Genomic DNA, 57,671 nt, shown 5'->3' on the forward strand with positions numbered 1-57,671 from the left:
ATCTGCCTTTTGAACTCCTCCGTGAACCTGCGCGGATGCCTCGGGTCGGCCATGACCATCAACTCCTTCGTTGCCTAGTCCCTCAATGAACCGTCCAATACATTGTAGCCAATCCACCCACGAATTGCGCGTGCTGATAGTCGGCATAGAACGTTACGCGTTCGCTTCGTCTCGGAAAATCAGATGTGACCATCCTGTTCATCTCGTAGCTCTTGCCCGTGCCGGGAGCTCCGAAGAAGATCAGATTCAGACTCGCGTCAAGCGGATTGGCGGGACGATCGTCATCCTCATAGATGTCATCGACCTCATCGTCCTCTTCCACTGTGGCTGATTGGCCATTGTCGATCTCATCGTCGTTCAGATACTTGTTGTACGCCTGCGCATCGCAAGGAAAGGACAAGTCTAGGTAACTCCCCACAGTATCGAGGTCGCGCATGAGCGCATAGGCGTTATAGAAGGCCTCGGCCGCGCCAAACTGATGCACGTGGTACACCTTGCCCGTCTGAGGGTCCGCGCAATCGAGATTGGTCCATCTGTCTGGATATTTCTCATCGTATCCGTTCTGATCATCGAATACCGTGATCTGCTCGGTATACAGCATCGGCAGCTCCTCCGGACTAAGCTTCCGGATCTGCGGCATGTAAAACGCCATCAGCTGTCGATTCAGATAAGACCACGTACGCTGACCGGCCCTTGAACTACGCGCCGAGTTGGGCTCCCCCGCAGCATCGCGCAACGTCCAGCTGCTGACGACTTTGCCCTTGGGAACCCGGAAAAAGTCGATGGCCTTGGCCCATGCCCTAGCGGTCGATTCGACGTCACCGGAAGCGCCGGAAGATTCACTCTCTACTGTTTCCGAATTCCTCAAAACACTTTCCACGCGCTTTGCCGCCTGATTCTCCGCGGTGATTCCGTTCTTGGATATGCGAATACTCAGTTCGATAGCCTCTTTTGCGTCCATTATGCAGCCCCTTTGCCTCACCATTCCGGTCTTCGGCCAATACGAAAACCATATCGCGTTTTCTGCTGAGAGGGCGTATTGATGTGTCCCCATTGGATTGCGGTGAGACCAGGGCTCGTATATCAAACACGGCGGAACAGTATATTGGAGCCAGTTGGGAAGGTGCCGGTTCTTGTTAACACAGTAAGTCCGATTTTACGCACGAGCGGGGCTGTTGTTAGGCGGTCCACTCACACCGTTCATCTATCCATTCGTTTCAATGCCGCGAATGAATCAGTACTTCTACGACACAGCCAGAGAACCTCGCCACACCAGCAATTTCATCAGGTTTGAGAATTTCTAAGACCCTGAGTCTTCAGTTCAAACTATGTGTCATCTTCCTTCGTATAGCATAAGAATTATCAGACACGCGCCGAGGCTGCAACGGCACGATTCGCGCATACAATTAACTGCCTACAGTATGGACGAGGGCCTTGGAATCATCAGAATTCCAAGGCCCTCGGCGCTATGCGGCAATCACTTCTTGCTGACGTTGAACTTGAACTCGACGATATCACCGTCTTGCATCACGTAGTCGCGGCCTTCCTGGCGGAGCTTGCCCTCCTCCTTGATCTTGGCTATGGAGCCTTCGGCGGCAACGAAGTCATCGTAGGAGACGATATCGGCCTTGATGAAGCCCTTTTCGAAGTCGGTGTGAATCACGCCGGCGGCCTGCGGGGCGGTCCATCCCTTGTGGATCTGCCAGGCGCGCACTTCCTTGACGCCTGCGGTCAGGAAGGTCTGCAGGCCGAGGATGTCGAAGCCCACGCGGGCCAGCTGGTCGAGACCGGACTCGCTCAAGCCAGCGTCGGCCAGCATTTCGCGGGCATCCGCCTCGTCGAGCTCGGTCAGGTCCGCCTCGAACTGAGCGTTGAGGAACACGGCCGGAGCCGGGGCCACGGATGCGGCGAGCTTAGCCTGCAGGTCCTTGTTGGCCAGCTCGTTGTCGTCCACGTTGAACACGTAGATGAACGGCTTGGCGGTCATCAGATGCAGGTCGTAGACGGAATCCTTGTCGAAGCGGCCTTCGCGTGCGGCCTTGTCGAGCGTCTCGCCGGCTTCAAGGATGGTCTTTGCCTGCTTGACTGCGTCCATGTAGGCCGGCTCGATCTTCTTGCCCCTCAGATCCTTCTCCAGCTTGGGCAGCGCGTTTTCGATGGTCTGCAGGTCGGCGAGGATCAGCTCGGTGTTGATGGTGTCGATGTCGTCGGCCGGATCCACCTTGCCGTTGACGTGGACGATGTCGTCGTCCTCGAAGGCGCGCACGACCTCGCAGATCGCGTCCGCCTCGCGGATGTTGGCCAGGAACTTGTTGCCCAGGCCTTCGCCTTCGGAGGCGCCCTTGACGATGCCGGCGATGTCCACGAAGGTGACGGTGGCCGGCACGATCTTTTCGGTATGCACGAGCTTGGCAAGCACTGGCAGACGGTCGTCTGGCAGCGGCACGATGCCGGTGTTCGGCTCGATGGTGGCGAACGGATAGTTCTCCGCCAGCACGTTGTTGCGGGTCAGTGCGTTGAACATGGTGGACTTGCCGACGTTGGGCAGTCCGACGATTCCGATAGTAAGAGACATGATTCCCTAGCTTAGTATTAGGCTTCGATGGCGTCGACGGCCTTGATGACCGCACCGCGGAACGCGCTTTCCTCCAGCGAGGTCACACCCTTGATTGTGGTGCCGCCCGGCGAGCAGACGGCGTCCTTCATGACGCCCGGATGGGTTTCGTTTTTGAGGTATAGCGCACCGACGCCTTCCACCATCTTCGCGGCTAGACGGTAGGCGGTGGCACGTTGCAGGCCGTATTTCACGCCCGCGTCGCCGAGCGCCTCGATATACATGTCGGTGAATGCCGGTGCGCAGCCTGCGATGCACATGCCAATGCCCATATGCGCGGAATCAACGCGTTCGATGAGGCTGATCGATGAGAACAGCCGCTCGAACACTTCGGCTTGCGTGTCGGTCAGCGTGTTGTCGGCTTCGGTGACGAGTACCCCCTTGCCGACGGCCATCGGCGTGTTCGGAATGGTGCATTGGATATGCGCCGCGTTGAAATCGGCGCCGAACAAGTCTCGGTATTTGTCAAGATCCCAGCCCGCCGCGATGGATACGACGAATTTGTCTTCGTCGGCAATCGCGCCGATGACTGGCTTGATGACACTTTCGATTCGGTACGGTTTGATGGCGATGACGACCATGTCGGACGCTGCAACGACTTCGGCCGCGTTGTGCAATGGCTTTGCACCCACTTTCATCGTGGTCTTTTCCAGCTTGTCGTAATGCGCGGCGCAAGCCACGATGTCGGCACCGTCGACGGCGCCGGCTGCGACGAGTCCTTCGGCGATGGCCTGCGCCATATTGCCGTATCCGATGAATCCGATGGTTGGATTGGACATGGTGTCCTCCTTGTCGTCTTTTCTAATGGACGTAATTGTTTTGGATGCGATGGTTTCGGAGAATTTCGGGAATGTCAGAACAGTTCTTCCAGGTCTCCCCTGTTCAACGCCTCGTCGAACAGGTGCTTGAACACCACGGAACCATGTACGCCGTCGTGCTCGAATTCGTTGGTGGTCCAATAGTGCGATCGTCCCACACGGGACAGCGTATCGAATTGCAGACCGGAGTCGACATACATGTCGTCAAAATAGACGGCAGCCTGCAGCGGAACCTCATTGCGCGCCAACTGGTCGGCATCGTAGATCGTGCCGAAATGCGTGTCTTCCATAAGCACGTCCATGGCTGGTTTGAACGGACGCAACGCACGTTCCTGCTCGAACATCCACGGGAACATGGCCTCGCCGGTGAAATTAAGCGGACGAATGTCACCCGCGAATTCCGGATACTCGCCACGCACGCGCTGGGCGGCCCAGCAAATCGGCGTTTCCAGCTCACCATTGGCGTAGATGAACTCCTGCAACGGCCAATACAGCGGGCGAGATGAAGTCGCATTCATCACGGAAGACAGGAATTCGTCAGACAGTTCCGCCGAGGTCGAGGCCGAACCGTCGCCGTCAAGGAATGCCTGGTCAAGAATCCAATGCACGCGTTCGAAACTCGGCTTCATACCGAAATCGGATCCCAAGCATTGGAAACGTTCCACCGTGAGCGGATCGCCGTCCGGCAATGCGACCTTACGCGACTGCAGAACGTCGGCAACGGCCGCGGCACGTTCGATATCGATCGGGTAACGCTCGTAGAACTGCTTCGTCTTTGCCACCATGCGTGGGAACGTATGACGGTACACGTCGGTCGCATCGGCGGGAACATGCGGAATGCCACCCGTGGTGAAACTGGCGATAACTCCTTGCGGAAACAGCGAAAGATACGTCAGCGTCAGGAATCCGCCATAGCTTTGGCCAAGCGTGACCCAACGTGCGCCCCCGAATTCGGTACGACGCAGATGCTCGAAATCACGAACGATCGAATCGGCGAGGAAACGCTTCAAAAACGCGGCACCTGCCTTGCCGTCGCCATCCATGCCCTCAATCACATGCGTATCGACACGAGACGAACGCCCCGTACCACGTTGATCCGGCAACACCACGCGGAAATGCTTAATAGCCTCCTCGATCCAACCATCGGAACTTGGGCCGAGCGGACGCGGACCGGAACCGCCGGGACCACCCTGCAGGAACACGAGCAGCGGCAGGTCGTCATGCACATGTTCGGGAGAGGTGACCACACGGTAGAACAGGCTGATCGATTCGCCATCGAACCCATGACCAGGCTCGTGGCCCGTCCAATCCAACGGCACCTTGATGGAACGATCCTCAATATGCAATCCGGGCACGTAGTATTCGCTCAGCAACGTCATGCATTCACCTTTCCCTTGGCATCATCGGCATGTTCAATGCGGGTAGTGACTTTTTGATGGCTTCCATCCCACCCACATGCGGAGACAACCTTACCTCACAAAAGCGGCTTTATCTTACCGCTATTTCATTCCTGCGCATGATGGCGTCACAGCATATCTGGCGCTAGGGTGGAACGTATGCCGAATCTCAAGCAGCGTCTCTTGTCATGGATGCATGGCCATGTTTTCGCAGGCGATCTCATCATCACGCTTGTTATAGGTGTTCTGCTGTTCGGCGTGACCGGCGGCATCACCTATAATCCGGGATTGCTGTTTGACCTTAAGCCTTCCACGCAGATGACATGGGAAGCGGCAATGCTTATTCCGCTGCTAATCCGTCGATGGTGGCCACAGACCGGAGCGTTGCTCTGCGTGGCATTGACCTTGGCGCATCTCATATTCGGCCCTTGCCTGTTGGGTGCCGATATTCTGGCATTGTTCATGCTGTATTCAGTGATCGTCTACGGCAATCCCAAAAACACGAAAGCCTTCATTATTCTGGCGTTGACCATCGGTCTTCTGGCTTCGGCGCTGGCGGCATGGACCATGACCAATGGACCACTGCTCACCGGAGGCAAAGTGCATACATGGAGCAGCTGGAATGACTCAAATCCAAATGGCGTTATGGTCACGGAAGACACTCTCGGTTCCATCTACACAGGAACATCCATATCGGAAGTCGCCAACATGGTGGCGCAATACATGTTGGTGCTGACGCCGATTTTCGAAGTATGTATCATTTCCACCGTCATTGTAGCGTTCTGGCAGCGTGCCCGTCTGGCAACCATTCGCATGATGCGGGAACGCAATGAGGCAATCGCCGCGCGAGACCAGGATGAACGCGATATCGCCGCGTTGGCGGAACGCGCACGCATCGCACGTGACATGCACGATGTGGTGGCGCACACCTTGTCAATCATCATCGTGCAGTCTGATGGTGGTCGCTATGCAGGCACGCATGATCCCGCGGTGGCCAGAAACACCATGGAGACGATTCGACACGAATCGGAACGCGCACTGCATGACATGCAACGTCTTCTGGGAGTATTCGGGGGTTCACCGCACGCCGATTATAACGATATCGGCAATCTTGTGGAACAAGCGCAAAACGTCTCCCCCGACATTCGAATCCGACGGAATATCACCGGCACCGCCAGCCCGGAACAACTCGGCGAACAAGCCTCGATAGCTTCCTACCATGTAGTGCAGGAGGCACTGACGAATATCCGCAAGTATGCGGGGCCGCACGTCGATGTGCACATTAAAGAGTCATGGAACAACGGTTTGCTCACTTTGACCATCACCGACAATGGTCATGGCGCGGCGGCCAATATCGACGGGCATACGCCAGGTTACGGCCTGCTGGGCATGAAAGAACGCATCGAATCGGCCGGAGGCTCGTTGCAGGCTGGCCCTCAACTCGGCGGAGGCTTCGAAGTCATGGCCACCCTGCCTTACGGCGGTAAAGAACAGGTGACAGAAGAAACCGGCGAACAGTATGCCTCGGAACAGTCCGAATCGTGCAACACAACTGCCATATCCAGCAAAGCGAAATTATCCGACGAAGCAATCGCACCTCACACAGTCGTCAACATATCGGCGCGAATCCCAGATCAGCCATCGGAGCAAACGAAGGAAACCAACCAACCGACCGGTCGCGATCATCGTTCGAATGCCCTGCAACATTTGCGCATCACCGCACCCAATCTGCATGATTTGCTCAAATCATTGAAACTGAAATCCGTAGAACTTGCAAATACATCCAATTCGCGAGGGCTGAATTGGGTGGAACGTGTTTCCGCGTGGACGCAGCGCCATTATGCGCTCATGGATTCCGTTGGTGCCGTGGCATTGGTCATGCTGCTGAATCGCATGTCGGTTACGTTCTTTTTTGATAGTTCACCTCATGCGCAGCTCTCAAATGCGATCGCCGCATGCTGCTTGCTGGCGCTGGCTCTTCGACGCAGGTTCCCCGAGACTTGCGCGCTTATTGTGTTCGTATTGTCAGTTGTGCAATTGGTGTTTTTGGGATCGATTGAGGTTGGACATATCGTAGCGTCGCTGTGTGCGCTGTATTCAGCCGTATTGTATGGGCGTGAACACGCATGGCGTTGGACCGGTCTTGCCGCCGCTACCTGTTCGGTGCTGATGGGCTTGAAAATCGCGGCTGATCAACACGGATACACTACCTTGTTCGGCGCCATCGCCGCTTTTGCAGGCTTGACGAAACCGGTTTCAGTCACGTCAAGTACTACGGCGGCGTTCTTTACCGGCGTTATGTATACGGTTGCAGTGCTGATGCTGTGCGCCGGCATTATGGCGTGGGCACGTTGGGCTCGTTCCAGTGATTCAAACGCACTGGTGTTGCAGGCGCGAGAGGAAGCGCTGGTGGCCGAGCAGGAGAAGCAGCGTATTCTCGCGGCGAATATGGAACGTGACCGTATCAGTGCCAGCATTCAGGCTGAGGTCACTGCCACGTTGAACAGCGTGATTAACCAAGCCGTCGATGGTATCCGCATGCTGGATCGCGCCGAAGCACAAGGCAAAGAGCCTACCGCCGACGAGATTTCCACAGCGTTCAAAGCCATTGGAGAACAGGGGCGCGCCGCGCTTAAACGTATGCGCGAACTGCTTGGCGTGCTTCGTGAGACTGGTTTCAGCGATGACGCTCATGCCGGTAGCGCGAGCGAACTACAGTTGAGGCCCGCAGCACCGCTGGAGGAGCAGCTGCAGCGCGCGTCTCGATAGCCGGTTCAAGTTTTCAGGGAGATTTAAGGGTTTGTTTCGCGCTGTGAGCGGAACAATGCCGATAAGGTGGAGAGTATGAGTGAAGAACAGAAGATTCGTGTGGTCATTGCCGATGATCAGGAATTGGTACGTGCCGGTTTCGCCATGGTGATCGGGTCCCAACCTGATATGGCGGTTGCGGCGCAGGCTCGCGATGGTGCAGAGGCTGTGGCGTTGGCGGAAACGCTGCATCCTGACGTGGTGTTGATGGATGTGCGTATGCCCGGCATGGATGGTATCGAGGCGACTCGGCAGATCAGTGCGTTGCAGCATCGCTTTGCTGCCGATGGAACGCAATCAGAAGTCACTCATACCAAAGTGATCATTCTGACGACATTCGATTTGGATGAATATGTTATGGCTGCGATCACTGCCGGGGCTTCCGGTTTTCTACTGAAAGATACGGAACCGGAAACGTTGTTGAATTCGATTCGCACGGTTTTTCAAGGTAATGCGATTATCGCACCGTCCGCCACGAAACGTCTTATCGAGAAAATGATGGAAGGCGATTTCATGGCTGCGAATGTTGGTGCACATGGAAATTCCACTGCTTCTTCCACTTCTGATTCGACGTACACCGATCCGGAATTAGATGAACTGACTGATCGCGAGCGCGAAGTGCTTATTGAGATCGCACGTGGATTGTCGAATCAGGAGATTGCCGACAAGCTTTTCATCAGTCTGCCGACGGTGAAAACGCATGTGGCGCATATTCTGGCGAAGATCAATGCGCGTGACCGTGTGCAGGCGGTGGTGTTCGCTTACGAAAACCATTTGGTCTGATTGATTTGTTGTTTTGCGTATGCATGATACGCAAAAAGGACTCCTACCATGTTTGTGGCAGGAGTCCTTTTCGTTGTGTTTGCTATGAAGCTTAGGCTTCGGCGAGCGCCTCAACAGGAGGCGTGCTCACTGCCCTGCGTGCGGGGAATACGCTGGCGAGCAATGCTGCCACGGCTGCCACGGCGAGTACGATGCCGTTAATGCCCCATTCGAACGGGAACACCACTTTGCCGTACATACTGAACACCACGTATGCGCCCAGCCAGCCGAACAGGGTGCCAAGTAGTACGCCCGCGATGCCGGATACCAGCGAGATGAGCAGGGCTTCCACCGCAAGAGAGCGTCGCAGCTGGCCTCGGGTCATGCCGATGGCGCGCAATGTGGCGGATTCTCGGGTGCGTTCGATCACTGACAGCGACAGCGTGTTGGCCACGCCGACAAGTGCGATGAGCACGGCCACAGCGATCAATCCCACCAGAAGCATCATCATGGAGTCGATCATCTTCGCCCATACGATGCGTTCGGCGATCGGTCCTGTCACTGTCGCATCAGCGCTCTTCTCCAATGCGGCCTGCATGTCGTTGTAGATGCCGTCAACGGAAACTCCTGACTTGTCAGTATCTGCCTTGACCAGCAACACATGGGTGGCGGCATCGAGGTCACCATTGGTGAAATGGCTTTCATCCACGAATCCGACAGCTCCATACTGTGCGGATACGCGACGGTAGTCGGCTTGGTTTGCTTGCAATGTCAGCGAACGCGTAGTGACGCCGTCCTGGTTCCATTCGGTAGAGAAATCAGCCGTGCCATTGGCGAACTGCAGTTCCTTGCCGGTTTGCGCATTGTATGTTGGCATGAGCACGCTATCACTGTCGATGGAGGCGTTACCCAAGTTGGCACGCATGACCTGCTTGACCTGATCGATGTTCTTCACACCGACCAGCAATGCGGACGTAGGCTGGGTTCCATCCGCTTTCTCCAAGGTCACGGAAACCGCCGGCGCATACAATGTGTCGGACACGCCGTTGATGTCGGCTACATCCTTGGCCATTTGCTGGCTGATGTCATCGCCCATGGCCACGATGTCGACGCTATAACGGGTGGCGAGCGCACCATTCATAGTCTCTTTGGCGCTAGCGGCACCGGTTGCGATGGTGGAAACCAGGGTGACACCGATGAGCAGAGCGGCACCGGTTGCTGCGATGCGTCGCGGATTCTTCTGAATGTTGGCGTGCGCAACCGTTGCGGAAGGTCCTGTCAGCGAGGCCAACGCTCCAACGCCCTTCATGAGGGTCGGCATCCAAAACACCGCGGTGACCACCATGCCGAGGAACACCAGTGCGGCGCCGGCGATGGCTATGAGCAGAATCATCGTGAATTGATCGCTGTTCGCCTCCTCGCCGCCATTGGTGGCTTGTACCTGCCAGATGGAAAATACTGCCATGGCGATACCGACCACCACCATCAGAATACCGATTATGGCTCGCGTGAGGCTGGAACGACGGTTGTCGGTCAGTTCAATCGGGCGCAATGCCTCCAATGGCGTCACCGCAGTAGCGGAACGTGCGGATCCCAAGGATGCGAGCACCGTCACCACAATACCGAAGAGAATAGGTACGACGGCGGCCTGCCAAGAGAAATTGAATCGCATACCCTCTTGCATGATGTCGCTGACGCACATGCCCCACATGAGCAGGCTTCCAAGCACCACGCCAAGCACGGATGCGACGAAGCCGAGCACCACCGCTTCGAACAGCACGGAACCATACAGTTGGCCTTTCTTTGCGCCGATGGTGCGTAGCAAGGCGAGTGTGCGGCGGCGTTGCGCCACGAGCACTTGGAACGTGTTGGCGATCACCAGAGCCGCCACGAACATGGCAAGCACGCCGAAGCACATAAGGAATGTGGTGACGATGTTGGTTTGGTTGCCGCTTAAGGATTTGATGCTTTCGTCACTGATTTGCTGTCGTGACATCAGATCGAAATGCTTTGGCAGCAACGCTTTCACACCGTTGATGGTTTTTGCGGATACGCTGTTTCCATCCAAGGCAAGGTCGAGATACACCATTGTTGTTCCGGTGGCGTTGAAATCGTCCACTCCCTGCATTGCGGCAAGCAGATTGTTGGATCCTACGATCGCACCACCATAGTATGAGTAGACGCCGTTCGGATCGGACGTGAGTCCTACCACGCGCACGTTGTCCGCCTTGGCTTTGCCATCGTCGCCTACCGCATATCGGGAGGTCAGGCTTACAGTGTCTCCAACGCCGACGTTCAACTGTTTCGCCATGTCTTCCGGCAGCGCGACTTCGTTGGAATCCTTCGGCTGGTCCCCTTCCGTGATATTCACGGGGAGCATGTTCTTCTGTGCCGCGGTGGAGATGATCTCACCGCTGATGGTGCTGTCTCCCTTGGAAACGCTGACGCCGGTTTCCACCGAGGCACGGACGCCGCCAACCCCTTCGATGCCGGCGATCTGGTCGAGATGAAAGTCGCCGACAGTGCTGGAATACGCCTCGTTGAGTTCCTTATCGCTCAGGTCGGAGCTGTTGACGGTCACCGCATAGTTGGCGTTTCCGAACATGGCGGTCAGCTGCCGTGTCAGGGAGTCGTTCATGGCATTGCCGAACAGGAAGGTGCTGGCGATGAACGCCGTGCCGATCATGATGGCGATGCCTGCGGGTATGAGCATGCGCTTGGTTTTTCGCATGAGTTTCAAAGTGATGGACCACATGGTGGATTCTGTTCCCTTCTTCGAATGCTTCTATAGTGCGTTTAGCGGGAATGTCTCGCGGAAGCCACATTCATTGTGGCGGCCTCACGTTCCTTCATCAGCAGTTCACTCATCTGGTCTGCTGTCGGCTTGTTTACGTCCGCCACGATCTGGCCGTCGGCGAACACGAGCGCACGGTCGGCGTAAGACGCGGCGACCGCATCATGCGTGACCATGATGATGGTTTGGCCAAGTTCGTTGACGGAACGTTTCAGGAAGCTCAGCACTTCGGCGCTTGATACGGAATCAAGATTGCCGGTGGGCTCGTCTGCGAACACCAGTTTCGGTTTGGTGATCAATGCTCGCGCAATGGCAACACGCTGCTGCTGGCCTCCCGATAGTTCGTTCGGACGATGGTTGAGACGTTCCTTAAGGCCAAGCGTTTCCACCAGCAGACGCAACCACTGTCGGTCGGGTTTCGCTCCAGCCAAGGTCAATGGCATGAGAATGTTCTGTTCGGCGGTGAACATCGGCAGCAGGTTGAAGCTTTGGAAGATGAAGCCGATCTTGTGGCGACGTAGCAAGGTGAGCTGCTTGTCGTCCATGCGGGTCAGGTCGGCGCCGCCGAACAAGATATGGCCGGAAGTGGCGGAGTCGAGACCGGCGAGCGTGTGCATCAGCGTGGATTTGCCGGAACCGGATGGGCCCATGATGGCGGTGAATTTGCCGCGTTCGAAACTCACGTTCACGCCGCGCAGGGCGTGAACCATATTGCTGCCGGTGCCGTAGTTCTTGACCAAGTCGACGGCCTGAATAACGATGCCGCGCGATGCGGACGGGTTCTGCACGTTCATAATGCCTCTCCATATTGGGCCGGGCCTTATGCCCGGATGATGATTCCAACTTATGAAGAAATAACGGCGCGCCCCATCGTGCGCCAGACTGAATTGGGCGGTCGGCCACGCGCCGGCCCTCATCCTTGAGGATTATGTCGTCTCAGGTCTCACACTATTCATGCCTCTGCGCAAACAGTGTGAGGCATACAGACGCAAGAAAGCCCGCACTGCATGACGTCAGTGCGAGCTTTCTACTCCTTGAGTCAAGTTATCGGACGGAAGGCACCCCATGCGGCTCGATGATTCGCGATGCACCCCATTAGCATCGCGCCCCTTCTCATCGGGCCGTCAACCCTCCTGTCGACCTCACTTGGCCAAGCCGGAAGCGCGAAGGGCCTCGAAGCCGCCCTTCAGGTCATCGAGAATGTCCTCGATGTTCTCGGTGCCGATGGACAGGCGGATGGTGCCCTGGTGAATGCCCTGGTCCTCGAGCTCTTCCAGGGTCTCCTGGGAGTGCGTAGTGGAAGCCGGGTGGATGACGAGGGACTTTGCGTCGGCCACATTGGCCAGCAGAGAGAACAGGTGCAGATTGTCGATGAAGACACGAGCTGCATCCTTGCCACCCTTGATGTCGAAGGTGAAGATGGAGCCAGCACCGTTCGGGAAGTACTTCTCGTACAGGTCATGGTCCGGGCGTCCCGGAATGGACGGGTGAGAAACGGATTCGACTTCCGGCACGGTCTGCAGGTATTCGACAACCTTCAGTGCGTTCTGGACGTGGCGCTCAACGCGCAGGGACAGGGTTTCAGTGCCCTGCAGCAGGAGGAAGGCAGCGAACGGAGACAGGGTGGCGCCGGTGTCGCGCAGCAGGATGGCGCGGATGCGGGTCACGAATGCGGTGCCGCCCAGAGCTTCGTAGAAGTTCAGACCGTGGTAGGACGGATCCGGCTCGGTCAGGGTCGGGAACTTACCCGGCACCTCAGCCCAGTTGAAGTTACCGCCTTCAACGATCACACCGCCCAAGGTAGTGCCATGTCCACCGATGAACTTGGTGGCGGATTCGACCACGACGTCAGCACCGTGCTCCAGCGGGCGGAACAGGTACGGGGTGGCGAAGGTGTTGTCGACGATCACCGGCAGATGATGCTTATGAGCGATCTCAGAGATGGCCTCGAAGTCCGGCAGATCAGCGTTCGGGTTGCCGAAAGTCTCGAAGTAGACGAGCTTGGTGTTCTCCTGGATGGCGTCCTCGAACTCCTGCGGGTTCTCAGCGGAGACGAAGGTGGTGGTGATGCCATCACGCGGCAGGGTGTGACGCAGCAGGTTGAAGGTACCACCGTAGATGTTCTTGGCGGCGACGATGTGGTCACCGGACTGGGTGATGTTGCGCACGGCGTATTCAACAGCGGCTGCACCAGAAGCCACGGCAAGACCTGCGGTACCACCTTCAAGGGCGGCGATACGATCCTCGAAGACACCCTGGGTGGAGTTGGTCAGACGGCCGTAGATGTTGCCCGGGTCAGCGAGACCGAAGCGAGCCTCGGCGTGATCGAAGTTGTGGAAAACGTAGGAAGTGGTGGCGTAAATCGGCACTGCGCGGGAATCGGTAGCCGGATCGGCCTGCTCCTGGCCCACATGCAGCTGCAGGGTTTCAAAACGGTACTTCTTGTTCTCGGCCATTGGTGTGCTCCTTGCTGGTTGTGCTGGTCGCGAGGTTCTTTTTCCTTGCCACCCGCCTGCCGTATTCGGCGGTTGGCGAGGTGTTGGTTATGAAAGTACGCGCGCAACTCGGCGCGGCGCAAGCTGAGCGTTATCACGGTTGCCTATAGACCCTTATAACCCGTTGGAATCATTGGGATTTCATGCGCTTCAATCGCGGTTTTTCCTTGCCGAAAAACTCACGACACGCCGAAGCCTGCATGCATATGAGCATCGCCGTCGACGCGGATTTCACGCTCGAGAAAGCATGCGACGTATCAGCACATCACATATTGAAACGCACTGCAGCACACATACCGCGATTGCAGGATGTGGGCATTTGTGCCTCGCCGATGCATACGCTGGACTACGCTTTCCCTGTGATATCGGATGACATCCGAACTGCGATACCCCATCTGCTCGAAGCGAACCGAAAGAGAACCATGGCTGACGTGACTTTGTATGACCGCGACCCGCACTACATTCCGCGCGTGGCAGCCGTGCACGACATGTGCGGCTATGGCAAATGCTCGTTGACGTCCGCCATTCCGATTCTTTCGGCTGCCGGATGCGATGTGTGCCCAGTGCCTACCGCCCTGTTTTCGGCACATACCAAGTACAAGGTGTTCACTTTCCATGACACCACGGATATGCTGAATGGATATCTGGATGCCTGGCAGGCCGAAGAGGTGGAGCTTGATGGTGTTTATTCGGGTTTCCTGGGTTCTCCTGAACAGGTTGCCATCATCGAGCGGCTGTACCGCGAGTATCCCGATGCGCTGCGTCTGGTCGATCCGGTGATGGGCGACGGCGGGCAGATGTACGCCACATATACGCCCCAATTATGCGAGGCCATGGGCTCGCTCGCGATCGGCGCGGATGTGCTGATGCCGAATCTCACCGAAGCTGCAATCTTGACCAAATCCAATTATCTTGGCAATGATTTGGACGATACAAGCGTGAATCGTCTGCTCGAAGCGCTGTTGAAGCTTGGCGCGAAGAACGTGGTGCTCAAAGGCATCGACCATGGCGATGGGCGCATCATCAACTATGTGGCAAGCGCAGCGACCGGCGTGGAGCATAAGATCGAGCTCGCCCATGAGAAGCTTCCCTTTATGATTCACGGCACTGGTGACGCGTTCGCATCCGCCCTGTGCGGGGCGGTGATGGCCGGCCGCGGATTAGCCGAATCCGCGACAATTGCCGGTGAGTTCGTGCGTCACGCCATGGCCAATACGCGCAATCAGCCTCATTTCGAGGATCGCGGTTTGAGTTTCGAGCTTAATCTCGGCGAACTAACCGGGCTTATCGGTTCTTGAAGTACTTCAACAGATGACTTTCCTGCGTGAACAGCACCGCCAGAAAAGCACCGAACAGTACGCCCAACAGCGCGGCAACGGGCACGCGCAACAATATGTCGGTCAATGCCGCGGCTTCACCGGCGTTATCCTCCAGCCAGACCCATACGAGCAGTGGGCTGGTCAGTAATGCTCCTGCCAGGCTCCAAATGATGGTTTCCAGCATGGCCTCAACAACCAATGCGCTTTTCGGCACCCCACAATGCAACGCGGAGGCCATCTCCAGTTTGCGCGTGCGCATGGCGAGGAAACCCAATGCCAACGCCACAGCGAACGCAACCCATGGCACATAAGCAGTCAACCGTGATTCGAACAGCCCGGCACTGTCCAATGTGCTGCCTTTGTCCGTATTGAGCTTGACTATTTGAGGCCGTTCTGTTGCGGTCGCGCTTGCCGTATCGTTGCCGGCCAGGCGCAGCAATGATTCCAGGTTCCTGGTTTGCGGCCATGCACGCACCCAGCATTGACTGAAGTTGGTGCTGGAATCCGCTGGGATGGGAGTCAGCACCGCATAGGAGAAGCCTGATTTTCTACCATCATCCGGCCAGCTGAACACTCCGGATACATCGAGCCTGCGCCCATCTTGCAGTGCGAGGGATTGCCCGGCCTGAGCTTGGAATGGTTTTGCGGCTTCACTGGAAAGCAATGCGCCTTCCCTCCGTACGGAAACGCTTCCGGAATCCTTACCTGTGCCGTTCTTCCATGACGTGCCGGTGGTACTGCGCATGAATACTGCAACGGCACCCGGTGTGATGTCGTATGCCGGCACGCTGGTGGATGGCAGGGCCGCGAATACCAGTTTGTTTGCTGATTGTTTCACTGCTCCGGCCGCTTCGACTCCGTCCAATGATATGAGTCGGTCGCAGGCTGCACCGTCGATATGGTTTGGATACTCCAACACCCAAGTTGAGCCGCCTGACGCCACGTAATCATCTGTTTGCCGTTCAATGCCTTCGATGGTCAGCCAATCGGCACCGGCAAGCAACAGAATCATGCACGCGAACGCCACGGCCAGCGCACATGCATGGCTGGTTCCGGTGATGAGATTGCGCCCGCACTCCCCCAGTATGCCGGTCAAACGCATACATGTCCGACGATTGTTTCGTTTATGCATGATGCTCACCGCCTTCCCGGGCCGACTTGTCAGGCGCGGCATCGTCAGCATGATCAGGCGCTCCGGAAGATTCAGCCAACCGTGTGGAATCATCGCTTTGCCAGTCACGCAAATCAATGAGATCGGTGCAGGCATCGCGCGTGCGGGGATCATGGGTGGCCACCACCACGATGGCGCCGCTCATCGAAAGGTTGTGCAGATGCTCGTTGACCGTGGTGGCGGTGTTGAGGTCCAGTTGCGCGGTCGGCTCGTCCACGAGCAGCAGCCCTGCATGGGAGGCGACGCCTCGCGCGAGCATCAGACGCTGGGCCTCGCCTCCGGAAAGATCACTAAATGGCTTGTTGGCCAAGTCCGTCAAGCCAAATGCCTCAAGCAGCTCCATCGCGTGGGTTTCGGCGTCACGCCGCCGCTCCCCACGTGCGATGAACGGCAGGGACACATGGTCGATCGCGGTTCTTCTCGCCACTCCATGTGGGTTCTGCAGCACCCAGCACACGCGCCCGCAATCGATGCGCTCCACGGAACCGGTCACCGGCGTGACCCATCCGGCGATGATGGACAGCAACGTGGATTTGCCTGAGCCGGATGGCCCGGTCAGCGCGTACACGTGTTTCGGCAGCAGCGTCATGGTCAGGTGGCGGAACAGCATGTCCCGGCCGGTTCGGTCGAAGCTGTGCCCGACGTCCGTGAGCATGACCGAACGTCGCAGCGAACCGGCCTTCTCGGCTTGTTCAACCGATTCCTGCGGACGCGCTATGGCTGTGCACAACGGCCAATGCGAGCGGATCATCTCACTGCCCGCCTTGTGCGCTGCCGCTTTCGGCGGCATCGGAGGCTTTTGCGGATGCGTCACCGGCTGCCTTACAGTGTGCCGTGGTTCCGGGCGTGACATCCACATGGTCGAACGTCCGGCTGCCGTCAACACTGACCATGGTTTTGCCGAGCTGCGAAGCGATGATCGACACTGCGACCGGCTTGGCGTCCACGCTGACGCATCCCGAACCGGCCGCCGCATCGTAGATGGCGGATGGCGGCACGGTAAGCGCGGTCAACGGCTGCTTCAGTCTCCAGTTATACGACACGTTCAGGCTCCCACCTGCGGCGGCACCGGTTGCATTGCCGGCCGCACCGCCGCCGGAAGCCATCGCATTACCGGAGTCCCCGCCGAGCGAGGCCATGCGGAAGGCCACCGAACCGTTGATCGCCGCGAGCAGCGCGGCATCCGTAAGTTCCGTGGTGCCTGCAGGCACATCAAAGGTCTGTTCGCCAATGATCAGTGTGCGATCGCCCGCCACCACATCCGTGGCGGCTGCCGGCAGTGTGGCTTTGATGGGCATCGCCGCCGTGGTGAACAGATCCTGGCCGACAGTGACCTGCCTGCCCACGGCGATGGAGACCTGTTTGACCGTCACCGAATCGGCGGGCAGCCAGACGAACCAACTGGGATCTATGGCCCAGCCGTTGTCTCTGCTGAGTTGCTTGGCACCTACGGATTGGGCGAGTGCATTGTAAGCGGCGATGGTATCCCAGGTCATGGTGTCGGAATCCGGTGCACCATAGCCGAGCCTGCGCAAAGCGGCGTTGAGCCCCGCGGCATCCGAGCCCCCCATACCACTGTTAAGCCCACGGTACAGCGGCACATCAGTATGCAGTGCCAAAACCGGCGTCGCATCCACGTTGAACACCACCTGTCCTGCGGATATCGGCGCGCCGGCACTCACAGATATGCCCGTGACGGTGCCGGATGCGGGCGAAGTCACCACCGAGGATTCTCCCAGACTTACGGTCAGTGCGATCGAACGCGAGTCATCGAATTGCGATGCCGCCACCTTCACCGTGCCGGCATCGGTATTGGAAACCAGTGACGGCGGAATCTTGGAGCGGGTCAGCAGGAATCCCGCGCTTACGCCAATCGCCAGCATCATCAAGGCCAGCAGCACGACGATGGAAACCGCTACGCCATTGCGTGCGGCTTTGCGTTCCTTTCGAGGCGTTATCGTTGGCTTTCCTCGGGTCATGATCATCCTCCCCACCCTGATACCGTCATGTACCGCATCGCCATTGATGCAATTGACGCAACGGATGCAACGGCCCCTAGTTCAACGGATCGGTTTGGCATTGCCAGAACTGCTGGGCTTTGCTGGAGTCGTAGTCGGGATTTCTACTGCCGTCGTCGTTGTATTCCATGTATACGTGGAAGGATTCGTTCCATTTGCGGGTTTGCTCGAGTATCTGATCGTCCGAAAGCCCCTCGGCGTTGGTCACCTTCAACGCCAGATAATCCTCTTCGCTGATGGGTTTGGGCAACAGATCATGCTGCTGCAAACATGCATAGGTTTTGCGTTGCCATGCTTCAGCATCAAGGTTATTCGGATTGTCTTGCAACGCGTCATATATGCTCTCCACATTGAACAAATCCGTTTTGGCGGCGCACTCGGTGTTCTTCTGATTCATTTCCTCAGAGGTAAGACCGCTAGCACGCACTGGGGAAAGCTGGCCTTTCGTGGCCACCAGCCCATATGGGGCAAGGCATTCGTTCTGTGCGTCATATATTTCATTCAATTCCGCGTCGGTGATTTGGCAATCCTCCAAAATCCGTTTGGCGAGCTGCGTTGTGGATTGCTCGTATGCATGCTTGAATTCGCTCGCATACGGGCCTTGGAAATCCGGAGCTTTGCACGCGGCGACAGTGCCCGCATGCTGACCATCGCCGCTTGCGCCCGCGGTCTTGTTCGTCGGACTCCCGCAGCCAGCACATATCAGCAGCATGGACACAGCGACGAACGCAGCCATGCGTGAAACACCATGGTGAATGCGCATAGTATCTACCTCCCCCATCAAGTATGTTGACTTCTCTGTCTGATTGTGAGTGTAGGCGTTGTCTCGCGGAAAACGGCACACTTCTGTAGTCGCAGAGATTACATGGATTCGGATTCGCAGCGCACTGCGCGCCTATGGCACATACATCGGAAACTGTGTTATGGTCGACTCCCCTGCCGAACGGGTTGTGCCGTGCTGCGTGTGGGAATGCGCGCATACAGCACCCAGTCGCCATCTTCGGCTGTGGTGTTGAACTCACCGCCGAGACCGGCAATGATTCGCCTGTGCATGTCGAGCCCGCTGCCGTGAGGTTTCAATTCGCCTGCACTGTCGTATCGACTGCTCTTTGCCATCGGATTGGTTTCCATGATTTCGATGGCTTCTGCGCGCAACGTGACCATGCAATAGTATTCACCGAGTCCTACGCTCATATGTCGCGTGATGTTGGCGGTGATTTCGCCAATGAGCTTGGCGGCGGTCTCAATAGCTTGAGCGGAACAGTCGGAGGGAAGCGAACCGCGCGATTCCATGGAACCAACGAATCCCAGATGAGTGAGCTTGGTTTGGGCTCCATGTAGAGCCTGCTGGATTGTTTGTTGGGTAGGTGGTTCGTCAGGTTCCTGATTGCTGGAATGATAATCACTCCCCCGCGATTGGCGTGCGGCGTTTGCGATTGATGGAGTGTCTTCTTGAGTTATCGAACCACTACGGCTATCGGCCCGTTCGAGCAAATCGATGACATGATGGATCTCATCAAGCACGGATAGCGCCTGATCGTTGACGAATTGCCAATCCTGTCGTGCACTTGTTTGACTGGCATCATCGCCGATGCGCCGCAGCTCGCGTTGTGCAGTCAATGCAATATAGGAAAGCCCACCGCTGGCGGAATCATGAATGCGGGAAGCAAGCCGCGTATTGCGCTGCAATGTATCCAACTGCCATTGTTTGCGTTCCAACACCATCGCCTGTTCGCGGATTTCATCGCGCTGCTTGCGCCAGCGGAACGACATGCCACCCATGGTGGCGAGCGTGAACATGCCGATGTAATTGACCATGCCTATCCATGTGGCGGAAAGCGCATTGAAGGTATTCAATGCCACTGGCACGCATTCGGCTATCGCTACAGTGAGCAACGCTGCAATAGCCACCGGAATCGTGCAATCGTAGCCGATAATGGCGAGCGCCAGATATGCCGCCCACAGCGGATTCGGACCGGACAGATCAAGTACGAACAATCTGGCCACTACGGTGATGATGATCACCCATCCGGAGGTTCGGGGAATGAACGGCGACAGGATGATGGCGATGACCGACAGCCCTGAGAAGAGGAAATTCAACGGGTAGATTGGCGGGATCACCGACCATTCCACCAAGGTTGCCGCGAGCGCGAATGCTGCGATAGCAATGCGAAACCAATGTGATCTGAGCCACCGTACTATCTGCGACGTGCCTGCCGGCCATCGTGAATCACCGCTGGACTGTTTGATGCCATCGTGCGATGGCGTCTGGGCTGCGGTGGCTTCCGCTGCGTTTGGAGTCTTTCCGCGGCTCATCGCTCTTCCTCCGAGGCTCCGGTCCATAATGCCACGGCCGCCCCACGCGAGATGACGCCAAGCTTATGGATGGCACGGGTGAGGTAGGTTTTGGCGGTGGACGTGTTGACCTGCATGTCGTGAGCGATTTGTTCGGTGGTGAGTCCTCTTGAGCACAGGTTCATTGCCTCGGCTTCACGGTCGGAGAGCAGGAACTGCCTTGGCATGCGTTGACTGTTTAACCGGGCGTGTGCGGCTGGTGCGGTTTGGAATCCCTCTCCCCATGTGCCGCCGGCTGCCACTGTACGAATCGCTTCAATGATGGGCACTTCCACGGATTTGGGCACAATGCCTTGTGCTCCGGCTTCGGCGGCTTTGCCGGAATACACGGCGAGTGAGAACGAGGTGACGGCCAGTATCATGACGCGGGCGGTTTTGATACGAATGGTTTTGCAGACCACAAGACCGGAAAGCTCGTCCATCGACATATCCGTCAGCAACACGTTGGGACTTTGCCTCGGGTCGAGGCAACGGGTGACCGCTTCCCTACCGGATGTGGTTTTCCAGAGGATACGAGCCTCGGGCATCAATTCACTGATGGACCGTTCGAGGAACGCCAAAGAGAATGCGTCATTATCCACCAGACCGATGGTGACGATAGGTCGTACGGATTGCTTCTGCTCCTCATGCACGTCTGCCTGATTGGTTGCTGTTGCATCGCTCATGATGATTTCCCCATCCTCCGGCTTCACTGCCGACCCCTATGAGTCACGCTAGCATTGTTGAGCATGCAACATGACCGTTTGTTGTCATCTCACGGATTACATAGCTGCTAAGGGTCTTAACAAACGGTGGATAACCCGTATTCCATCCACACGTTATCCACAACACTCCAAACTGCGTCATAGTATCCACATTTGCCGGTTGCGCTTGTGCAGCGAATGCTTCAGCCCTCACAGTGGATACATGAGCATTTCCATATCACCGCAGATTACGGAAGTCGGCATAGCCGCCGAGCCGCACTACCAACAACCCATGTTGGATTCGCCTCTTCATGGTGAAGAACAGCCATTACATCACCTTGCCGTTGCCATGGCTGATTCCGCCTTGTCGCCAAAACAGTTCGGCAAGCTTGGCGAACAATATGCCACAGCTTGGCTTGAACAGCAAGGATGGCATACATTAAGCCGCAACTGGCATACCCGGTATGGCGAACTGGACATCGTGATGATGACACCAGATCGCACCATTGTGTTCGTGGAAGTGAAATCACGGCGCAATGTGCATTACGGCATACCACAGGAGGCGGTGACACGAGCCAAACAGACGAATCTTCGCAGAGCCGCCTGCGAATGGCTAATCGATTCGCGCAATCGCATACCCCATTCAGGAATTCGTTTTGATGTCATCACCATCGTATTGAGCATGGGCTCTCCCACGGTTCATCACATTGCAGGAGCATTCTGAAAGGAATCACCATGCCTATAGGAAGCACACTGTCAGTGGGGCTGATTGGTTTAAAGGCCTTCATTATCCAAGTGCAGGCATTCGTCAGCCCAGGGTTGCCGTACTTTTCCATTATCGGACTGCCGGATACGTCATTGTCTGAAGCGCGCGAGCGCGTGAAATCCGCATGCCAAGCAAGTGGGTTTTCGTGGCCGCAAACCCGAGTCACCGTGAATATGAGCCCTGCTTCAGTGCCGAAACGTGGCTCCTCACATGATCTGGCCATAGCAGCCAGTGTGCTGTGCGCGTCGAATGCCATCAGCCACGATTGTCTGGAAGATACCATCGTGCTTGGCGAGGTGAATCTCGATGGTTCGGTACTGCCGATCCATGGTTTGCTGCCCATCATGCTGCATGCTAAGGAACGCGGTATCCATAAGCTCATCGTCCCCTATCGCAATCTCGATGAAGCCGAGATGATGGAAGGCTTGGATGTTATCGGCGTGCAGCATGTTGGTGAGCTTATCGAGCTCTTGGGTGGTAATGCCACGTATCGAATACCGGATCTCCCTCAAAACGGTGAAGAAGCCATTGCGGACTCATTACAGATTGCAGACGCGCAATCCTGCGGCGATATGAGTGAAGTGTTAGGCCAGGAATACGCCAAATGGGCGTTGCAGGTAGCGGCGGCAGGCGGTCATAATCTCATCATGACTGGCCCTCCCGGAGCTGGGAAAACCATGCTGGCTTCACGCATGCCCGGCATCATGTGCCCTTTGAGTGAGGACGAGCAGCTGGAAGTCGCGTCGATTCGCTCGTTATGCGGCACATTACCCCACTACGGCATCACGGATATACCACCCTTTGAAGCGCCGCATCACACTGCCACCACGGCAGCATTGGTGGGAGGTGGCAGTGGCTTAGCCACACCGGGGGCCATTACTCGAGCGCATCGCGGCATTCTCTTCCTCGATGAGGCTCCGGAGTTCAGTGCTCGAGCCCTGCAAACCATGCGTGAGCCTTTGGAATCCGGATATATAGCATTATCTCGTTCAAAAGGCAGCACGTATTATCCGGCTTCATTCCAGCTCATCATGGCAGCGAACCCATGCCCGTGCGGATACTATTACGGCACCGGCGAGCGCTGCACATGCAAGGAAAAGGACCGTATGCGATATTTCTCCAGACTATCCGGCCCGATTCTCGATCGCGTTGACATTCAACTCTCCGTACCACCCGTCTCGCGCATCGCACAACAGCATGAACCTCAAGGAGAAACAAGCCAAACTATCCGCAACCGTGTGATTCAAGCTCGGCAAACAGCAATGCGCCGGTTCAAACAGTTCGGCTGGACGTGCAATGCGCAGGCATCAGGAAAATGGCTGCATGCCAATACTTCACTGAAAGCCATGGAATTGGTGAATGCGGCGTTATCGAATCATCAACTCACCTTACGCGGCGCAGACCGAGCTATGAGACTTGCATGGACGCTTGCCGATCTGGATGGAAGAACCAGCCCTACTGAACAGGATGTTCATCAAGGCATTGAATTGAGAACGAGGATGTCATGAGCGAACAACACACCGCAACAATGCCGATACTGTCACGCGATGCCATATTCCGAGCGGCGCTCACATTCTGCCTTGATGGAGCTGACGCGTCAATGTATGCCCTGTTCAAAAGCGCCAATAGCGCGGAAACCATATGGCGTGTACTAGCTGAATCTCACCCCAGCAAACCATCCAATATATGCGCTTCGGCAATGAATGAGCTGGAACGCATGTTTGCCGAAGGACTGGTTCGATGGGGCCGCAAGCCTACTGCAGGCATGATGAAAACATTTCGAACCGCAGTGGCGAATTGGCATAACCGTATGCAGGACTTGCCCGATATGAATCCGCTGGCACTTGCCGACTGGTTTACTGTGGATGGAACCCAATGGATCGTCACGCCAGGCAGTCCCTGCTGGCCCAGCCAATTGGAAGATCTGGCCATTCGATCCGATTGGGCGCCACCATTATGTTTATGGGGCAAAGGCGACCCGCGAGCACTCACCAGCTGCTCCAAACCCTTAGGAATCGTCGGCTCCCGCGACGTAACCGAATACGGTAGATATGTTGCTCATACTCTGGCGGAACAAGCCGCGGCTTCCGGCCATCTCGTGGTTTCGGGAGGAGCCATGGGCACTGATGCGGCAGCCCATTGGGGCGCGCTCAACGCAGTCCATGGGCGCAACCAACTCACCGTCGGACGAACGGTCGCAGTATTCGCCGGAGGCCTCAACCATATGGGTCCGATGCGCAACCGCACATTGTTCGAACGAATCGAAGCCCAGTCAGGCGCGTTAATCAGCGAACTCTGCCCGAATGTGGTGCCTGAAGCAAGACGTTTCCTCTTGCGCAATCGAATTATCGCCGCGCTCTCATCAACACTGGTGGTGGCTCAAGCCCGGTTACGCTCCGGCGCCTTGAATACGGCAGGATGGGCATGCGAACTCATGCGCGAAGTCTATGCCGCACCAGGAGATATCAATCAGCCAGTCAACGCTGGATGCAACAAAATCATCAGCGAACAGAAAGCCGTACTGCTCTGTGCGGCCACCGCCATCGAAGACATATGCCATGAAGCACATCCTCCCATCATGGCTTACGGTGAGTCTGAAGCATCTGCGCAACAAACAACCGAATCATCACGCGCAGCATCATCGACTGCCGGCTTCAGTCATTCGGCGCATACGGAAAACACCACGTATCCATCACAAATGCCAGATTTACGAGCTCCATCGGAAACGAACCGCGTACTCCGACGCGCACCAATACGAATCAGTGATCTGCCGGAAACGCAACGGATGATGGTGTCGCTGATTCGCGAATGCAACAAACGCCATCTTGTTACCACGCCCGACGCATTGCTGCGAGTGGCGCGAACCATCGCAGCTGACGACATTCCCGATATCGCAACCGTATTGGAACTACTGGGAACAATGGAACTCAACGGTATTGTGGAAAGGAAGGCCGATGCCATGGTCTTAAGCGAATTCGTCGCCTGATACTCCTCGCCACACGCCACTTTCCACACGCGCATTGCATGGAAGTAGATCATCCCCACCTGAGCTGTTCGCCGGGTGTGCGAGAATCAAACCCATGAGTCCGAAACGTTTGGAAGATATGTATGATGCGGTGATCATCGGTGCTGGAGCAGCCGGCCTGTCCGCGGCATTAGGGTTGCTGCGCTCCCCCGAAATCACTGATTTGCAGGAGCAAGGCGTAGAGCCAAAAATCCTTGTGGTATCCAAATTGCAGCCGTTGCGCTCGCACACCGGATCTGCGGAAGGTGGCATTGCGGCCAGCCTCGGCAATATTGAATCCGATGATTGGCATTGGCATTATTACGACACGATTAAGGGTGGCGATTGGCTGGTCGATCAGGATGCGGCCAAGCTGCTTGCCGAGTACGCGCCGGAAACCGTTATCAATTTGGAACGTCAGGGTGTGGCCTTCTCTCGTACTGAGGACGGTCATATCGCGCAGCGCCGTTTTGGCGGTCATACGCGTGATTTCGGTGGTGAGCCGGTTAAGCGTGCCGCCTATGCGGCCGACCGCATTGGCCATCAGATTCTGCATACCCTGTGGCAGCAGTGTGTGGCGCAAGGTGTCGAGTTCGCTGAAGAATGGTATGTGACCGATCTGGTGCTCAGTGAGGAAGGAACCAAGGCGGCCGGCATTGTGGCGTTTGACACGCATTCCGGCAAGATCCAGGCTATTCATGCGCGCAATGTGCTGATTGCCACAGGTGGCGCTGGTCGACTGTTCCACACCACTTCCAATTCTTGGGATTTGACTGGCGATGGTATGGCGCTGGCCCTCACCGCTGGTTTGCAGCTTGAAGACATCGAGTTTGTGCAGTTCCACCCCACTGGCCTTGCTCACACGGGTATTCTGCTCTCTGAAGCAGCCCGAGCCGAGGGCGGCATTCTGAGGAATGCAGACGGCGAAGCGTTTATGGAACGCTATGCGCCTGAACATAAGGATTTGGCGGCTCGCGATGTGGTGTCTCGTTCCATCATGGCGGAAATCGATGCCGGTCGCGGTGTGGCTGATCCGAAGGATCCGAATGGTCCGAAGGATTGCGTCTGGCTGGATATGACGGGCATCGACCCGGAACGTATGAAGCAGGTTCTTCCTCAGGTGGTGGAGACCATCGAGCAATACGCGAATCTTGACCCCACCAAGGATTTGGTGCCGATCAAGCCAACCGCGCATTACACCATGGGTGGCTTGCCCATCACGACGGATGGTGAAGTGTACCGTTGGGATGGCGAACACCGTTCTGTGGTCGATGGCCTGTTTGCAGCCGGTGAATGTTCGTGTGTTTCCGTGCATGGTGCCAACCGATTGGGCGGCAATTCCCTGCTTGACGCGTGTCTTTTTGGTACTCGTGCCGGCCGCGCATTGGCTGACCATATTGCGCACAACCCGGTCGACTCCCCCATGTCGGATGATTCTCTTGATGATGATCTGATTGCCGCAGTTGATCAGGCGGCGCATGCACGCACTGACGAGCTCAATACCCTGCTGCAAGGCTCTGATGATGCGGCATCATCGGCTGCCGAAGACGATGTGAATGCCTACGCATTGATGTCTCAGCTTGGCTCGGTTATGGAGCGCGCTCTGGCGGTGCGTTGCAGTGCTGAAACCATTGCAACGGCGCGCGAACAGTTGGAGGAAACCATTACACCTGCGGCTGAATCGCTGGTCGCTCATGACAAAACGGCTGCCTTCAACCAGGAGGTCACGGCCATTTGGGAAACCCGTCATCTCATCGAATTGGCGGAAGCCGTGTTGACCGCTTCCGATGCACGTCAAGAATCTCGCGGTTCGATGCGCAGGCTTGATTTCCCTGAACGTGATGATGAGCATTTCCTGGCTCATTCGATGGTGGACCGTTCCAACGCGGTTACGTTCAAGCCGGTAGTGATTACTGACTACCCGCCAAAGAAGCGCGAATACTGAGCCGCCTAGGGCTTGTGGCACAATAGGTTGGCTGATTAGTCAGATAATGACGCACTGTTTCATGGAGGACAAGCATGGTTGAGGCGAACAACACAACGGTTACCTTGCAGGTGCATCGTTTTACGCCGCGTCCCGAGCGCGCGGAACGTGCGCGCGGAGGCAGCCCGTTCGCCCGTAAGAGTTCCCCGTTCGGCGGCGGCTCAGATAATGCTGCACGCCGCCGCCCGCGCGGCAAGCAATGGGTGCAGGAATATACGATTCCTGCCCGCCCGGAAGATACGGTTCTCGACTGTCTGCTGACCATTAAGCGAACGGTTGACCCCACGCTTGCTTTCCGCTATTCCTGCGGTCATGGCATGTGCGGTTCGGATGCAGTGGCCATTAACGGCACTCCTACCCTATTGTGTACGGCTTCCATTCGCGATTGGGCCAAGCAGCCCGGTGCAATAGCTCAGGTGGATGACGAAGGTTTCCGCCATATCGGCACTGACGAGGATGCCGATACTGGCGAGGAAGCTTCATCGGCGGATGCCAATTCGCTGGGCGTTATCGAACTCGCTCCTCTGCCTGGATTCCCGCCACAGCGCGATCTTATCGCCGATATCGACCCGATGCTCAATCAGATTCGCAAACTCACCCCGTATCTTCAAGCCGATGGCGTACTGGCCACCACTGCTGAAGGTAAGGTGAACGCATTCGAATATCTGCAGCATCCGGAGCAACTGGCCAAGTACGAGACGCTCAGCAACTGCATCGCTTGTGGCGTATGCGAAGGCTCCTGCCCGGTGTTTGCCGGTGGCGACGCATTTATTGGCCCTGCTGCACTGATTTGGTCGTCTCGATTCATCAATGATTCGCGTGATACCAAGGCTATGGAACGCATGGATGCCATCGATACTGCCGATGGTGTTGCAGCATGCCAGTCCGTGCGCGCCTGCTCTCGACACTGCCCGCGCGGCATTGATGTCGGCGAGGAAATGTGGCAGATCGTGGCTAAGGTTCGAGAACGGTAAACTGCACATCAGGAATGCAGTAATGCTCACAGTACGAGCACGACTATAGAGGAACGATTATGGATAAAGCGCAGTATACGAATCTCGCCAAAGCATGGGAATATACGGAAGAGCATGCCCGTGAACGTGAGCTGCCATCGATTGCTGCAGTACGCGAACGTGCTGAGCAGTCCAGCCAACCGCAGGGACCGGCAGCACAAGCTCAACTGTTGTCTATGCTCGTGCATATTACTGGTGCTTCGTCGGTGATTGCCGTGGGTACGGGTTCTCTTGTGGAAACCGTGCAACTGGCTCATGCTTTGAACGGCAACGGGCAACTTACTGCCGTTGATTCCACCGCGCAAGGTATTGCCATGATTCGCAAGGTATTTGCCGAATTGCAGGACACTACTGATATTTCACTGCGTGCGGTGAATGCACCGGCAAGTGTGTTCCTACCAAGGCTGAATGCCAATGATTACGACATGATTGTTGTGGCCGGTGACGCCGCCAACTATGCCGCCACATTCGCACAGGCATCTCGACTACTGCGCGCGCATGGCATTATCGCTTTTACCGACGTGTTGGCGTTGAGCTCTGATAATGGTGGCGTGCTGGACGCCGCTGATCGCAGCGCTAAGGCGACTGCTATGCGCGAGCTCATTGCCACGGTGGAAGAGAATGACGCATTCGAATCCACGCTGACTCCTGATGGCACGGGTCTGCTGCTTGCAGTCAAGAAGTGAATTCGGTTCCTGCGCAATCTACGCAGATTTTTTGCCCTAGAGTTCTCGTTGTCAAGAGGGCTCTAGGGCAAAATCGTATCAGTGAATCGCGCTTGTGGCGATTGCCACAGCCTCATCTGGATCATCGGTGATAGTCACCAGATGCGGGTCGATTGAGGAAATCATGCCGTGTTCTTTCACTGACCCTTCCAGCCAGTCGAAAAGCCCTTGCCAGTAGGACTTATCGAACAAGACAACGGGCATATCCGCCACTTTATGGGTCTGCACCAGTGTCAGAACTTCGAACATTTCATCAAGCGTGCCGAATCCTCCCGGGCAGATGATCACTCCGGAGGAATACTTCACGAACATGAGCTTTCGCACAAAGAAGTAGCGGAAACTCATACCAAGATTCACGTAATCGTTGATCCCCTGCTCATGAGGCAGTTCGATACCGAGGCCTACGGATTTTCCTCCAGCGAGGAATGCTCCCTTATTCGCGGCTTCCATGACGCCAGGGCCGCCGCCAGTGATAACAGCGATGTTCTTACGTGCAATCGCCTCCCCCATCCGCACAGCGGCCTCATATTCGGCTGTCTGAGGTTTGATGCGTGCCGAGCCGAACACCGCAACCGCTGGACCGAGTTCGGCAAGCGCCCCGAAACCGTCCACGAATTCGGATTGAATGCGCAGCACACGCCATGGGTCCATGTGCAGCCAGTCAGTGTCCGCTTCGGCTTTCAGCAGATTCGCTGTGGTGTTATCCGAAGGAATCATCTGTCCACGGAGAATCACCGGTCCACGATGGTATGTGTTTCCTTGCGGAGAGAATTCATCATCTGCTGATGGCGATTGCTGATTCTGCATCATTATTAGTCTTCCTGCGAGGCCATCGCTTGTTCGTATTGTTTGGATTGACGGCTTAATAATATGCCGGAAACTAGTGCGGAGACCAGCGATCCCACCAGCACGCCGAATCGTGCCTCAGCGGACAGTTCCGCATTGCTGTACGCCAAGGATGCGATGAGGAAGGATACGGTGAATCCGATACCGCAAGCGCATGCCGTGGGAATCATGTCCCTGACGCGTAAGCCTTTAGCCATTTTCAGACCACCGACATGAGTGGCAAGCCAAGCCGTAACAATAATGCCCAAAGGTTTGCCTACGGCGAGCGCCACCACCAGTGCAATCACCAGTGGGGAAAGCATTAATGCTGGGGTTAATTCCTCGAAATGCACACCGGTGGCGAACAGTGCGAAAATCGGCAACGCCAGCAGTGCGGAGAACGGCTGCAGTTTGGTCGCGTAGCGTTCTGCTCGCGGCGTGGTCTCACCATACATTTCGCGCGATGGCGTGGACAGTCCTACCACGACGCCAGCCAGCGTGGGATGCACACCAGCTTCAAACATCATGATCCATGCCAAAATACCGACCAATCCCACGGCAATCCACGGTACTCGCCGCATACGAACCAGGAAGGACCATACCACTGCGCATACGGCGATACCGATGAACCAGTACCACGCGTTCACCGAGGAGAAGAACACTGCGATCAGAATAATCGCCAGCAAATCATCCACGGTGGCGAGCGTCATCAAAAACGCGCGAATCGATCCCGGCAATGCCTTGGCAAACAAGGCGAGCACGGCCAGGGAGAATGCGATATCGGTGGCGGTTGGAACCGCCCAGCCATGCGCCATCTCACCAAAGGGGATGCTGCTTCCTGTTGTGGTGAGAATCAGGCTACCGACTTGGCCTGGCCCGTATTGGGAGAACACGGCGATAGTCGCAATAAATAGCAGCGGCGGAGCCAGCATGCCACCCACAGCACACAGCATGGGCACAGCGGCCGCCTTGGGATTGGACAGTGAGCCGGTGGTGAGCTCCTGCTTCAATTCAAGGCCGACGGTCAGGAAGAAAATGGTCAGCAAACCATCTTGAGCCCAATGGCCGATAGGCAAATCAATATTGGTGTGCGGTATGCCGATATGCGTTTCCGCAATGGTTTCAAACAGATGATATGTCCATGGAAGATTGGCGCATACCAAGCCGATTAATGCAAATCCGAGCATAATGAGGCCAGAGATGCGATCAGATGCGGCAATCCGCTTGATTACGCTCCACACGCTCCGCTTGGTATCTGTTCCAGCCATCATTACTCCTCGTCTACAGGCCGCACCATCATGCGGTCAAACCGACTATCCATATTACGGTAAAGCCCGGGAACAGTTCCGCCCCGGGCTGAGTAGTGATGTGTCGAATACTGCGTTAGTGGCGATCAGCTAATGCTTGTTCGATATTGTTCAGTACGCGTTCCAGCAATGCTGTTGGGCATGCCAGATTGACGCGCTCGAAGAAATCGCCGGAATGGCCGAATAACGATCCCTCATCGAACCAGACTCGGGCCTTGCTGCGCAGGAATTCGCACTGCGCTTCCGGAGAGGCAAAACCGAGACCTCGGCAGTCCAACCATGCCAGGTAGGTGCCTTCCGGCTCGATAAGACGGATGCCGTCCACACGATGGGTGAATTCGCGGACCACATTCACATTGCGCTCGAGCACCTTCAAGAGTTCATCCAACCATGCTTCGGCATGGTTATAGGCAGCTTGGCAGGCCACTAGACCAAAATGGCTGACCGTTAATCCGCCGATGTTTTCAGCGGCAATATCAAAACGACGCTTCAAATCAGGATTAGGGATAATAGCGTTCGAGCACAGCAGGCCAGCCAGGTTGAAGGTTTTAGTCGGTGCGGTGAACTCAAAGAGGATATCCGTGTACTTGCTGTCGAGTGTGCCGAACAGCGTGACCTGGTGCCCTGAATGGGCAAAATCCGCATGAATCTCATCGCACAGCAGATACACGCCATGCTTGAGGCAAATATCACCGATTCTCGTCAATTCTTCAGCGGTCCACACGCGGCCTACCGGGTTGTGAGGGTTGCATAAAATCATGGCAGTGCAGCGCGGGTCGGAAGCCTTCTCCTCCAGATCGTCAAAGTCGATCTCATATCGCCCGGCTGCCTCATGCAATACCAGTTCGTTGTCCAAAATGGTCAGGCCATTGCGTTCAGCCGCAAAAGTGAACGGATAATAGACCGGACGCTGAATGATGACCTTGTCACCAGGATGCGTGACCGCTCGCAGCGCGGTATTGACGGCCGGCATCACGCCGTCAGACAGGCTTACCCAAGATGGATCCACAGTGAAGTGATGGCGGCGCTGCATCCAGCCAACAAGTGCAGCAAAATAATCATCCGTGGCATAGTCATAGCCAAATACATCGTTCGCAGCAGCCTGAGCCAAAGCTTCCACGATTTCCGGAGCCGGCTTAAACTCCATATCGGCCACGGAAAGCGGAATCACATCCTTGGATGCGGGGCCCATTGCCTCTTCAATCATGTGCCATTTGATTGAGGTAGAGCCATGTCGCTCAAGAACCGTATCGAAATCATATCGAGACTGCTGCGTCACTGCCTGTCCTTTCCCTTCTCTGCACTCCTGCGACGATGTTAGCAACGGGCCGCTGTGAGGTTTGGGGTGGGGTGCCGGACACACTCAAGGCCGTTCGGCCAAGCTTACGGTCCTGCACCCCACCCCAAACTTCACAGCTCCTGTGTACAAAAGCAAAAGCGTGTGAAATTGGAAAAGCCTCGGAAGCATTTCGCTTTCGAGGCTTTATCGTGCGCCAGACAGGATTCGAACCTGCGACCTGCTGATCCGTAGTCAGCTGCTCTAATCCGCTGGGCTACTGGCGCATACCGCTGTTTTGCCTCGTGCGGTGCGAGGTGTGCGCCAGACAGGATTCGAACCTGCGACCTGCTGATCCGTAGTCAGCTGCTCTAATCCGCTGGGCTACTGGCGCATGTTGTCGTTCAGACAACTCGATTTATATTACCCACTCTTTCGATTATCGCAACTCGGCGTGTCGCAGTGCGTGAACTTCTTGGAATCGGCGTTATTTCAAGCTTTTCACACCTGTATCAGCCATATTGCTTATGCTTCACGGCGTTGATTGATTTCTTCAATTTGCACGGCTTGGCGAAGCAGTTTAGGGCTGCTCGCACCGGTGACGCTGGCTTTATCAACAATTACCTGCTTGACATCGTCAAGGCCAGGAATCTGGAACATCGTATCTTGCAGGGTTTTCTCGATAATGGATCGCAATCCGCGAGCACCTATGCCCTGCCCTATAGCAGTTTCAGCAATAGTACGAATCGCCTGGTCGGTGAATTCCAAATCGACACCGTCCACAGCGAATAACTTACGGTATTGCTTAATCAGCGCATTGGCTGGCCGGATAAGGACTTCAACCAAATCATCCACGTCAAGATCGCGCAGCACACTGGTGACCGGCAGACGACCAATAAATTCCGGCAGTAGACCGAATTCGGATAAATCATCGGCGTTGACCTGCTCCAGTAATTCAGCATCGTTGAGGTCCGCATCATGCCAGTTCGTGCCGAATCCGGTTTCTCGCCGGCCAAGCCGCTTGCGGACAATGTCAGCAAGCCCCACAAAAGCGCCACCGCAGATGAACAGGATGCCACGCGTGTCCATTTGCACCGTGTCTTGATCCTTATGTTTACGGGTGCCTTCCAACGGTACTGAAGCTATGGTTCCTTCGAGGATTTTCAGCAACGCCTGCTGCACGCCTTCGCCGGAAACATCTCGGGTGATGGATGTATTCTCCCCTGATTTGCGGGCTATTTTATCGATTTCGTCGATGTAGATGATGCCGTGCTGCGCGCTGCTGATATCTCCATCGGCCGCTTCCAGCAACCGTTGCAATACGGTTTCCACATCGTCGCCTACATAACCGGCCTCGGTCAATGTAGTGGCATCAGTAATAACAAACGGCACATTCATGACGCGCGCCAATGATTGCGCCAAATATGTTTTGCCTACACCCGTAGGGCCCAGCAATAAGATATTGGATTTGGCGACCTCAACATCGTCCAGGGCATTGCTTCGAGTATTGTTGCCGTCCAACTGCGCGGCTGCTTCACGCAGCTCCATGTTGACGCGCTTGTAATGGTTGTATACGGCTACAGACAATGTGCGTTTGGCGTCTTCCTGACCTACCACATACCGGTTCAAATATTCGAAAATCTGTGTTGGCTTAGGCAGGCTCAACGAGTTGACTTCAGCGTCTTTGACTCGCTCCTCGGAAATAATGTCTACGCATAACGCGATGCATTCATCGCAGATGGACGCATTCGGTCCGGCCACTAGTTTCTTGACCTGACGCTCGGTTTTGCCACAAAATGTGCATCGTGGTATGTCATCGTTGTAGCTCACCACACGTCCCATGAATGCCCCTTTGCGCTTGTTTGCATGATCTGTTTGCCATGCATATATGAATGCGTGTGGCTCCCTGTTCATTTGGGAACCACACGCAATGGAATATCATTTACTGGCGGTGTTCCAGCACCTCATCCACAATGCCGTAATCCTTGGCTTCAGGTGCGGTCAGGAACGTGTCCACCTCGATGTCGCGGCGGATCTTCTCCACGTCCTGGCCGGTGTGCTTAGCCAGCGTGTTCTCCAGCCATTCACGCATGCGCAGCATTTCCTTGGCCTGAATCTCGATTTCCGTGGCCTTGCCGAAGCCCTGATCAATAGCCGGCTGGTGAATGAGCACACGGGCGTTAGGCAGCATCAAGCGCTTGCCCTTAGTGCCGGATGCGAGCAGAATAGCTGCAGCGGAAGCCGCCTGGCCCAGGCACACAGTCTGCACATCGGGCTTGATGTACTGCATGGTGTCGTAGATAGCGGTCATTGCAGTCATCGAGCCGCCAGGAGAGTTGATGTACATCATCACATCACGGTTCGGATCCTGGGATTCCAGCACCAGCAGCTGTGCCATCACATCGTCGGCGGAGGCGTCATCCACCTGTACGCCAAGGAAGATGATGCGATCCTCGAACAGACGGGAGTAAGCATCCTGAGTCTTCATGCCATACGGGGTCTTCTCCACGAACTGCGGCATGATGTAACGGTTGGTCGGCATTTGGGCAGCCTGTGCACGCGCGGCGGCCGGCATGAAACCGACTACGCCCTGGCGGCCGGCCAGTCGGTCGGCGCGGGCGGCGAACTTTGCTTCTTCACTTGCCATATGTCTCACTCCCCCTTATTGCCGATGGTGTCCGGCGTGGTAACGAGCTTGTCCACAAAGCCATATTCCAAGGCTTCCTGAGCGGTGAACCAGTGATCGTATTCGTTATCGCGGTAGATTTCCTCAACGGTATGACCGGTCTGCTCAGCGGTCAGCTCGCTCATGGTCTTCTTCATGTCCATGATGAGCTCAGCGTTGATGCGCACATCGGTTGCAGTGCCGCCGATGCCGCCAGAAGGCTGGTGCATCAGCACACGTGCGTGGGAAGTCAGGTAACGCTTGCCCTTGGTACCAGAGCTCAGCAGGAACTGGCCCATGGAAGCGCACATACCAAGACCAACAGTTGCCACGTCAGGCTCGATCAGCTGCATGGTGTCGTAGATGGCCATGCCGGCAGTGATGGAACCGCCCGGAGAGTTGATGTACAGCCAGATATCCTTCTTGGGATCTTCCGCAGCCAGCATCAGCAGCTGAGCGCAAATACGGTTGGCCATATCATCCTTGACCTCTTCGCCCATCCAAATGATGCGGTCTTTCAGAAGACGGTTGAAAATCGGGTCGACAGGGCCGGCCGGGACGTCATCGCCCGCCATAACCGGCAAGGTCGCAAAGGTATTGCTCACCTTGAAACTCCTTCTAATAACTCGAACATTGTTCAGACTACCGCCTTGAAGCGACTGACAGCGTATTTTTGCCTGTATTTCGGCGGCTAGCGTAGGCGTTGACGATTATTCCAGCGTATCGAGGACGTCATCTACCAGAAGACGGGTTTGCGGGCCTTCGCCTTTGAGCCTGGGGAAGCGTCGTTCAGCGTTGGCCGGGCTTGCTCCAGCCGCTCTTGCGACATTCGATTTGCTTGCCCCGTGTGCCACTGCTTTTTCCGCAAGCCGGTCCACAAGAGAATCGGAGACCTGACGCATTTGTTCCGCCACCCATAATTGGGCCATTTCTGTGGGAAGATCGTAGTCTTCGGCCACGTCGCTACTAGCTTCCTGAATGGCCGCCCATAACACCATGAACGGCTTGCGATAATAGGAGATCTGTTCCGGTAACGGTTCCGAAGCCAACGATTCCAAGGCTGCGCGGATTTCGGTGTTTTCAGACATATCCCTCTCCTCGGCTCCCCTCTTCAGAGGGGGAGCCAACAGACTACCTACTGACGGCTCAGCATCCACTTTGAGACCAGTGCGGATGCAGCCACAGCCAATCCGACCGGCACAAAGAAGGTAATAGGGGCTTCGCATAATTCCATTACCAGGCACATGGCCATCAGCGGTGCTTGTTGGGAGGCTGCCAGCAATGCCGCCGCACCAATCAGAGCACACGCCGTCACCGAGTCGGCCGGAAATGCCAGTATCCACAGCAGTCCCAGCATGGCTCCCAATGTTGAGCCCAAGGCAATACCCGGCTGAAGTACGCCGCCTGAAGCTCCCGAACGAATGGTCATCAGAGTAACCAGTGCTTTTGCCACAAAGGTTATCGCCAGAACACCGAGCAGCATGCCGATATGTGCCTGAGACAACGGGAATCCTGCGTTCAGTGCCGAGCCAGCCGTGCCGGATACATTGCCGCTGCCAGCAAGTAGCGCCCACGGCGAAGAATCCGCCGATGCCACGGATTGCGAGGCACCAGAAACTGTAGAGGTTTCGGGAATGAACGTGCTCAATCCCAGTTGCGCAGCCGCTCGACCGTTGCCCATCACCTGTGGTACCACCATCGCCACCGCACCGGTAATCAAGCCGGCCAGCGGCATTTGCCACAGTATTGCCTTGGACTTGGGTTTATGGGATTCAGCCCATGAGGAACCTTTACGGAACAATGCGCCCGCCACGCCGCAAGCAGCGCCGCATATCAAGGCGAACAGCATCAGGCTCGGCGTTGATGAAGGCTGCATGGCGGTGATGTCGTAGAACGTGTGATGTCCTTTAATCGAAGCTGCCACGAATGCGGCCATGGCAGACATGCCAAGACCGAATGCCACTTTTTCCAATGTCACATCAACGAGCAGAATCTCCACGGCGAAGAACATACCGGCCAACGGTGCGTTGTAGACGCCACCTAAGCCAGCGCCTGCGGCAACAGCCACCACCATACGGCGGTCAATGCCATCATTGCCCTCAATATGGAACAGATCGCAGAATCGCTGCGCCAACATGGCGCCAAGTTCTCGCGGGGCGACTTCTCGACCGATGGAAGCACCAGAGCCGACGATGAAAATCTGCAGCACCACATGCAACACGGTTTGCCAAATCGGCATGCGCTCCCCTGCCACAGCTTTCTTGACGGAAGGAACCGTAGTGGTTTTGTTGCGCAGAAAATACCAGATAATGCCAGCGATGGTCAGGCCGACAGTCACAGCAATCATGCGCCGGATGGCGGGTACGCCAAATGCGCCGGGGATATCGGAGCTTTCAATAAACCCGAGCATCACATGTTCTACGCCATACAGCAATAATGTGAGCAAACCTGCTCCTGCGCCAATCAAAGCACCGAGCACAATAGTCGCAGCTGTAAGCCAACCGAGTCGTTTGGCTGTGATGGTCGATTGCATAGTTATGCCTGCTCTCTTTGAATCAGCAACACTGTAAGCAGTCTTACTCAAAAACTAAAAGTAACGCACATACAAAAGCCCGGAATCGTACACACGATTCCGGGCTTTCATTACGCTATATGCGCCACAGGATTACGCTCACTCAGCGTCAGCAGCCTGGTCCTCATCGGACTTGGACAGCTCGTCAGCCACAGCGGCGGCAGCGGAAGCAGCCTCAACGGACTCAGCTTCTTCGTCCTCAGCGGCGTCACCCAGGAAAGCGGAGAGGTCCACGACCTCGCCATCAGCGGTGAACTTGACGGCGCGCATGCCGGCGAGCAGGCCCTTGGAGCGGCCGACTTCCTGCACGGCGGAACCGAGCTGGCCGTTCTTGATGATGGCCTGGATGAAGGCGTTCGGATCCATGCCGTACTGCTGGGCGATGGAAGCGAGGAAGTTGAAGACGTCGGACTGGGAGACCTTGACGTCCAGTTTCTCAGCCAGAGCGTCGAGCACCATCTGATCGCGCAGATCCTTCTCCACGGTCTTCTCGGCTTCGTCCTTCTGCTCCTTGGTGGCCTTCTCCGGATCCGGAGTCATGCCCTTGAGCTGCTCTTCGACCATGTTGGCCTTGACGCCCTTCGGCACCGGAATCTCGAGGCCTTCCTGCAGCTTGGCGATGAAGGCATCGCGAGCTTCGGTGGCCTGACGGCCTTCGGCATCCTGGCCAGCGGCCTTGCGGATGTCAGCCTTGAGCTCTTCGAGAGTATCGAACTCGGAAGCTTCGGAAGCGAACTCGTCGTTCAGCTCCGGCAGCTCTTCAGCCTTGACGGAGTTGACCTTGACCTTGACCTGAGCCTTCTGGCCTTCGTGCTCGCCAGCTTCCAGCGTGCCTTCGAAGGTGGTCTCTTCACCTGCGGACAGGCCGTCGAGAGCCTCATCCAGGCCGTCGAGCATGGTGTTGGAACCGAGCTCGTAGCTCACGCCTTCCTGGGAGTCAACGACTTCGCCGTCGATCTCAGCGGACAGGTCGATGTTGGCGAAGTCACCCTTGGTGGCCGGGCGATCAACGCCGACCAGGGTACCGAAGCGCTGGCGCAGAGCTTCCAGACGCTTGTCGACATCCTCATCCTTGACTTCCGGCTTGGAGATGGCGATTTCCATGCCGTCAATTTCCGGCAGCTCGATGACCGGGCGACGCTCAACGGTAGCCACGAACTTCAGCTTGGTCTCATCCTTAGCGGACTGCGGGACTTCCTGCACGTCGAACTCAGGCTGAGCCATTGGGCGAATCTGCTTCTCCTCGAGAGCCTTGGAGTACAGCTCCGGCACTGCGTTGTTCACGGCCTCGCCGGCGACGGCTGCAAAGCCGATGCGCTGGTCGATGATCTTGCCCGGCACGTGGCCCTTACGGAAGCCGGGAACGTTCACCTGCTTAGCGATTTCCTTACGGGCCTCATCCAGGAACGGGTTGAGCTCTTCCGGTTCAACAGTGACGGTGAGCTTCACCTTGGTGGGCTCGAGGTTACGAACGCTGATCTTCACGCTAATGACTCCTCAAAAAAAGTCGTTAATTCTTATAATCTGCCGTTAGGCAACCTCTACATGATAACGCCACTTACGGACGGTGCAATAAGCTTCACCTGCCAGTTTCGTGCGCCTTGCTCATAGAGGAAGTCCATTACGTCAATCATGCCCGGGTCTTCCACCCAGCAAAGATTGCGTACAATCTGCGGTTTGATAATCATTTCCGATGGCGTGCGCGTATCTTCTGCAATCTGGTTGATGACTTTGCGCACACGCTGCAAACGCTCGTATCGATCCGGGTGGCGCTGCTGCCATAGTTTCATTGACCGCGGCGCATTGACAACACCATTATCATCCGATTGTTCAGGAACCGGCATTGCCGGCCATTCGGATGGTTTGAGCGCAAGAGCTCTATCAATGGCACCTTTCCATACCTTTGGTTTCACAATGCGCTGAATCGGAGCGTATCGTTCGAACATTTTGTCTTGTTCGGTACCGGTATGCATGCGCACACGTTCATTCAATGAACGCAGCATACGGAATTGTGCCGCATTGTGCGGTTTATGAGTGGCTGCTTCAATGATTGACGAGTCAGCCAGCAGCAACGATGGTGAAATATCGTATTGTTTGGCGAGTCGATCGCGTTCTTCCCATAGTGATTTGGCAACCGCCAATCCTTGCGGGTCTTTGCTCAACTGTGTGATGCGCGAAATACGCAGCCATGGCACAGGATGCGGCTTTCGGGGAGCAAGCCCCTTATGCAATGCATAGGAGAATTCCTCTTCCGCCCACTCATCCTTGCCTGCGGCTTTGAGATCGCGGCGCATCAAAGTTTCAAGCTCGATAAGCACTTCGACATCCAAAGCGGCATAATTACGCCAATCCCTCGGCAATGGGCGGTACGACCAATCAGCTGCGGAATGTTCTTTGGCCAACGTAATGCCGAGATAATGTTCGGTAACCGCAGCCAAACCGAAGCGATGAAGCCCCAACAGTCGGGCGGCAATCTCCGTATCGAACAGTGATTGAGGTTTCAATCCGATATCTGCAAAACCCGGTAAATCCATCAATGAGTCATGCAAAATCCAGGTGGCATCTCCCACGGCCTCATTGAATTCATTCCAATCCGCACCAGCCGCAGTCAACGCAACAGGGTCGAGCAGCACAATGCCAGCGCCCTCGCGTTTGAATTGAATCAACCAATCCTCATGACCATAGCGGAATCCGGATGCACGTTCGGCGTCTGCGGCCAAAGAACCGTTCGCCTCAGCTAGCGCTTCACAGGCTCGATGGTATTCCTCGAGTGTCGCGGTGACATTAGGCACTCCCCCACGAGGTTCTTTCAATAGCCGTGGTTGGGTGTCGCGGACGTCACTCACCTGTCGTCAGCCTCCTCAAAGCGAACAGCGGATGTTATGAATGCGGCCCACGAGTTCACTTGTGCGCCGGCGTCCATAGTACCGTCCGGGCCAGAACCGTCAAGCGGAGTCCAGGAGACACGAATCTCACACCCTGCGCTGGTGGTGCCGGCTAACGTACCGAATGCCGTGTTCTGATTAACGGTTACCGTGCCGGAAACGGAGTCCGGTTCAACATTGTCGAGATAATCGCACATATCATCCCAGTACATGCCAGGAGTCAAGGAATCATTTTCTTGAGCTTCAAGCGGCAATCTGGCGAACGCCACACATCGCCATCGCGATCCCCAATCGGGGCGAGGTGTATTGCAGTACAGCACCATAAGCCAGCCTGTAGCTGAGCGCATGGCTGCATAATCCATTGCATTGATGTCTCGGCTTGCGCCTTCGTGATGTGCTGAACTATCTGAATTATCCGCTTCAAGTTCCACGCCAATGCCGTAATCCGCCAAGGTGGAAGGCACTGGAATTTCGCGATAGCGCACGCCGGCGATTTTGGTAATACCGCTTACTGATTCGACTGCAGCCCAGAGCTCATCCGGCACACCTTGAGGGCGCAAGGGCTGCCCTTCATTGGGCACACCCACAGGAAATGCGTAGATGTCAGCCATATCTCTAGGCTACGAGCGAACTGAGAAAAACGCGGTATTGACGCGTGCGGCACGCATAAATTTACGGAATGCCGCAGCTCCCCTCTTTTGGGAGGGGAGCCGGATATGCAAATGCACCAAATGCACAATACTTCGTCAGTGCACGGCTTAATGCGCCGTTTAATACACAGTGAAACCGTGGTCCTTGAATTGGTTCGCCACACGTTCGCGGGTGGCGGCATTCGGACCCTTCTGATTCTCCAGCGGGTATGGAATACGCAACTCGTGCCACTTCGGACGGCCCAACTGATGGAAGCCGAGCACATCGATATGTTCTACGGCATCACCAAAGGTCTCACAGATCTTGGCTACGTTTTCCACATTCTCCTCGGAATCCGTAAGGCCTGGGACAAGAACAAAACGAACCCAGATTTTCTTGCCGGCCTTCGCCAATCGTTGACCGAAATCAATAGTGGGCTGCAGCAGGCCGCCGGTCACCTTATGGTAGGTTGCCTCATCGCCTGATTTGACATCCAACAGGCACAAATCGATGTCTTCCAACATTTCGTCAGTGTAGTTGGTGTTGAGGAAGCCGGAAGTATCAAGGCAAGTGTGCACGCCCATTTCCTTAGCAGCGTGAAATACTCGCGACACGAAGGCCGGCTGCATCATCGATTCTCCACCGGAGAAGGTGATGCCACCATGCGTGGCTTTGAACAGGTCCTTGTAACGGTCGACTTTCTTAATCATCGCATCCAGATACACCGGCTTGCCATCACGCATTTTCCATGTATCCGGGTTCTGGCAATACTGGCAACGCAATGGGCATCCGGACATGAATACGGTCATACGAGTTCCCGGGCCATCCACGGATGTGTTGATATCCCAGGAGTGTACGAATCCGATGTCACCGGATTTCAGCGCCGCGATACGGTCTCGCCTGTCTAGACCGATAGGTGATTCAAAACCGGAAAGGCCACCCATCAATGTCTGGGATGCATAAGTCTTGGATTCGCGCAACATGTGGCGCGTAGTGGTACGGAACTGGTCGTCGGGCATCATTGTCCTCCTGTTCCTGCAAGTGATGCTATTCGCTCTGTGTTGTTCGGCCAGAGCTCAACCTTCCCCTCAATCATGTTGTGCTGATTCTTCTTTGGTGAGGGAAGCCAAAAATGAATCTCATAAGGAAGGGGTGGGACTTGCCCACCCCCTTCATCGTTCTACCGTTTCACACGGTTGGTGTCAGTCGACAGATCAGTCGGTGACAGCGCCCTGGTGGAAGGTACGGGAGATCACGTCGAGCTGCTGCTCCTTGGTGAGCTTGACGAAGTTCACCGCGTAGCCGGAGACGCGCACGGTCAGGTGCGGGTACTTCTCCGGGTGCTCAACTGCATCCTCCATGGTCTCCTTGCGCAGCACGTTGATGTTGGCGTGGTAGAGGCCGTGTCCGTTGCCGGCGTCCAGGATGCCGACCAGGTTGCCGATACGCTCTTCTTCATCGCGACCCAAGCCATCAGGGGTGATGGTGTTGGTCAGCGAGATACCGTCGAGAGCATCGTTGTAGTCGATCTTGCCGACGGAGAACATGGACGGCAGCATGCCGTGGGAATCCATGCCGTTCTCCGGGTTGGCGCCCGGAGCGTACGGGGTGCCCTTCTTGTGGCCGGACGGGAAGGAACCGGTGTTCTTACCGTACTCCACGTTGGAGGTGATGGTCAGGATGGACTGGGTCGGGACTGCACCGCGGTAGACCGGCAGGCGCTTGACCTGGCCCATAACCGTGGAGACAACCCACTTGGCGATGTCATCAGCGCGATCATCATCGTTGCCGTAGATCGGGAACTCGCCGTCGGTGCGGTAGCCGACGACCAGATCGTCGTCAGCACCTTCGACGTACTCGTACTCGTGGCCTTCGAGGTTCTTGGCCTCGGCATTGGTGATCGGGTACACCTTGGCGTACTTGATAGCAGCCAGGGAGTCAGCGGCAATGGACAGACCGGACATACCGCAACCAAGGGTACGGTACACTTCCTTGTCGTGCAGAGCCATCTCGATGGACTCGTAAGCGTACTTATCGTGCATGTAGTGGATGATGTTCAGGGCCATGACGTAGGTCTCGGACAGCCACTCGAGAGCCTTCTCGTAGTTGTTCTTGACCTTCTCGTAATCCAGGGAACCGTCGGCTTCCGGCTTGATCGGGTCGATAACGCCCTTGTCGATGACCTGCATGCCGGTCATCTCATCGCGGCCACCGTTGATGGCGTACAGCAGAGCCTTGGCAGAGTTCACACGAGCGGCGAAGAACTGCATCTGCTTGCCCACGCGCATCGGGGAGACGCAGCATGCGATGGCGGCGTCGTCGCCCCAGTGAGAACGAATTTCCTTGTCGGACTCGTACTGGATGGCGGAGGTGTCAATGGAGATCTTGGCGCAGAAGCGCTTGTAGCCTTCCGGCAGCTTCGGATCCCAGAAGATGGTGATGTTCGGCTCAGGGCCAGGTCCAAGGTGCTCCAGGGTCAGGGTGTTGAGCAGACGGAAGGAGGTCTTGGTGACCAGCGGACGGCCGTCATCGCCGAAGCCAGCGTCGGACCAGGTTGCCCAGTACGGATCGCCGGAGAAGATGGCGTCGTAATCCTTGGTACGCAGGAAGCGCACGATACGCAGCTTCATGACGATGTTGTCGATGAGCTCCTGAGCGTCGGTCTCGGTGATCTTGCCGGCCTTGAGGTCGCGCTCGATGAAGCAGTCGAGGAAGGCGGAGTTACGGCCGAAGGACATTGCGGCGCCGTCCTGGGACTTGATGGAAGCCAAGTAGCCCATGTAGGTCCACTGCACGGCTTCCTGAGCGGTCTGAGCCGGGCGGGTCAGGTCGAGGCCGTACTCGTTGCCGAGGTTGATGAGCTGCTTCAGAGCCTTAATCTGCTCGTCGTGCTCTTCACGGAAGCGGATCCAGTGCTCGATCTCCGGCTCGGTGAAGTCGTTGCGGTACGGCACGGAGTCCTTGTCGCGCTTCTTGAAAGCGATCAGCTTGTTGACACCGTACAGAGCCACACGACGGTAGTCGCCGATGATACGGCCACGGCCGTAGGCATCCGGCAGACCGGTCAGAATCTTGTTGTGGCGAGCGATCTTGATCTGCTTGGTGTAGACGCCGAAGACGCCATCGTTGTGGGTCTTGCGGTACTTGGTGAAGATCTTCTTGATCTCCGGATCCGGCTCCTTGCCAGCTTCACGGATGGCCTGCTCGACCATACGCCAGCCGCCGTTCGGCATCATGGCGCGCTTGCACGGCACGTCGGTCTGAAGGCCGACAATCACGTTGTCGACTTCCGGGGAATCAATGTAGCCAGCCGGGAAGGCGTCAATGCCGGCCGGGGTGTGGGTATCCACATCGTAGACGCGCTGCTTGCGCTCTACTGCCAGGTAGTTGTCGTCGAGGTACTTCCACAGGTGCTTCGTCTTTTCGGTGGCAGGTGCCAGGAAGGACTCGTCGCCCTCGTACGGGGTGTAGTTCTTCTGGATGAAGTCGCGAACGTCAATATCCTTCTGCCAGTTACCCTCGGTGAAGCCTGCCCACGCCTTTGCGTCGAGCTCCTCCTGGGAGACAGCTGCATTCTCTACTGCGGTCATGTCACTCCTTTAGTGGGGTTGTTGGTCTCGCATCTTCACGGAACCATTGCCACTAAGTGTAGTTTGCACATGCTTGGGAAAAGCTGAAATTGCAAGTGAGCTATATCACATTCGTGTGATTTGCTTGATATTGCAACGTTTTGCACCGCAGACCATGAGCTACATCACAGTAAAACCGTCAATTTCAAACACAAATAATTGAACGTTTTCCCACAATGTGACCGTTAACAACGTTCACGTGTGCACAGGCAACCGCACACAGCAAGCCACTGCTATATCAGTGGCGATATCCTTCCCCGTTCCACTGACGGTTCTGTTCCTCCCATTTGGCGTTGCGATCAGCCACGATATCCCACGCGTGTTCGGCATCCTCCTTGCTCTTATACGGGCCCATACGCTGTTCGATTGGAGAAATAGGTCCGAGTTCCGCACGGCCCTTAACCATGTTGAAGTACCACTGCTTATCGTTCTCGCTCATATTTCCGTTCCCCTTCCTTCAATCAATTGAAGAATGCCTGTACGTTGATGGTGACTCGCAGCCGAGACACCATCAACATACAGGCACACATTATTCCGCTCATGCTCACATAAGCATGTATCCGGTTCAGACTACAGCGGCCACATCGGCTTCCTGCGTCTTGACGCGTGCGGCATGCTGTTCCTTAATCCGTTCAAGCAACGCAGGGTCAACAATCACATCAAGCGCGGTGTAGGCCAGTGCCTTGGAGGACCAACGGATTGATTCCAAACCGAATGGACTTGCAGCGGCAGCAGCCACCTTCTCATTATGCCCGCCGAGCTTTTCCGGGGAGATGGAGAACATCGGCTGGATGGTGGGCACCACTTGAGAAACATTGCCCACATCGCTGGAGCCGAAGCTCACCTTATCCTGTTCGGTCGGCTCAACCACTTGACCCAAGCTTTCCGCATTACGCTGCCAGACTTCATCGAACAGTGGAGTCGGAATCATATTATCAACTTGATTCTGGTATGGCTTCAACGTTCCGGTTGCTCCCGTAGCGAGCGCGGCACCGGCTACGATATTCTCTACTTTCTTGCGCAACGAGAGCAGTCCTGGTACTGAAGCGGAACGCAAATAGAACTTGGCTTTGGCATAGTCAGGCACCACATTCGGCTGCAAGCCACCGTCGGTGATAATGCCATGGACGCGCACGTCCTTGGGTAGATGCTGGCGAAGCGCATTGATTGAGTTGAATGTTTGGATCACACCATCCAGTGCATTGATGCCTTGCTCAGGCGTCGCCGCAGCGTGAGCGGCCTTGCCATGGAATTCGATGTCAATCGGCTGGCATGCAAGGTTGCGCGAGGACAGATAGTTGCCGCCAGCGTGCGGGTGAGCGCACAGCGCGATATCAACATCGTCGAAGAAACCATCCTTGACGAAGCTGCCTTTGGCGCTACCGTTTTCGCCGCCTTCCTCGCCCGGAGTGCCGTACACACGCAATTCGCCGCCGAATTCGTCGATGACGCGCTTCAATGACGCAGCAGCAAGCGACGAGTTGGGGCCAAAGACACTGTGGCCGCAACCATGCCCCACACCAGGCAGAGCATCATATTCAGCGAGGAATACCACAACCGGGCCTGGCTTACCGGTACGGTAGACGGCTTCGAAACCAGTGCGATGATCGGCAACGCCAAGAGTGACGTCGAATCCTTCTTCCTTGAGCTTGTTCGACAACGTCTCCGAAGCGAAGAATTCGTAGTTGCTGTATTCGGGCTTGTCGTGAATGGCCAAGGAAATACGCTGGTAGTCCGGCAACACCGAATCCACATAGTCGCTGATGCGCTGTTTGGCGTTGGCTACACGGGTTTCGATGGATTCCTGCTCGCTCATAGGTGCTGTACTCCTCGTTGATTGCGATTGATTGAGATTGATTGCGATTGCTGAAGGTTGATTAAGGCGGCTCATATACTGCTGAGCCGCCAGTTCATGAATGGAGATGATGCTTTCGCGTTAGCTTTGCTTACTTGGACAAATCGGATTCGATTTCAGCCAGGAAGCTCTGCAGTTCTTTGGCGCTGTAGTCGGTTGCCAGCACCGAAGTGCCCTTGGAATCTTCCTGTACGGCATCGGTAACGGTCTTGCTCTGGTAGATTTCGACGATCTTCTTGTACACCGGGTTGTTCACGTCGGCCTTGCGGGAGACGAACACGTTGATGTACGGCTTGGCGGAGTCGGCGCTTGGGTCGTCCTGGAAGATAGCGTCCTTCGGGTTAAGACCGGCATCCTTGATGTAGCTGTTGTTGATAATGCCTGCGGTCAGCTGCGGATCGTTGAGCGAGTTGGCGACTTTTTCGGCACCCAACGGCACGACCTTGACCTTGGATGCGGATTCGTCGATGTCGGACGGAGCGGTGACGGCAGTCCACTTGCTCTTCAGCGTTACCAGACCGGCCTTCTGCAGTACGCCAATGGCACGGGCCTGGTTGGTTTCGTCGTTCGGAATGGCGATGGTGTCGCCTTGCTTGATGTCGTCAACGCTCTTGACCTTGCTGGAATAGAGGCCCAGCGGCACGATTACGGTTCCGCCAATAGGCTGCAGGTCCTTGTTGTTCTTGACATTGTAGTTGGCCAGGTACAGCAAGTGCTGGAATTCGTTGAGATCAAGATCACCCTGATCAAGTGCTGGGTTTTCGGAAGTGTAATCCTGGAAGTCCACGATGTCGACGTGGATGCCTTGCTTCAGTGCTTCCTGCTTGAACACCTGCCATGGCTTGTCAGATGCGCCGACCACACCGATCTTGACCGGATTGGCTTCGGAGCCTTTTTCGGCGGTCGCATTGTTGGCGAATGCACGGTAGCCGAAGAAGCTTCCGGCCAGAACCAGTACCACCACCACGGCTGCGATGATGATGTTGCGCAGTGTATGGTTCACCCTCACCGGCTCCTGCGGATTAATGGGTGCCTGAGTCTGAGTTGCTGCGGACATTTCGATTTCCCCTCTGTTGAACGGTCAAGTCATTCCCTCGATGACATGACCCAACGATAGAGGCTGAAAGACGCCCTACTGCCCGTTTAGCCATACGGCCTGCTTATAGCCCGCTACGAGGCATTACGGGTTTTGCGCTTGATAACCGGTTATAAGCCGCCATTTATCTCAATATATGAGAAAAGCACCTCATGACGAGGTGCTTTTCTGCGGTGAAGAATGCGCTTCTAGCACGTAATCACTACTACTCGCGGAAGGCGTTGGTAACCGGCAAGCGGCGATCGCGGCCGAAAGCGAGTGCGGTGACCTTGGGGCCGAGCGGATACTGGCGGCGCTTCCATTCGGCGCGGTCAACCAATCGCATCACCGTATCCACCGTTGATTCATCGAAACCGTCTGCAAGCAAATCAGCACGGCCATGCGCATGTTCGATGTATGCGGCCAGTACCTTGTCGAGCAACGCGTACTCAGGCAGCGAATCGGAATCCTTCTGGCCAGGGCGGAGCTCGGCAGACGGAGCCTTCTCAATGGAAGACACCGGAATCATAATGCCGTCCTTGAGCGGCACTCCTGCATTGCCTTCCTCATTGCCGACGATCTTCAAACCACCGATGCCCACGCCTGCGGCTGCAGCCTTGTTGCGCCAACGGCTAATTTCCCAAACGCGGGTTTTCAACAGGTCCTTGATCGGAGCATAACCGCCGACCGCGTCACCGTAAATCGTGGAATAACCGCAAGCCAGCTCGGACTTGTTTCCGGTGGCCACGGCAAGCAAGCCACGCGAATTGGAGCTGGCCATCACAATCACGCCACGGATGCGGGCCTGCAGGTTCTCCGCGGAAACGCCTTCGAGATGCAATTGCTGCTGATAGGCATTGAACAACGGTTCAATAGGTTGCACCTCGTAATGTGCGCCGATGTTTTGAGCCAAATCAGCGGCATCATCCTTGGAACCGTCCGAGGAATACATGGACGGCATGGAGATACCCCACACGTTCTCTCCCCCGCATGCATCGGCAGCCATGGCAGCCACCAGTGCGGAATCGATACCGCCGGAAAGACCAAGGGTTACACCACGGAAGTGGTTCTTAGCCATGTAATCTTTCAAGCCCAGCACACAGGCCGTGTAGACTTCCTCATCCGGATCAAGCTCCGGAACAATTGTGGCCTTGGCCTGGTGTTCGGCCGTGGTGTCGAAGTCCCAGAAGGTCAGATTTTCCATGAACATCGGGCTGCGTTCCAGCAAAGTGCCATCGGCATCCACGACGAAGCTGCCGCCGTCGAACACCAAATCATCCTGTCCGCCAACCTGGTTGAGGTAAATCACCGGAGCATTGACTTCTGTGGCACGCTTCTGTGCCAGCTCGAAGCGGGTGTTGGTTTTGCCTTCCTCGTATGGCGAACCATTGATGGTAAGCAGCACATCGATATTCTTGTCCGCCAGTTCGGCAACCGGGCCGCCATCCTGCCAGATGTCCTCGCAAATGGCCACACCAATGCGAGCGCCATCAACGTCCAACGTTACGGAACGCTCACCTGCGGAGAAGATGCGGAATTCATCGAACACGCCATAGTTGGGCAGGAAATGCTTGTCATAGCCGGCCCAGACCACGCCTTCATGAAGCACCACGAGACGATTGCGCGGCTTGCTTGTGGCATGGTCGGTTCCAACGGTTCCCACCACAACGAACAGATCGCCAAGTTCTTCGTCGTTCAGCTTCTTGGCGAGTTCGTTGGCTTTTTCCCAAGCGGCTTGGCGGAAGGTGCGGCGCAATGCCAAATCCTCAATAGGGTATCCGGTCAGCGTCATTTCCGGGAAAACCACCACTTGGGCGTTGCCCTGGGCAGCCTTACGGGAGAAGTCAAGAACCTTGGCCGCGTTAGCGTCGAGTGCGCCGACGCAGGTGTCAATCTGGGCGAGTGCAAAACGTAGCTGTGTCATGGCTTCTTAGTGTACTCAGCTTAATTCGTGCAGCACACGCAGAGCGGCGTTGACATAGAAGTTTACGAATGTCGGAATCGATTCATCCAGCCCAACGAAGTGCGGGCTATGCCAGTCGGCGCAGCCTTCCTGACCATTGGAGCCCACGAATGCGAACACCGGCAGCGTCACCTTGGAGAATTCGCAGAAGTCCTCCCCCGCCATCGATGGACGAATCGGTTCAAGCTGCGCGTAATCATGCACATCCGCAGCCACAACTTTGGCCAAGCCGGAGTCTGAAACCAGCGGATCCTGGAAATCATCCCACATCACATCAGCGCTAATGCCATAAGCCTTGGCTGTGTGTTCCACAATCTCCTTGAATCGGCGGCCCACCAGATTGCCGTCTTCCTTATGGAAGTAGCGTACCGTGCCTTGGAAGCCGGCCTCTGCCGGTACCACGTTCCACACATCACCACCGTGCACTTCGGTCACTGACAGCACCAGCGGATGGAATGGAGTCACATTGCGGCTCACGATGGTTTGCAGGCTCATAATCATGCTGGCGAGCGCTTCAATCGGGCTCGTGCCCTTATATGGGTATCCGGCGTGCGAGCCCGAGGCGTGAATGTCAACGCGGAACTTCACACATCCGGCCATCATCGGTTCCACACCGATGGCCAACTGTCCGGGAGCATAGTTCGGATTATTGTGCGTGCCGATGATGGCCTCTACATCGTCCACCAATCCAGCATCAATCATTGCGCGGGCGCCTTGGCCGGTTTCCTCGCTGGGCTGGAACAGAATCTTGATTGAACCGGCGAACTTGTCACGATGCTCGGCAAGCCAGAATGCGGCTCCCAGCAAACCGGTCATATGCAGGTCGTGACCGCAGCCGTGCATCACACCATGGTTGACCGAGGCGAATTCCAAGCCGGTATCTTCCACGATGGGCAGGCCGTCGATATCGGCGCGCAATCCGATGCGCGGCCCGGGGCCGGCTTGCCCTTCGATTAATCCCACGACGCCGGTTTCCATAGGATTCGGCAATACTTCGATGCCGTGCGCCTTGAGCTGGTCGGCCAGGTAAATACTGGTATCGAATTCTTTGAAGCTCCGCTCGGGGTGGGCGTGGAGATAGTGACGGATGGAGATAAGTTCCGGATCGAAATCGATATGTTCACTCATAGTTGGCGATTCTAGTAATGTGTGCGTTTGCTTATGGAAAATCTCTCACTGGAATACATCCAGTGAGAGATTACAACAGATATTGAGCGTTGAATCAGGCAGCTTACTGCTGGCGCTTCAGCAGTTTCTTGGCGATGGCGTTGGCGATGCCCTGCACCACCTGCACCAGCACGATCATGATGATGACAGCTGTCCAGGTGACGGTCTGATCGAACTTCTGATAACCGTAGGCGATGGCGAAGTTACCGAGACCGCCACCGCCGATGTATCCGGCCATGGCGGACATATCAAGTACGCCGATGAACAGGAACGCATAAGCGAGAATCAGCGGAGCAAGTGCTTCAGGAATCAGTACCGTGCGAATAATGGTGAGCTTGCTTGCACCCATGGAGCGCGCGGCCTCAATCATGCCCGGATCAACAGGCACCAGATTCTGTTCGACCAGTCGGGATGTGGCAAAGGTGCACATCACCACCATCGGGAAGATTGCGGCAACGGTACCAATGGATGTACCAACCACGACGATGGTGAGCGGCTGCATGGCAGCAAGGAAGATGATGAATGGGATGGGTCGAACGATATTGACGATGACGTCGAGAATGCGGTACACGATGGCGTTCTCGAACAGGTTGCCCGGACGGGTTCCATACAGTACTACGCCAAGAATCAGGCCCAGCAAACCGCCGACGACCAAGGTGATGAGCACCATGGTGAGCGTCTGCCCGATGGATTCGAACAGCAGCGGACGCAGCACAGTCCAATCGCTATGAGAGTTGGCGAGCGTAATCATCATTCAGCTCCTTCGTTCGTTGCGGCCGGCGTTTCAGCAGACGGTTCAGTCGACAGTTCAACAGGCTGCGACTGCGGCGAATATCCGGAAACCGCTTCGGCATAATCCACCGGCTGTGCAGCAGTACCAAAGTCGACTACGTCACTGTCTTGCGCAAGTTCTTTCAGGAACGGCTCCACATTGGGTCCGCTGAATTCATACGTGATGGCTCCGATGGCCGTGCCGCGAACCGTGTCGATCCCGCCGTACAGCAAGCTGGATTCCACACCATGCTTGGCAATCAATCCGGAAATGTTCTGGCCGGACGCACCAACCGTATGGCCGTGGGAACCGGACACATCCTTCTGACGAATCAGCACGGTGACGATACGGCCTGACCATTCTTGATGCAGCCGATCGACGCGTTCCTCTTCCGGAAGGCCGGACAGTGCGGTAGCGATGAAGCGCTTGGTGACCGGCTGCTGAGGTGCTGCGAATACGTCGTAGACATCGCCCGCTTCCACCACACGGCCGGAGCTCATAACGGCCACACGGCCAGCGATCTGCTGGACCACGTTCATCTGATGGGTAATCAGCACGATGGTGATGCCGAATTCCTCATTGACTCGCTTGAGTAGGTTCAGCACTTCGGTAGTGGTTTCTGGGTCAAGAGCGCTGGTAGCCTCATCGGCAAGCAGAATCTCCGGGTTCGTGGCTAATGCGCGGGCAATGCCGACGCGCTGCTTCTGGCCACCGGAAAGCTGCGACGGGTACTTGTCGGCATGTTCGGAAAGACCCACGAAGTCCAGCAACTCCGCCACACGGCGATCCTGATAATCCTTGCGCCAATGGTCCAGTTGCAGCGGGTATGCGATGTTCTGCGCCACGGTTTTGGTGGAGAACAGATTGAACTGCTGGAAAATCATGCCGATTTTCTGGCGAATCGGACGCAATTTTGCTTCGCTCAGTTTGGTGATATCGGTACCGAGCACCGTCACACTGCCCGAAGTTGGGCGTTCAAGGGCGTTAATCAGGCGCACCAGTGTGGACTTGCCAGCACCTGAATATCCGATGATGCCGAAAATGTCACCACGGTTGATAGCCAGGCTTACGTCATCCACAGCTCGAGTGGCGGCACCACCGTGCCCACGTGTCTTGAATTCCTTGACCACATGGTCGAAGGTGATGATTGGCTCGCTCATGGTCCTCCCTGATTGTGCCTGTGTTCCTGAAATGTAATCGGCTATGCCGAGTGAGGTTACTATCACGACTGGTCGTGGCAGATTCCCTCACCCGGCATGAGCGATTGCGAATACTGATCGTGCTTTAGGCTTACTGAGCCTTGGCGTCCTTTTCAATGTCTGCCAGGAAGCCCTGCAGCTCCTTGCCGGTGAACTTGTCGGCAAAGACAGCGGTACCACCGGACTTCTCCTGGAGCGCGTCCAGCACATCCTGCTCGTGGAAGATGTCCACCAGCTTCTTGTAGGTCTCGTTGTTGACGTCATCCTTGCGGGCCACCCACACGTTGATGTACGGGCGGGCTTCCTCAGATTCAGCGTTGTCCTGGTAGATGGCGTCCTTCGGGTCAAGACCGGCATCAGCCACGTAATCGTTGTTAATCACGCCTGCGGCAATGGTCGGATCCTTCAGCATGGTTGCCACCTGTTCAGCCTTCAACGGAGTGACCTTGACCTTGCTCTTGGCCTCATCGATATCAGCCGGAGTGGAGAATGCGGTCCAGTCGCTCTTCAGCGTAACGAGACCGGCAGCCTTAAGAACACCGATAGCACGAGCCTGGTTGGTCTCATCGTTTGGAATGGTCACCGTAGCGCCCTGCTGGATATCCTTGATGTCCTTGACCTTGGTGGAGTAGACGCCCAGCGGGTAGATGGCGGTGCCGCCGATGGGCTGCAGGTCCTTGTTGTTGCTCACGTTGTAGTTGGCCAGGTACAGCAGGTGCTGGAACTCGTTCAGGTCGAGCTCGCCGGAGTCAAGAGCCGGGTTTTCGGAAGTGTAGTCCTGGAAGTCCACGATATCGACGTAGATGCCGGCCTTCTCTGCCTTCTGCTTGAACAGCACCCATTCCGGATCGGTTGCGCCGACCACACCGATCTTGACCGGATTATCCTTGGAACCCTTCACGGCTTCCTGGTTGGCGTTGGAATAAGCGCGGAAGCCGAAGAATGCGGCTACGGCGATAATGGCGACGACTACAATGGCGATGATGATGTTGCGCGGCGTATTGTTCACGCGCACCGGCTCATTGTTGTTGGCCGGAGTAGCTGGTTGGTTTGCTGCGGTCATGGTCTTTCTTTCCTCTTCTTCTTAGCGTTCATTCGCGCTATCGCCATGTCTTGAACGTACACGGCTTTCGCTGATGGACGTGTTACACAATAGCGGCTGAACTGCGCTGAATACACCGAAAATGGCGAATTGCCGTATAGGTGTTGTTTATGACCGGTATGAGATTCCGCACAACACTGCGGTTTTTCGAAGTAATGGCGGCGTGGCGCTACGTATTCGTATGGACGTTTACGGACAATGAAAGCATGACCAACAACGACATCAAGGCCGTGTTTTTTGACATTGACGGCACACTGACCAGCTTTGCCACGCATAAGGTTCCCGATTCCACCGTGAAGGCGATTCATCAGCTTCAAAGCAAGGGCATCAAAGTGCTTATCTGCACCGGCCGTGCTCCTTCGCAGATGAATGTGGTGCTGGATACTATGCCGGTTTCTTTCGATGGCATTGTGGCATTCAACGGGCAGTACTGTTTCGATGATTCCGGCTTCTTTGCTTCTCAGTCCATTGAGCCGGCTGATATTCAGGTGATTCTCGATTGGCTGGATAAGCACCCGGATGTGGTAGCTAATTTCGGTGAACAAGATTACGTGTATTTCAATCAAACCAATGAGGCGCTGCGAGCCACGTGGGCACAACTTGGCAAAACAGCACCTACACGGTATTTCGATGACCCTCATCAGCGTGCGTTAACGCATGAGACGTTCCAGATCAGCCCGTTTATTGGCCCTGATGAGGAGGCCGATTTAGTGGGACTGTGCGGCAATGTGCGCGGCGTGCGCTGGCATCCTGATTTCACTGATTTGATTCCGGCCGATGGTGGCAAACCTCGCGGTATTCAACGTTTTATGCAGCATTACGGTATTGCGCGAGAACAGACCATGGCTTTTGGCGATGGCGGCAATGATACGGATATGCTCGCCTACGCTGGCATTGGCGTGGCAATGGGTAACGCCACTGACACACCTAAAGCCGCTGCTGATTATGTGACCGACGATGTGGATCATGATGGCGTGTTGAATGCGCTGAAGCATTTCGAGATATTGTCCTGAAACTTTGCAGGATAGACAACGGATGAACAACGCAAAAGGCCGGCGCTTACTGCACCGGCCTTGTTTGTGGAGCTAAGGGGATTCGAACCCCTGACCCTCTCCATGCCATGGAGATGCGCTACCAGCTGCGCTATAGCCCCAAATGGGTTGATTCACAATCATATGAATCATGAGGAAGCTATCAATGCTGACTATCAATAACCTCTTTGTGGAGCTAAGGGGATTCGAACCCCTGACCCTCTCCATGCCATGGAGATGCGCTACCAGCTGCGCTATAGCCCCGTTTTCAGTTGTTGGCCCGTCGTTCGGACCTCGTATACATTACGACGGAATGAACGATAGGGCAAATCGGCGTGTCGCCAAATCACATGCACGTGATTTGGCAGATGTTCAGTAGGGATAACAAGTGCCGTTATCCCTACTGAACATTGCGATTCAGCGTTCCTTCTCCCACTCATCCGTATCGGCAATGGCGGGTCCGTGGTTGTAATCCAGCAATCGCCAACGAGTTGGCTCACCTTCAATATCCATCGGAATCAAACGCACCCAATGCGCGTTGCGCATCGACAGCAGGGACGCGAATGTGGAGTCAACCTTGCTTAAGCCCAACAGCGTTTGCAAGGTTTGAGAGATCCACGCGCCATGGGAGAACACGAACAGATCAGTGTCCATGCCGGCGCGTGTGGACCAATCTTCCAATGCTTCAACGCCACGCTTGCCTACATCTTCCTTGGCTTCGGCATGGTATTTCATCTCGCCACCGCGATGTTCCATCCATGAGCGGAAGTCCTCCGGATAGCGTTGGGCGAGTTCAGAGACAGCATGACCATCCCAGTCGCCAAAACTCCGTTCGCGCACGCGTACGTCATCATGAACAGGCGCTCCACCCAAAGCATCAGCAAAGGCTTGTGCTGTGGCATGCGCACGAACCAAATCAGAGCAGACAATAAGTCGATGATCGGTTTCCGGCCTGCGGTCCACATACAGATCTTTGAGTGCGGCAGCGGTTTGCTTCACCTGCCACTGCCCTACTGCGTCCAGCGGAATATCCACTTGCCCTTGCAGCTTATGCGCCGCGTTGTATGACGTACGGCCATGACGAACCAAAAAAATAGAACGGACATGCTGAAGTGCCATAAAACAGTCCTTAGCTCTGGTACCAACAGAAACAACAGATGATTGCAGAATGCGTGTGGCGGCAAGGTTATGTCCACTGCCGCCACACGCATTGCTATCGCTTGCTAGTCAGCCAAATCGGCAGTCGATTCACGAACTACCGTTTCCGGATGCTCAAGCTGTAGATCAATGGATTCGCAATCCTTCCACAGTCGCTCTAAACCATAGAATTCGCGAGCTTCATCATGCATAACGTGAACGACGAAGTCACCATAGTCAAGCAGCACCCACTGGCCTTCGGTTAATCCCTCACGTGAACGAGGCTCACGGCCCTCGCATTTGAGATACAAATCCTTTTCGATTTCCTCGGCCACTGCCAGTACCTGACGTTCATTCGAAGCGCCGGCAATCATCATAATGTCAGTGATACCAAGCAAATCGGCAACATCGAAAGCCACGATATCCGTAGCTTTGATGCGGTCAGCAGCTGCAGCCGCCACGCGAACGGCATTAATGGAGTCCTGAAGCGCCGGCATTGATCAGCGCTCCCAGGCGGGCTTCCAGCCCTCAACGTTGTGCTGCGTGTTTTCGGAATAGACCATCGTGTCATCGGGCACGGTATGGCGGATCACGGAACCGGCACCGGTGGTCACATTGTCTCCCACCTGAACCGGAGCCACGAACAGGTTGCCGGCTCCCACATGGCAGCCGGAACCGATGGTGGTGCGGTTCTTGTGCACGCCGTCATAGTTGGCGGTGATAGTGCCGCCACCGATGTTGGTGTGATCGCCGAGCTGGGCATCGCCCACGTAGCTTAAGTGCGGCACCTTCGTACCGTTGCCGATATGGGCCTTCTTCATTTCCACGAAGGCACCGGCCTTGGCGTCCTCGCCGAACTCGTTGCCCGGGCGCAGATAGGTCCATGGGCCGATGTTCGTGCGTGCGCCAATGTGAGATTCCTGCACGCGGGAGCGCTCAACCACTGCCTCGGCATCGACCGTGGCGTCAATCAGCGTGGTGTATGGGCCCACCACAGCATCCTCACCAATTACCGTATGGCCCTGAAGGAAGGAGCCTGGCAGAATGGTGGCGTCGCGGCCGATTTCCACGTCGTCTTCAATCCATGTGGTTTCCGGATCGAGAATGGTCACGCCGTCGCGCATCCAACGCTCACATACGCGGCGGTTATAGGTCTTGGACAGAGCGGCCAACTGTACGCGGTCGTTGACGCCTTCCACAGTGAGCGGATCAGGAGCTGCGAAAGCGCCGACCTTACCGGAAGCCTTGGCAGTTTCCAAAGCATCAGTCAAGTAGAACTCACCTTGAGCGTTATTGGACTTCAGTCCGGCGATGGCCTCAGACAGTACGGAGGCTTCAAACACGTATACGGACGTGTTCACTTCCTGCACGGCAAGTTCGCTACGGTTAGCGTCCTTCTGCTCCACAATGCGCAATACGTTGCCTTCACGGTCGCGAATGATTCGACCGTAGCCGGTTGGATCGTCCAGAATCGTGGTGAGCACAGTGGCACCGTTGCCGGAAGCGTTATGGAATTCCACCAGCTTGCGCAGGGTTTCGCTATCAAGCAGCGGCATATCGGACGCGGCAATCAGTACCGGCCCATTGAGTTCACCAGCCTCAGTCAGCTGAGCCATGGCGCACTGCACGGCGCGGCCGGTGCCAGGGATATCGTCCTGGTTGACGATGGTCACGTTTTCATCGTATGAGCGTGCAGCTTCGGCCACGCGCTCAGCTTGGAAGTGCACGACCACTGCGAGCGTATCGGGGTCCAGTGCCGCTACAGAGTTCATCACCCTGTTCAGGAAAGTCTTGCCGGCAAAGGTGTGCAGCACCTTCGGCTTGTTGGAACGCATACGAGTGCCCTCGCCTGCGG

The 57,671-nt window shown here is 56.0% G+C and carries 47 protein-coding genes and 4 tRNA genes (1 of these 51 running past the window's edge); 10 read left to right on the plus strand and 41 right to left on the minus strand.

Translation table 11 applies throughout. The features are described 5' to 3' along the window. Positions 1–82: 82 nt before the first annotated feature. The 4 genes from AC1AY0_RS00005 to AC1AY0_RS00020 all read right to left on the minus strand — a co-directional run bounded on the left by AC1AY0_RS00005 (position 83) and on the right by AC1AY0_RS00020 (position 4,811). Positions 83–961, minus strand: coding sequence for a hypothetical protein (locus tag AC1AY0_RS00005; protein ID WP_476525398.1), 879 nt, complete (start codon positions 959–961; stop codon positions 83–85). A gap of 516 nt (positions 962–1,477) precedes the next feature. Further along, positions 1,478–2,575 (minus strand): redox-regulated ATPase YchF, encoded by a 1,098-nt coding sequence (gene ychF / locus AC1AY0_RS00010; protein ID WP_476524678.1) that lies wholly within the window; start codon positions 2,573–2,575, stop codon positions 1,478–1,480. A gap of 17 nt (positions 2,576–2,592) precedes the next feature. Next, complete coding sequence (gene proC, locus AC1AY0_RS00015) at positions 2,593–3,393, minus strand: pyrroline-5-carboxylate reductase (protein ID WP_007052076.1); 801 nt, start codon at positions 3,391–3,393, stop codon at positions 2,593–2,595. Between the two features lie 74 nt (positions 3,394–3,467). Beyond that, positions 3,468–4,811 carry an alpha/beta fold hydrolase gene (locus AC1AY0_RS00020; protein WP_007052075.1) on the minus strand — a complete coding sequence of 448 codons (1,344 nt, stop codon included), beginning with the start codon at positions 4,809–4,811 and terminating at the stop codon, positions 3,468–3,470. A gap of 177 nt (positions 4,812–4,988) precedes the next feature. Between AC1AY0_RS00020 and AC1AY0_RS00025 the strand changes: the two genes are divergently transcribed. Continuing rightward, the gene (locus AC1AY0_RS00025; RefSeq protein ID WP_033891757.1) at positions 4,989–7,598 is read left to right on the plus strand and encodes a sensor histidine kinase; all 2,610 of its coding nucleotides are present in this window, start codon (positions 4,989–4,991) and stop codon (positions 7,596–7,598) included. 75 nt (positions 7,599–7,673) lie between these two features. Continuing rightward, positions 7,674–8,420 carry a response regulator gene (locus tag AC1AY0_RS00030; protein ID WP_033891759.1) on the plus strand — a complete coding sequence of 249 codons (747 nt, stop codon included), beginning with the start codon at positions 7,674–7,676 and terminating at the stop codon, positions 8,418–8,420. 91 nt (positions 8,421–8,511) lie between these two features. Here the strand turns inward: AC1AY0_RS00030 and AC1AY0_RS00035 are convergent, their stop codons facing one another. The 3 genes from AC1AY0_RS00035 to AC1AY0_RS00045 all read right to left on the minus strand — a co-directional run bounded on the left by AC1AY0_RS00035 (position 8,512) and on the right by AC1AY0_RS00045 (position 13,649). Beyond that, entirely contained in the window at positions 8,512–11,154 is a 2,643-nt protein-coding gene (locus tag AC1AY0_RS00035) for an ABC transporter permease (RefSeq protein ID WP_476503597.1), read from the minus strand. Positions 11,155–11,195: 41 nt separating this feature from the next. After that, positions 11,196–11,987 carry an ABC transporter ATP-binding protein gene (locus AC1AY0_RS00040; protein WP_033891761.1) on the minus strand — a complete coding sequence of 264 codons (792 nt, stop codon included), beginning with the start codon at positions 11,985–11,987 and terminating at the stop codon, positions 11,196–11,198. Positions 11,988–12,335: 348 nt separating this feature from the next. After that, a complete protein-coding gene (locus AC1AY0_RS00045) occupies positions 12,336–13,649 on the minus strand; it encodes an O-acetylhomoserine aminocarboxypropyltransferase/cysteine synthase family protein (protein ID WP_033891762.1) in 1,314 nt (437 codons plus the stop codon). A 461-nt stretch (positions 13,650–14,110) separates the two neighbouring features. Here AC1AY0_RS00045 and AC1AY0_RS00050 point away from each other — a divergent pair, with 461 nt between their 5' ends. Then, a complete protein-coding gene (locus AC1AY0_RS00050; RefSeq protein ID WP_476524682.1) occupies positions 14,111–14,986 on the plus strand; it encodes a pyridoxamine kinase in 876 nt (291 codons plus the stop codon). On the opposite strand, the gene AC1AY0_RS00055 is transcribed toward AC1AY0_RS00050, so the two are convergent. From AC1AY0_RS00055 to AC1AY0_RS00080, 6 genes are all read right to left on the minus strand, one after another. Continuing rightward, positions 14,973–16,139 (minus strand): hypothetical protein, encoded by a 1,167-nt coding sequence (locus AC1AY0_RS00055; protein ID WP_476524684.1) that lies wholly within the window; start codon positions 16,137–16,139, stop codon positions 14,973–14,975. The genes AC1AY0_RS00050 and AC1AY0_RS00055 overlap by 14 nt on opposite strands. Further along, positions 16,132–16,992, minus strand: coding sequence for an ATP-binding cassette domain-containing protein (locus AC1AY0_RS00060; protein WP_476524685.1), 861 nt, complete (start codon positions 16,990–16,992; stop codon positions 16,132–16,134). Before AC1AY0_RS00060 ends, AC1AY0_RS00055 begins: the two co-directional genes overlap by 8 nt. Further along, a complete protein-coding gene (locus AC1AY0_RS00065) occupies positions 16,931–18,157 on the minus strand; it encodes a biotin/lipoyl attachment domain-containing protein (protein WP_476503593.1) in 1,227 nt (408 codons plus the stop codon). Before AC1AY0_RS00065 ends, AC1AY0_RS00060 begins: the two co-directional genes overlap by 62 nt. 76 nt (positions 18,158–18,233) lie before the next feature. Then, the gene (locus tag AC1AY0_RS00070; RefSeq protein ID WP_476525401.1) at positions 18,234–18,959 is read right to left on the minus strand and encodes a hypothetical protein; all 726 of its coding nucleotides are present in this window, start codon (positions 18,957–18,959) and stop codon (positions 18,234–18,236) included. 158 nt (positions 18,960–19,117) lie between these two features. Continuing rightward, entirely contained in the window at positions 19,118–20,512 is a 1,395-nt protein-coding gene (locus tag AC1AY0_RS00075; protein WP_476524686.1) for a sensor histidine kinase, read from the minus strand. Then, positions 20,509–21,216 (minus strand): response regulator, encoded by a 708-nt coding sequence (locus tag AC1AY0_RS00080; protein WP_476524687.1) that lies wholly within the window; start codon positions 21,214–21,216, stop codon positions 20,509–20,511. The genes AC1AY0_RS00075 and AC1AY0_RS00080 overlap by 4 nt, the downstream gene beginning before the upstream one ends. A 241-nt stretch (positions 21,217–21,457) precedes the next feature. Between AC1AY0_RS00080 and AC1AY0_RS00085 the strand changes: the two genes are divergently transcribed. The 6 genes from AC1AY0_RS00085 (at position 21,458) to AC1AY0_RS00110 (ending at position 28,687) form a co-directional block, all read left to right on the plus strand. Then, positions 21,458–21,958 (plus strand): YraN family protein, encoded by a 501-nt coding sequence (locus tag AC1AY0_RS00085; RefSeq protein WP_476524688.1) that lies wholly within the window; start codon positions 21,458–21,460, stop codon positions 21,956–21,958. A gap of 11 nt (positions 21,959–21,969) precedes the next feature. Further along, positions 21,970–23,508 carry a YifB family Mg chelatase-like AAA ATPase gene (locus AC1AY0_RS00090; RefSeq protein ID WP_476524690.1) on the plus strand — a complete coding sequence of 513 codons (1,539 nt, stop codon included), beginning with the start codon at positions 21,970–21,972 and terminating at the stop codon, positions 23,506–23,508. Next, positions 23,505–24,986: a DNA-processing protein DprA gene (locus AC1AY0_RS00095; RefSeq protein WP_081890110.1), complete on the plus strand. Its 1,482-nt coding sequence runs from the start codon at positions 23,505–23,507 to the stop codon at positions 24,984–24,986. Before AC1AY0_RS00090 ends, AC1AY0_RS00095 begins: the two co-directional genes overlap by 4 nt. 94 nt (positions 24,987–25,080) lie before the next feature. Further along, a complete protein-coding gene (locus AC1AY0_RS00100) occupies positions 25,081–26,949 on the plus strand; it encodes an FAD-dependent oxidoreductase (RefSeq protein WP_033891773.1) in 1,869 nt (622 codons plus the stop codon). 74 nt (positions 26,950–27,023) lie between these two features. Next, positions 27,024–27,962, plus strand: coding sequence for a succinate dehydrogenase/fumarate reductase iron-sulfur subunit (locus AC1AY0_RS00105; RefSeq protein ID WP_033891774.1), 939 nt, complete (start codon positions 27,024–27,026; stop codon positions 27,960–27,962). 59 nt (positions 27,963–28,021) lie between these two features. Further along, positions 28,022–28,687, plus strand: a complete 666-nt coding sequence (locus AC1AY0_RS00110; protein WP_476503589.1) for an O-methyltransferase — start codon at positions 28,022–28,024, stop codon at positions 28,685–28,687. A gap of 78 nt (positions 28,688–28,765) precedes the next feature. On the opposite strand, the gene AC1AY0_RS00115 is transcribed toward AC1AY0_RS00110, so the two are convergent. The 23 genes from AC1AY0_RS00115 to AC1AY0_RS00225 form a co-directional block, all read right to left on the minus strand. Continuing rightward, entirely contained in the window at positions 28,766–29,536 is a 771-nt protein-coding gene (locus tag AC1AY0_RS00115; protein ID WP_152597231.1) for an LOG family protein, read from the minus strand. 2 nt (positions 29,537–29,538) lie between these two features. Further along, positions 29,539–30,822 carry a Na+/H+ antiporter NhaA gene (locus AC1AY0_RS00120; RefSeq protein ID WP_476503588.1) on the minus strand — a complete coding sequence of 428 codons (1,284 nt, stop codon included), beginning with the start codon at positions 30,820–30,822 and terminating at the stop codon, positions 29,539–29,541. 112 nt (positions 30,823–30,934) lie between these two features. Next, positions 30,935–32,137, minus strand: a complete 1,203-nt coding sequence (locus tag AC1AY0_RS00125) for a MalY/PatB family protein (protein ID WP_476524694.1) — start codon at positions 32,135–32,137, stop codon at positions 30,935–30,937. Positions 32,138–32,347: 210 nt separating this feature from the next. Then, positions 32,348–32,421: transfer RNA gene (locus tag AC1AY0_RS00130), tRNA-Arg, on the minus strand. A gap of 33 nt (positions 32,422–32,454) precedes the next feature. Next, positions 32,455–32,528 (minus strand) — tRNA-Arg (locus AC1AY0_RS00135). 131 nt (positions 32,529–32,659) lie between these two features. Further along, positions 32,660–33,976, minus strand: a complete 1,317-nt coding sequence (gene clpX, locus AC1AY0_RS00140) for an ATP-dependent Clp protease ATP-binding subunit ClpX (protein ID WP_476524695.1) — start codon at positions 33,974–33,976, stop codon at positions 32,660–32,662. Between the two features lie 100 nt (positions 33,977–34,076). Continuing rightward, entirely contained in the window at positions 34,077–34,781 is a 705-nt protein-coding gene (locus tag AC1AY0_RS00145) for an ATP-dependent Clp protease proteolytic subunit (RefSeq protein WP_033891780.1), read from the minus strand. A 5-nt stretch (positions 34,782–34,786) separates the two neighbouring features. Further along, positions 34,787–35,404 carry an ATP-dependent Clp protease proteolytic subunit gene (locus tag AC1AY0_RS00150; protein ID WP_152597232.1) on the minus strand — a complete coding sequence of 206 codons (618 nt, stop codon included), beginning with the start codon at positions 35,402–35,404 and terminating at the stop codon, positions 34,787–34,789. Between the two features lie 105 nt (positions 35,405–35,509). After that, the gene (locus AC1AY0_RS00155; RefSeq protein WP_476524698.1) at positions 35,510–35,887 is read right to left on the minus strand and encodes a transcriptional regulator; all 378 of its coding nucleotides are present in this window, start codon (positions 35,885–35,887) and stop codon (positions 35,510–35,512) included. A gap of 47 nt (positions 35,888–35,934) precedes the next feature. After that, positions 35,935–37,332, minus strand: coding sequence for a chloride channel protein (locus AC1AY0_RS00160; RefSeq protein WP_476524700.1), 1,398 nt, complete (start codon positions 37,330–37,332; stop codon positions 35,935–35,937). 138 nt (positions 37,333–37,470) lie between these two features. After that, positions 37,471–38,856 carry a trigger factor gene (gene tig / locus AC1AY0_RS00165; protein WP_033891784.1) on the minus strand — a complete coding sequence of 462 codons (1,386 nt, stop codon included), beginning with the start codon at positions 38,854–38,856 and terminating at the stop codon, positions 37,471–37,473. A gap of 56 nt (positions 38,857–38,912) precedes the next feature. Further along, positions 38,913–40,217: an HRDC domain-containing protein gene (locus tag AC1AY0_RS00170; RefSeq protein WP_476524701.1), complete on the minus strand. Its 1,305-nt coding sequence runs from the start codon at positions 40,215–40,217 to the stop codon at positions 38,913–38,915. Beyond that, the gene (locus AC1AY0_RS00175) at positions 40,214–40,867 is read right to left on the minus strand and encodes a DUF3000 family protein (RefSeq protein WP_033891786.1); all 654 of its coding nucleotides are present in this window, start codon (positions 40,865–40,867) and stop codon (positions 40,214–40,216) included. Before AC1AY0_RS00175 ends, AC1AY0_RS00170 begins: the two co-directional genes overlap by 4 nt. Before the next feature lie 159 nt (positions 40,868–41,026). Continuing rightward, complete coding sequence (gene pflA / locus AC1AY0_RS00180) at positions 41,027–41,908, minus strand: pyruvate formate-lyase-activating protein (protein ID WP_214376357.1); 882 nt, start codon at positions 41,906–41,908, stop codon at positions 41,027–41,029. Between the two features lie 192 nt (positions 41,909–42,100). After that, positions 42,101–44,476: a formate C-acetyltransferase gene (pflB, locus tag AC1AY0_RS00185; protein ID WP_476525403.1), complete on the minus strand. Its 2,376-nt coding sequence runs from the start codon at positions 44,474–44,476 to the stop codon at positions 42,101–42,103. Positions 44,477–44,753: 277 nt separating this feature from the next. Further along, on the minus strand, positions 44,754–44,954 hold the full coding sequence (locus AC1AY0_RS00190) for a hypothetical protein (protein ID WP_033891790.1): 201 nt from the start codon (positions 44,952–44,954) through the stop codon (positions 44,754–44,756). Between the two features lie 126 nt (positions 44,955–45,080). Next, entirely contained in the window at positions 45,081–46,331 is a 1,251-nt protein-coding gene (locus AC1AY0_RS00195) for a M20 family metallopeptidase (RefSeq protein WP_051917518.1), read from the minus strand. 130 nt (positions 46,332–46,461) lie between these two features. Continuing rightward, complete coding sequence (locus AC1AY0_RS00200; protein ID WP_033891791.1) at positions 46,462–47,427, minus strand: MetQ/NlpA family ABC transporter substrate-binding protein; 966 nt, start codon at positions 47,425–47,427, stop codon at positions 46,462–46,464. 244 nt (positions 47,428–47,671) lie between these two features. Continuing rightward, positions 47,672–49,369 carry an NAD+ synthase gene (locus tag AC1AY0_RS00205; RefSeq protein ID WP_033891793.1) on the minus strand — a complete coding sequence of 566 codons (1,698 nt, stop codon included), beginning with the start codon at positions 49,367–49,369 and terminating at the stop codon, positions 47,672–47,674. A 15-nt stretch (positions 49,370–49,384) separates the two neighbouring features. Continuing rightward, entirely contained in the window at positions 49,385–50,536 is a 1,152-nt protein-coding gene (locus AC1AY0_RS00210) for a M20 metallopeptidase family protein (protein ID WP_033891794.1), read from the minus strand. A 103-nt stretch (positions 50,537–50,639) separates the two neighbouring features. Next, positions 50,640–51,326 (minus strand): methionine ABC transporter permease, encoded by a 687-nt coding sequence (locus tag AC1AY0_RS00215; protein WP_033891795.1) that lies wholly within the window; start codon positions 51,324–51,326, stop codon positions 50,640–50,642. Then, complete coding sequence (locus AC1AY0_RS00220; RefSeq protein ID WP_033891796.1) at positions 51,326–52,507, minus strand: methionine ABC transporter ATP-binding protein; 1,182 nt, start codon at positions 52,505–52,507, stop codon at positions 51,326–51,328. Before AC1AY0_RS00220 ends, AC1AY0_RS00215 begins: the two co-directional genes overlap by 1 nt. A gap of 130 nt (positions 52,508–52,637) precedes the next feature. Further along, on the minus strand, positions 52,638–53,609 hold the full coding sequence (locus AC1AY0_RS00225; protein WP_476524705.1) for a MetQ/NlpA family ABC transporter substrate-binding protein: 972 nt from the start codon (positions 53,607–53,609) through the stop codon (positions 52,638–52,640). A gap of 245 nt (positions 53,610–53,854) precedes the next feature. Here AC1AY0_RS00225 and AC1AY0_RS00230 point away from each other — a divergent pair, with 245 nt between their 5' ends. Beyond that, positions 53,855–54,661: a Cof-type HAD-IIB family hydrolase gene (locus AC1AY0_RS00230; RefSeq protein WP_033891866.1), complete on the plus strand. Its 807-nt coding sequence runs from the start codon at positions 53,855–53,857 to the stop codon at positions 54,659–54,661. Positions 54,662–54,728: 67 nt separating this feature from the next. Here the strand turns inward: AC1AY0_RS00230 and AC1AY0_RS00235 are convergent. The 5 genes from AC1AY0_RS00235 to glmU all read right to left on the minus strand — a co-directional run. Continuing rightward, positions 54,729–54,801, minus strand: a tRNA-Ala gene (locus tag AC1AY0_RS00235). 69 nt (positions 54,802–54,870) lie between these two features. Beyond that, positions 54,871–54,943: transfer RNA gene (locus AC1AY0_RS00240), tRNA-Ala, on the minus strand. A gap of 153 nt (positions 54,944–55,096) precedes the next feature. After that, positions 55,097–55,798, minus strand: coding sequence for a histidine phosphatase family protein (locus AC1AY0_RS00245; RefSeq protein WP_033891798.1), 702 nt, complete (start codon positions 55,796–55,798; stop codon positions 55,097–55,099). A gap of 104 nt (positions 55,799–55,902) precedes the next feature. Next, positions 55,903–56,313, minus strand: a complete 411-nt coding sequence (gene rsfS / locus AC1AY0_RS00250) for a ribosome silencing factor (protein ID WP_033891800.1) — start codon at positions 56,311–56,313, stop codon at positions 55,903–55,905. 3 nt (positions 56,314–56,316) lie between these two features. Then, positions 56,317–57,671: the 3' portion of a bifunctional UDP-N-acetylglucosamine diphosphorylase/glucosamine-1-phosphate N-acetyltransferase GlmU gene (glmU, locus tag AC1AY0_RS00255; RefSeq protein WP_476524706.1), read on the minus strand. 28 nt of this gene lie beyond the right edge of the window; only the last 1,355 of its 1,383 coding nucleotides appear in the window; its start codon lies off the right edge, out of view; the stop codon is at positions 56,317–56,319.

Source organism: Bifidobacterium sp. LH_416, assembly GCF_056357055.1.

Bases quoted from the DNA above. Each gene is read 5' to 3' on its own strand.
- AC1AY0_RS00065 (WP_476503593.1), bottom strand. From the start codon at position 18,157: ATGACCCGAGGAAAGCCAACGATAACGCCTCGAAAGGAACGCAAAGCC.
- pflB (WP_476525403.1), bottom strand. From the start codon at position 44,476: ATGACCGCAGTAGAGAATGCAGCTGTCTCCCAGGAGGAGCTCGACGCA.
- AC1AY0_RS00090 (WP_476524690.1), top strand. From the start codon at position 21,970: ATGCCTATAGGAAGCACACTGTCAGTGGGGCTGATTGGTTTAAAGGCC.
- AC1AY0_RS00200 (WP_033891791.1), bottom strand. From the start codon at position 47,427: ATGTCCGCAGCAACTCAGACTCAGGCACCCATTAATCCGCAGGAGCCG.
- AC1AY0_RS00195 (WP_051917518.1), bottom strand. From the start codon at position 46,331: ATGAGCGAGCAGGAATCCATCGAAACCCGTGTAGCCAACGCCAAACAG.
- AC1AY0_RS00225 (WP_476524705.1), bottom strand. From the start codon at position 53,609: ATGACCGCAGCAAACCAACCAGCTACTCCGGCCAACAACAATGAGCCG.
- AC1AY0_RS00210 (WP_033891794.1), bottom strand. From the start codon at position 50,536: ATGAGTGAACATATCGATTTCGATCCGGAACTTATCTCCATCCGTCAC.
- AC1AY0_RS00095 (WP_081890110.1), top strand. From the start codon at position 23,505: ATGAGCGAACAACACACCGCAACAATGCCGATACTGTCACGCGATGCC.
- AC1AY0_RS00155 (WP_476524698.1), bottom strand. From the start codon at position 35,887: ATGTCTGAAAACACCGAAATCCGCGCAGCCTTGGAATCGTTGGCTTCG.
- AC1AY0_RS00030 (WP_033891759.1), top strand. From the start codon at position 7,674: ATGAGTGAAGAACAGAAGATTCGTGTGGTCATTGCCGATGATCAGGAA.
- AC1AY0_RS00070 (WP_476525401.1), bottom strand. From the start codon at position 18,959: ATGCGCATTCACCATGGTGTTTCACGCATGGCTGCGTTCGTCGCTGTG.
- AC1AY0_RS00100 (WP_033891773.1), top strand. From the start codon at position 25,081: ATGAGTCCGAAACGTTTGGAAGATATGTATGATGCGGTGATCATCGGT.
- AC1AY0_RS00075 (WP_476524686.1), bottom strand. From the start codon at position 20,512: ATGAGCCGCGGAAAGACTCCAAACGCAGCGGAAGCCACCGCAGCCCAG.
- AC1AY0_RS00175 (WP_033891786.1), bottom strand. From the start codon at position 40,867: ATGGCTGACATCTACGCATTTCCTGTGGGTGTGCCCAATGAAGGGCAG.
- rsfS (WP_033891800.1), bottom strand. From the start codon at position 56,313: ATGCCGGCGCTTCAGGACTCCATTAATGCCGTTCGCGTGGCGGCTGCA.
- AC1AY0_RS00020 (WP_007052075.1), bottom strand. From the start codon at position 4,811: ATGACGTTGCTGAGCGAATACTACGTGCCCGGATTGCATATTGAGGAT.
- AC1AY0_RS00040 (WP_033891761.1), bottom strand. From the start codon at position 11,987: ATGAACGTGCAGAACCCGTCCGCATCGCGCGGCATCGTTATTCAGGCC.
- AC1AY0_RS00190 (WP_033891790.1), bottom strand. From the start codon at position 44,954: ATGAGCGAGAACGATAAGCAGTGGTACTTCAACATGGTTAAGGGCCGT.
- AC1AY0_RS00085 (WP_476524688.1), top strand. From the start codon at position 21,458: ATGAGCATTTCCATATCACCGCAGATTACGGAAGTCGGCATAGCCGCC.
- AC1AY0_RS00025 (WP_033891757.1), top strand. From the start codon at position 4,989: ATGCCGAATCTCAAGCAGCGTCTCTTGTCATGGATGCATGGCCATGTT.
- AC1AY0_RS00160 (WP_476524700.1), bottom strand. From the start codon at position 37,332: ATGCAATCGACCATCACAGCCAAACGACTCGGTTGGCTTACAGCTGCG.
- AC1AY0_RS00110 (WP_476503589.1), top strand. From the start codon at position 28,022: ATGGATAAAGCGCAGTATACGAATCTCGCCAAAGCATGGGAATATACG.
- AC1AY0_RS00050 (WP_476524682.1), top strand. From the start codon at position 14,111: ATGGCTGACGTGACTTTGTATGACCGCGACCCGCACTACATTCCGCGC.
- AC1AY0_RS00080 (WP_476524687.1), bottom strand. From the start codon at position 21,216: ATGAGCGATGCAACAGCAACCAATCAGGCAGACGTGCATGAGGAGCAG.
- clpX (WP_476524695.1), bottom strand. From the start codon at position 33,976: ATGGGACGTGTGGTGAGCTACAACGATGACATACCACGATGCACATTT.
- AC1AY0_RS00205 (WP_033891793.1), bottom strand. From the start codon at position 49,369: ATGACACAGCTACGTTTTGCACTCGCCCAGATTGACACCTGCGTCGGC.
- AC1AY0_RS00005 (WP_476525398.1), bottom strand. From the start codon at position 961: ATGGACGCAAAAGAGGCTATCGAACTGAGTATTCGCATATCCAAGAAC.
- AC1AY0_RS00120 (WP_476503588.1), bottom strand. From the start codon at position 30,822: ATGATGGCTGGAACAGATACCAAGCGGAGCGTGTGGAGCGTAATCAAG.
- AC1AY0_RS00115 (WP_152597231.1), bottom strand. From the start codon at position 29,536: ATGATGCAGAATCAGCAATCGCCATCAGCAGATGATGAATTCTCTCCG.
- AC1AY0_RS00055 (WP_476524684.1), bottom strand. From the start codon at position 16,139: ATGCATAAACGAAACAATCGTCGGACATGTATGCGTTTGACCGGCATA.
- AC1AY0_RS00035 (WP_476503597.1), bottom strand. From the start codon at position 11,154: ATGTGGTCCATCACTTTGAAACTCATGCGAAAAACCAAGCGCATGCTC.
- ychF (WP_476524678.1), bottom strand. From the start codon at position 2,575: ATGTCTCTTACTATCGGAATCGTCGGACTGCCCAACGTCGGCAAGTCC.
- AC1AY0_RS00145 (WP_033891780.1), bottom strand. From the start codon at position 34,781: ATGGCAAGTGAAGAAGCAAAGTTCGCCGCCCGCGCCGACCGACTGGCC.
- AC1AY0_RS00215 (WP_033891795.1), bottom strand. From the start codon at position 51,326: ATGATTACGCTCGCCAACTCTCATAGCGATTGGACTGTGCTGCGTCCG.
- AC1AY0_RS00245 (WP_033891798.1), bottom strand. From the start codon at position 55,798: ATGGCACTTCAGCATGTCCGTTCTATTTTTTTGGTTCGTCATGGCCGT.
- AC1AY0_RS00045 (WP_033891762.1), bottom strand. From the start codon at position 13,649: ATGGCCGAGAACAAGAAGTACCGTTTTGAAACCCTGCAGCTGCATGTG.
- AC1AY0_RS00230 (WP_033891866.1), top strand. From the start codon at position 53,855: ATGACCAACAACGACATCAAGGCCGTGTTTTTTGACATTGACGGCACA.
- proC (WP_007052076.1), bottom strand. From the start codon at position 3,393: ATGTCCAATCCAACCATCGGATTCATCGGATACGGCAATATGGCGCAG.
- AC1AY0_RS00220 (WP_033891796.1), bottom strand. From the start codon at position 52,507: ATGAGCGAGCCAATCATCACCTTCGACCATGTGGTCAAGGAATTCAAG.
- pflA (WP_214376357.1), bottom strand. From the start codon at position 41,908: ATGATGCCCGACGACCAGTTCCGTACCACTACGCGCCACATGTTGCGC.
- AC1AY0_RS00105 (WP_033891774.1), top strand. From the start codon at position 27,024: ATGGTTGAGGCGAACAACACAACGGTTACCTTGCAGGTGCATCGTTTT.